Source organism: Limosilactobacillus equigenerosi DSM 18793 = JCM 14505, from assembly GCF_001311375.1.
GTDB classification, from domain to species: domain Bacteria; phylum Bacillota; class Bacilli; order Lactobacillales; family Lactobacillaceae; genus Limosilactobacillus; species Limosilactobacillus equigenerosi.
Genome location: NZ_BBAS01000012.1, coordinates 1 through 43,871 on the forward strand (window position 1 = coordinate 1; position 43,871 = coordinate 43,871).

The following is a 43,871-nucleotide window of genomic DNA, read 5'->3' on the forward strand; positions in this document are numbered from 1 at the left end:
GATCATTTTGATCCGCTTTTTTGGTACATTTGTTTAACTTGATTAACGTCCCGAGGTTGAATGGTAAAATTTGATCCGCGGGGTTGCATGACTGAAATTTCATTAGTGTGATTTAGGCCGATGACATGACCAAGTTCATGTTCAGCCGTGTTAACGACTTGCTGGTATGAATATTGGTACATTGGGTTGAGTAAGTAAGCTGCATTTAAGTACATCGTGCCACCAACAAAATAGTGCGTGAGCGAATTAATTCGCATTTTGGTTAGCCCAGCGGCTTGATTACTTGAATTTTGCATGGTGGTAATGATGACATCGGCTTGGTCGCGGTTAGTCGTAATCGTAAAGTGAAAGACGCCAGTTTGATTCCAGTTTGCCACGGCTTCCTTAGTCGCCTGGGTTAACTCATCATTTCCAAGCTCGAGATAAAGCTTAGCTTGAGGTTGGTTCCATTTGCCCGCCGTATGGGAATTTTGATCAGTTTTAGTGTGGGGGCTGATTAATTGGGTTACTTTCACTTGGGTGGCAGAAATTAAATTGTTGAGATTTCGTTCAACATAATGGTTGGTTTGGTAGCCATAAATTAGTAATCCAAACAGACCGAGATAGGTAATTAAGATGCCCCAACGTTTCATGCTGATATTAATCCTTTCCATTTTGATATTCATATCTTAGCATGATTAGGACGGAAAACCACTTAATAATTCGTTAAAACAGCATTGAGATGAGGGTTAAGATGGGCAAGCCACCTTGCATAAAAATAATTTTGGGATTGCTAGTAAAACTACCATACAGCGCCACAGCAACGATATAGAGCATCAAGCCAGCCACGGCGATGGCATTAACGTAGTAATAAGTAGCCACTAAAATGGCCACGGCAATGAGACCGTTGTAAACCCCTTGATTTTTAAACAAGGTTTGGACACTCGGACGGCTTAATTCTTCGGGAGACATTTGGAACACTTGGGATGTTTTCGCCGAAGTGGTCGCAAAAGTTTCGAGGTATAGAATGTAACCGAACTCAATGGCGACGATGGTAGCTAAAATTGTAGTTAATAAAGACATGTTAAAGACTCCTTTAATTTTTATCGGAGTATATTGTATCACAATCAGGTGTGAATGAATTTGCTAATCATCGTATTGGATTCAAAATAAAACCGGAGCAACTAAGCATGGCTCCGGTTGTTGTTTCTTATATCACCCAACGGGGATACATAAAGTGCTTATATCGTTGATATACCAACGTTTTGGTTTGAGATATCCGCAGGTCATCCGCAGATTAGACAATTTGGGATAATTTAGCGACAATCTCATCATCGTTTTTATTCTTGTATTCATCGATTAAGTAGGTGTAGTAATTCAAGGTAATGCTAATATTTGAATGACCTAGCCGTTTACTAATTGCCTCAATCGGGACGCCTTGGCTTAATAAATAAGCAACGTGAACATGACGCAGGGAATGAAATACAAAGTTACTTTTAACAATACCCGCATCCGTCATAATTTCACGTAAGCACTTATTAAGGGCGTTACTTGTTGGGATAGTATTAAATACGTTGGTGAATACCATGTTTGAGTTATTTGCGCGTAATTCTTTAATCGTTGCTAATAACTCTTGATTTACCTTGATTACCCTATTTGACGCTTGGGTCTTGGTTTCCTTAAAACACTTTTTCCGTTCGTCCCATGATTTATTTACGGTAATAGTACCGTGTAGGAAATCAATATCTTTCCATGTTAGGGCTTGTATTTCCGCTTTCCGCATCCCAGTTAGAATGGCGGTGTAAATCATATAACGGCTTGTATTGTACCTAACTAGCTTAGTTTTAACGGCTTTAATTAGTTGGTCTATCTCATCGTGATTTAAGTATTCAACTTTACGCCGTTTATCCTTGTTATAGGCTATCTGGACGTTAAAGGTAAAATCCTTAGCGATTACATCATCCGCAATGGCAGACGCCACGCAAGCCCTAACGGCACGGTTTAATTTAGCGACGCTTTCACGGGCGTGGTTAGATCCATACCAGTTTATGAATTGCTGATAATCAGACCGCCGAATATTAACCAGCTTAGTATCGTTAAAGTATTGGCGGATGAACTTACTTAATCTAATATAGTGCCGTTGGGCTACCTCACCAACGGTAGCGACTTTATAAATTTTGTACCAACGGATATAATAATCATACAAAGAAATATCATTCAAACTCATGTTAAGGCTAGCGAACTCATTTTCGAGTTTGCTAGCTTTTTCTTTTGCCTCTTTTTTTAGTTTTAAAGATACCGGCTGATTTCTGATGACGTTTTCCGTCATTATCCCGATATTGAGCGATAGCCTGATATTTCCCGTTGTTTGTTTTTCTAATATACATAATTCAACCTCACTTTGAGCATTGGCGGGCTACTTATAAGGCTGAAACTGATATTTAATTATCGTTATTTCTCATTAAGTTAGGTAGTTTATACCTTGTTTCATCTAACAATTTCATTAGTTGGTTGTATACCTCAACATCAACCCCGTTTCTGGTTTCTGTTTTTGTTCCGCTAGGGATTACTTTTAAACCGTTCATATCTACTTTTTTAGGTGGAATTACAACCGCATCTGTTACCCGTGTTTTTAATTGTATTAATTCACGTTCAACCATTTTTAGCATACCTTGGTTAGTGGTCGCTGAACTATAATCTAGACTTTTAACAGCTGAACCTATCTTACTTTGTATATCATCCGTGGCGTTGATGTATCCAGCTTTTTCTAGTCTATCAATTTCGGCTTGTAATTCTTGTTTGTTGTAACCGGTGGCGTCTTCCCAGTCTATCCAGCCGGTTAGATCATCTCCAATCCCTTGTAGATATGAAACTGGAACATCGAAATAATCTGATAGTTTTAACCATGTTTCTAGTTTGGGTTCATTTATTCCTTTTTCCCATCTTGAAATAGTGGCATAAGATATAGTTTTATTTGAAATTTTGCTTAATTCTGTTGCTAATTCTTTTAAAGTTAATCCTTTTCTTATTCTGAGCTGTTTGATCCTATTCATTTTTTGTACCTCGCATAGGTACATAATAACTACAATTTACATTTTTTTGCAAATAGCTCTTTACTTTACGAAAAACGTAAATTATAATACGTTTACGAAAAATGTAAATCGAGAGGTGGTATTAAATGCAAATTTTAACTGAAGAAATTCAACAAGAATTAAGAGCGACCAGAGGTGAACTTAATTTAACACGTTTTCAATTATCTAAAGAATTAGGTTTATCTTTACCAACCACTGGAAAAATCATTAATAGCAGTGCTCCAATGGTGGTATCAAATACGGTATTTAATAAAGTTATCGAATGGATCAAAACCAAGGAGGCAAAGTGAGATGATTATTGATTTTTCGAAAGAGATTTCAAAAGCGGTAAGAGAAGAATTAGACCATCGGCAAGAATTAGCAATTAAAGCGGATGAATACCCAGAGTATATGAATAAGGGGCAAGCGTCGGAATATATCGGCGTTAGTCGAAATACGCTAGATATGCTTATTAAGTCTCATGGTTTACCAGTGATTGAAATTCAAGGGACGCGAACCGTACGGATTAGCAAGCGAGCATTAAACGAATACATGGAAAGCAACACGATTAAGTAAATAAAAATTAGTAGCATTGGCGGGCTACTTATAGGGACTGAAACTAAAGGATTAAGCAAAAGAGGTAAAGAATTATGAAATCAGAATTAATGGCAATTATTAACAAAGAAACGAATTTGACGGATGATATCCGCCGTAAGTTTGTAGGTGATGCATCCTCGACAAAGCGATATCAAGAAGATGGGTATACGTTCGCTGAATATGAAACGGATGCCGTGGTTTATATCGAGGGTGTGGCTGAGAACCTTAATAGGGACACGCCTATCTTTGTTCCGCTTAGTAAGTTAAGCGATGAAGTGTTAGAAACTTTAGAAAATTTAGAATACAAAAAAAGCCCCTATCCGCTAACTTTGGACGAGCACGGATAGGAGCATTAAAACGATATAAATTGATTGAAAAATCAACCTTTATTTAATTATAAACAATTACATGTAAGTTTGAAAGGCAGAATAATTAACGATGCAAGAAGAACGAAAAAAATTATTTGATACGGCGGTGGCTTTATACAAAACAGGTTTATCAGTTATACCAGTAACTCAAGATAAAAAGCCGTTAGTTAAATTCAAGGATATTAGACCAGATTTTAAAACAGTAACTAATATCATCCGCGCCAGCAGAGATTGTATGATTGCGGTTAAAACAGAAGATTTTTTTGTGATTGACGTAGACACCGACAAGGGAACAAGCCACGCTAACGGATTTGAAGAGTTTAATAAAATACCTACTGAGTTATTACCAGCCACGCTATCACAAACCACGGCGAGCGGTGGCAAACAGTATTTTTATTTAAAGCGTAATGATATTCAATTAAACAAAATGCTGAACATTGGCGCAGGGATTGATATTAAGGCACAGCGTAATAATTTTGTTGTCATTGCCCCAAGTATCCGTCATGGTCGCCCTTATAGGTGGGATAATCACAACCCAATTACAACAGCGCCTAAAGAATTAATTAAGTATCTTAACCAAAAATCTAGCAAATCTAAAAAGGGTAGTAATTACGTTAATAATTGGCAACCAATAGGCGGTAAGACTTACACAGGACGAACGCTTGAAGAATTATTAACATCATCTCAACAAGGCAGACGCAACTTAGATATGACTAGTTTTGTAGGTAAGATATTACGGCACGGGGTAGATCCGTATATGGCTTATGAACTAGTACAGATTAAGAATGAACATAATGCCCCGCCGTTAGATGACGGGGAACTAAATACGATTTTTAACAGTATTTTAAAGACAGAATTAGAACGGAGGGCAGTAAATGGATAAGGCTAAATTAGATACAAACGCAATGGAACAATTAAAGGAACAACAAAAACGGCAAGCGGATGTAATAAACCAAGCTCCGCCAAAAACAATGGATGAGTTAAGTAATCGTTATAAGGCGTTGGGGGTTCAATGGCGTAAAGATCATACAGAACTGAAAGAAAACGGAGAACCCAAAGGCACGCCTAAAATGCCGTATATTTCAGTAGTTAAAATATTAAATAAATTAGGTCATTTTATCCGTATTTCTGATACGGATAACTCACCGGTATTCTTTTATGATTTAGACCAAGGGATTTACCGGAAGAGCTATGACGATATAAAACGGATGATTTTAGCTGTTGACCCCGTAGCAACAAAAAAGGCAAGAGCTGAAATTGTTGAATTATTACGGTTGGGGGCTAAATTAGAAATCCCCAACAATGATGATAACCTTATCCCCGTTGGTAATGGTATGTATAATTTAAAGACTAAACGATTAGTACCGTATAACCCGAAAACCGTATTTACTAGCAAGGTGGCAACAGATTATCATGAAAATTTAGACGAGCCCGTATTTAATGGGTGGTCGTTTTCTAAGTGGTTAAATGAAATTGCAGAAAACGATACCGACAAAATTACGCTTTTATGGCAAGTCGTCGCCTGTTGTGTTAAAACGCCACGAACTGCTGATGTTATGTTTTGCTTAATTGATGATAATGTAAGTAGGACGGGTAAAAGTACATTTCAGGCTTTGATGACTAATTTAGTCGGTGAAAGTAATACGGGGGCTTTGCGTATTGATGAATTTGAAAAGCGTTTCGCTCTTGCGCGTGTCTATGATAAAAAATTGATTACTGGAGATGATACCGACCAGAAAGGATATATTACCAATAGCGCAAACCTTAAAAGCGTTACTACCGGTGAACGGGTAAGCATTGAAGAAAAAGGCGAGCCGGCTTTTTCCGCCGTCATTAACGCTACTATTTTACAAAGTATGAACGGCGTACCTAGAATTGCAGATACTTCACCAGGAACGTTTAGGCGCTTTAGATTTATTAAATTTAATCATCAGTACCCAGCCACGAAGGCTAATAAATTAGTGAGACTAGATTATATTAATCGTCCGGAGTTGTTAGAGTGGCTATTGTCAAAAGCATTAACTATTAACACTGATGAAATCGTTAATACGGATGAAAGTAAATCAGTAACTGAAAATACTAAGCGAGATATGGATGTTGTTTACTATTTCTACAAGGAATACGTACCGAATATAAAAAGTACACGCATCCCTACCAGCTTTTTATTTGCTTATGCCAAGAGCGCTATGGAAACAGAAAATGCCCCCTTAAAAATGAAACGTAATACGTTTATAGGTAGGTTGCGCCAGTTAATGGAAAAGGATGGATGGGTTTATCAACCAAAGAAAAACGGATATAAACCAGCCAAATATTGGAACGATGAAGATATGAACTTACTTAAACCATTAACTAAGCTGGGAGTTGATTACTTAGCGGAGGATGTACAAATAGATCAAGAACAAGCATTGTTTTCTAGAGATTAGTTTGTAACCCGTCGTAACCCGTCGCTTACCCGTCTATTAAATATAATGTTAGGACGGGGAGATAAACGGCGATATATCAACGATTTATAAGGCTTGCCCGTCTTACCCGTCTTACTTTATTTATATTCTTTATATATAAAATAAATAATAATATATAGTATATATAATATATAAAAAGAACAGCGGTTAATATACGACGGGTACGGCGGGGGGTTAAAACTATCGTTGGTATATCAATTAAAAACCACCCGTAGTATATAGATTTCTTAAAAGGCGGGTACGACGCGAGTAACGACGGGTAAACCATCAGGGAGTAAAAAAACGGATGTAAAGCATGGGTTAAATTAAATAGACCATATAACCCAGAAAGGATAAGAAAACATGGCGATGGAAGAAACAGAACAAATTGAATTATTTAGCGGATTTGATACTAAAGAGGAATTAGAAAAGGCGGTAAATGAATGGCTGTACGATAATACATACAAGAACGATTTTCAAAAGGTGGCTAAAGCTATTTTGAAAGATATTAAACCGTTTGATGATGGTGTGATGGTGGTTTATACCGCGCTTAATAGTTTTCGACCGGAGTGAATTATGAGTATTAAATACCAGAATGAAACATTTATGATGCAGTCATAGGTAATTAATAAACCACCACCCTAAAACGGGGTAGTGGTTTATTTTAAAGGTATATGGATTAATCTAATATATACCAATAATTTTGTGGTATTCTGAATAAGAATTAGCTTAAACAAGGGAGTTTTTATATGAATAAATTAATTACAACGACGACAGCGGTTTTAGCGACCATGGTGGTTGGGACGGTGGCAATTCCCAGCATTGGAAAATTTAACGATACTGCCAATGCATCACTTTTAAAGAAAAAAATATTATTTTGATGGCAAAACAGCTAATATTAAAGATTTAAAAATTACGATTGATAAAGTTAGTTTCTATCATGGAGATGATACGACAGACGGTAAAGATATTATTGTATTTGATTACACGATCACTAATAAATCGAATAAAGAAATTAATGCCCTTATTGGGTGGGATGCAGTATTTAATGCATATCAAAAGAATAAAAACACTGAGGGCAAATTAACGGTAGCGGGATTACCTAGTGATACTGATAACGAAATTTTAGATAATCAAACTCAAACTATTAATAAGGGTGGTAACGTTAAATGTAGGGTTGCTTATGAAATTGATAGCAACAGTAAACCCATCGTATTAAAAGCGACCCGTGGTGATGATGGAAATTATCTAGGCAAGAAAACATATAAGGTTGGTAATTTCGTTGGTAGTGTTTCTGGTGATGATTTAACTAATTAACCGTTAGTAAAAACTTAGTAAAACTTAGTATTAATTAAAGGTGTAGTTTTTTTTGGCTACACCTTTTATTTGTAAACACGAATAATCTAGATTGTTCAGTCTGTATTGTTCGTGTTTTTCAAAGTGTCGTTAAACACGCCTAATTTGCTTTGTGAGCGATTTTAAAAATTAATGTATAATTTATCGAAAATGATTTTGAAATTTAAATATCCCCCTGTGGTTTCAAGAATAGGAGAGCACGCCAAGGAGTTTTCTTACACAAAAACCTAATTTTGAAATTTTTAGGGTAGGGGGGTGAACTTAAAAGCCGGTATTTATACATTTAAAGAGATGCTAACTTTTGATAACGTTTTTTTACCAAAAACCTTGGTAAATATAGATAAACCAATGTAAAACAAAACCTAAAAAAACCTAACAAAACCTTACTTTAATGAACCATAAACCTACGAAAACCTACGCTAAATGTTTTTAAATTAACTGGTATAATACTTACAGGCAATTAAGCAGGGAGTTGCTCCCCTGTTTGGTTACTTAGTGAGTTTAATAGGAAACACAGACGTACCCCTCAAAATATCCACTAACGGAGGTACAGACTATGTTAAATATTAAACGGAGGCACGATAATGCTTTGTATTATCGGGTTGTTAGTCATGAGGGCGGATAAGATAATCGTATCTGTTGCTTATGCTTACCAGATAATAAAAAAAGCTAACCACGATTTTAAACGTGATTAGCTAAGCAATAACGTGTTTCCACTCACGATTGAGGGGTAACGGGTCGCATCCGTTACTCCTCTTTTCATTTACTAATGATAGATGATTAATTTATTAATTGCAAGTTAGGGGGTATCTAAATTGGCGACCCCTTTTAATAAAGAGCTAAACCAATGGATTATGGTACATTGAAATGAAGAATGATATTAAAATAGCATTTACGAATTATAAAGAAATTACAAGAATGAATAAGAGTAAAACCGTTACTAACGTTACTAAATTTTTAAATAACTTATTACCACGATTGATACGGGTTAATGGATATGGAAATTTATCCGGTTTGATCAAAAAGAATAAAGCGGATGGCAGGAAATTAAGCGCCAATCAGTTTAAATCGTTGAGTTTAGAAAAACGCCGTGAATATGTGCTAAATTCATTTATTCAAGTAATTAACGATCTAAACGGTAATGATAGTAATTTGATAGTTAAATGGGTACTATGGGATACGGACAAGCCTATACCATTCACCAGAAAAACATTATCTAATCTTTATGAATGGATGGGGTATGATAATCAAAGTAAATTCACCAAGGATAGAAACGACGCCTTTTATCTTTTCGCCACGGAATTAAGTAGGTATAGTATTGATTTACGAATATCTGCTGATTGAATAAACCCTATCTATTCATATTTAGTAAATATCATTACAACGTTAAAAGGATGATGCACCAATTCAGTGCGCCAGCCTTTTTTGTAGTAAAAAACAGTATTTGTTCAGTCTCATAAGTCGCCCGCCAATGATTATGGATATCCGCAGGTTATCCGCAGAATATCCGCAGTTTATATTAAAAATAGTGTTTTTCAGTGTTCATTAAAAATTAAGAATGTTGATATATCAACGTTTTAAGCGCCTATGAAAATGAGTAAAAAAATAAAAAAATCACCCCAACGGGGATCGAACCCGTAACTCCGCCTTGAGAGGGCGACGTCTTAACCAATTTGACCATGGGGCAAGGTTTACTGGTAATTCTACTCCCATCATCATTGCTTTGTCAACGCTTACAAATTCAGTTGCGTTTTAATTGTAACGGGAGTATACTACATGTGTTATTGGGTATTCGCCAAGGTGGTAAGGCAGTGGACTCTGAATCCATAATTCACTGGTTCGAATCCAGTATACCCAATTTTTTTAAACATTTGGTAGCATCATCAATCTTGGTGATGCTTTTTTGTTACCTATTTGCAATTCTTTGTAACATCGCTGTAACAAACGTGTTACAATATAGAAAACAAAGGATTGAATGGGGGAAAGAATCATGAAGGCAATCAAACAAACAATGGTTAGTTTAGGAATCGTAGCTGCTTGTTTAGTAGGCGCAGCGACGTTTACTGGATCGACAACGACGGCACAACCAGCCACGGCTAAGTCAGCGAAAGTTGTTAAATCAGTCCCTGCAACCAAGACAACTAGTTCTTCAGCATCAACCACTCCCGTTAAGGCAACGGTAACGGCAGCTAGTCAAAGTAATCCGGCGGTAGCAACACCGAATGTTTACCAAGATTTTGTTGATCACAGTGGCGTCAAAGTTGCGCCCCAAGACCAATTGATTGCCGCTAAGAACGATGATGGCACCATTCAAGTGGATGTTCGGAACAATGATGGTGATCCAAATGTGGCGCATTTAGTCGGAACGTACACTTACGACCCAGCCACTCAACAAGTAACGAAGCAACAATAAGATTCAAAACTAGCGTTAAGGCGCTAGTTTTTTTTAAGCAAAAAAATTGCTAATAATAAGGTACCTAACTATAATAATTAGGTACCTTATTATTTTGGAGGAGATTAGATGGCAGAATTACCGGCGGCATTAGAAAAATTTCTAATGAATTTACGACATTATCATCAGCAAGTAACGACCACGGCGATGATGGGCCAAGCTAAAATCATTATGATTCTAGCGCAACATCCCGGCTTACCGCAGCGGGAGTTAGCTGAGCGGGCGAAGATTCGACCGGCGTCAGTTTCGGAAGCGTTGGAACGATTGGAAAAACAAGCGTTGATTGAAAAACAACGGGATGCCCAAGATCGGCGGATGATTCGGGTTCATTTAACTGCTCGCGGTCAATCCCGGGCGGTTGAGATGAAGGAACAACATGCGAAATATTTCACGGAATTGTTATCGCCACTGACGCCACAAGAGCGGGAAACGATGGCGATTGGGCTCCAAAAAAATCAATCGCCAATTAGAACAAATGATGGAGGAAAGCACAGACAAATGATTCGAATTGCGAAAAAGTATCTGAACTGGTGGATGGTGATGGTAGCCGTCATCTTTTTATGTGTTCAAATCGGGGCAGATTTAATGTTACCAACGATTACGGGGGACTTGATTAACAAAGGGGTCGTTAATCGGGACTTTGCTTATATTTGGCACCAAGGTGGCATAATGTTAATCGTAGCGGCCTTAGGGTTATTAGGCTCCAGTGTGAACGTGTATGCAGCGGCCACGCAAGCAATGCAAGTGGGGGTCAAACTCCGCCAAACAATTTTTGAACATGTTTTAACGTTTTCAAACCGCGAAATGAGTCATTTTGGGGACTCATCATTAATTACGCGGTCTACTAACGACGTGATTCAAATTCAAAATGTGCTCGTGCAAATGTTACGGATGATGCTAATGGCCCCTATTATGTTAGTGGGAGCGATTGTGATTGCCTATACGCGGGAACCGCGGTTAACGAAGGTATTCTTGATTAGTTTACCGGTGTTGGCCGTGGCGGTGATGATCATCATGTGGTTAGCCGTGCCACTCTTTAAGAGTATGCAAGGAAAAACGGACCGGATTAACTTAGTTTTCCGGGAAGGTTTAACGGGGGTCCGGGTGATTCGGGCGTTTAACCAGGACGAAACGGAACAAACGCGCTTTGCGAAGGCGAATGAAGATTATACTGCAACTGGGATTAAGGCGTTTACGTTAGTATCGTTACTCTTCCCGATTATGACGTTGGTGTTGAGTTTAACGAACGTGGGCTTAATTTGGCTTGGGGGACATTATATTGCTAATATGTCGATGGAAGTCGGGGATTTAGTGGCTTTTATGACGTATTCAACGCAAATTTTGATTAGTTTTATGATGCTCTCGATGATTTTTGTCTTTGTGCCGCGGGCATCCGCATCAGCGAGTCGGATTAATGAAATTTTAGCGACTATTTCAAGTGTTACGGATCCGGCAACGCCGGCGACTTTCGCGCCTCAAGCAGCTAGTTTAACCTTTGATAACGTAAATTTACGTTATGACCATGCTGAAGATTTATCATTAGCCGATGTTAACTTTACCGCTAACGCCGGGCAAACGGTGGCCATTATTGGGGGAACTGGGTCGGGGAAATCTAGTTTGGTAAACCTGATTCCACGGTTACTAAATCCAGAACAAGGGCGGATTTTACTTAATGGCCAAGACATTAGTCATTTGACGCAAGCAGATGTCCACCGGGCCGTGGCGATTACGCAACAAAAAGCCGTCCTCTTCACAGGGACAATTCGCAGTAATTTATTATTTGGGAATCCTAAGGCGAGTGAGGAATTGATGTGGCATGTGTTAGACATTGCGCAGGCGACTGATTTCGTGAAGGAAAACGGAGGCCTCGATGCGGAAGTTGAAGAAAATGGAGCAAACTTCTCCGGGGGGCAACGCCAACGGTTAGCGATTGCGCGGACCTTGATTAAGGATGCGAGTGTCTATATTTTTGATGATTCATTCTCGGCGTTAGACTTTAAGACGGATGCCGCATTACGGGCTGCACTAAAGGCTGATGCGCGCTCCAAGCGGCGGTGAAAGTTATTGTGGCCCAACGGGTTTCTACGGTCATGGATGCCGACGTCATCTTAGTACTTGATGACGGACGGGTCGTTGGCCAGGGAACGCATGATGAATTGGCTAAGTCGAATGCAGTTTATCAAGAAATTATTGATTCACAATTACGGAAAGGAGCTTAGTAAATGGCACGGATGAAAGGAAAACCAGCAAAAGCCAAACATTTTTGGCCCACGACTTGGCGTTTATTAAGCTATTTAAAACCATGGCGCCTCGGGTGATTACGTCGGTAATTTTAGCGATTGTTTCCGTCATTTTGAATACGATTGCGCCCAAAGTTTTAGGGGAAGCGACGACCGTTTTATATGAAGGGGTCATGAAAGGGATGCGTGAAGCCAAATTAGGCATGCACATTACCCAATATCCAATTGATATGAATCGAATCGTGCAGATTAGTATGCAAGTCGTCTTAATTTTTGTTATCTCGGGCCTGTTTAGCTTGGGGCAACAAATTTTAATGACCCGGATTTCTCAACGGGCAGTGTACAATTTACGTCGTGATTACAAACATAAATTAGCCCGCCTCCCAATCAAGGCATATGATCAACATTCAAACGGGGACTTAATGAGTCGGATGGTTAATGATATGGATAACATTGCCGGGACTTTACAACAAGGCTTAATTCAGGTAGTGACGAGTATCTTAACGTTTGTTGGGGTGCTAGCAATGATGATTAGTATTAGTTGGAAGTTAACATTGGTAGCGTTAATTACCATCCCGTTAAGTTTACTAGTAGTTGGATTTGTGGCACCGGCGGCTCAAAAATTATTTGCCCAGCAACAAGCAACGCTAGGGAAATTGAATGATCAAGTTGAAGAAGTTTATGCGGGGCATACGATTGTGCGGACCTTCAATAAAGAAGATGATGAAGCAGCCACCTTTGCTAAGCAAAATGCCCAATACTATCAAGTGGCGTGGAAGGCGCAAGCATTATCAATATTAATGTTCCCACTGATGGCATTTGTGCGGAATTTGGGTTACTTAATGATTGCGGTGATGGGGGCGTTGGAAGTGGCGCATGGTCAAATTACCTTAGGGAATGTCCAAGCTTTTTGCAATACTCAAACCAATTTTCACAACCAATTACGCAAATTGCTAATTTAAGTAGTACGATTCAACAAACAATTGCCTCAGCGGAACGGATTTTTGAAATTTTAGATGAACCGGAAATGGATCAAACCGTAGTTGAAACAACGCCATTACCGGCACCACAACCTAAGATGGCGTTTGAGCATGTTAACTTTAGTTACGATGACCAGCCATTAATTCAAGATTTTAATCTTCAAGTTCAACCAGGCGAAATGGTCGCAATCGTGGGACCAACGGGAGCTGGGAAAACCACGATTATTAACTTGTTAGAACGATTCTATGATGTTCAAGGCGGGACAATTTATTTAGATGGGGTCAATACGCGTGCTATGACGCGGCATGATTTACGGCAACGAATTGCGATGGTGCTACAAGATACGTGGCTGTTTACGGGGACGATTTTTGATAATATTAAATACGGGCGGTTATCGGCCACGGACGAAGAAGTTTATGCAGCCGCTAAAGCTGCCCATGCCGATCAATTTATTCGCCAATTACCGCAAGGTTACGAGACAGTTTTGGATGAATCAGCATCTAATCTTTCCCAAGGTCAACGCCAATTATTGACGATTGCGCGGGCGTTCTTGGCGGATCCCGAAATTTTAATTTTGGATGAAGCGACGAGTTCCGTTGATACGCGAACGGAAGTGTTGATTCAAAAAGCCATGCAAAACCTACAAGCGACCCGAACCAGTTTTGTGGTGGCGCACCGGTTATCAACAATTCGGTATGCGGACCAAATTGTGGTCTTAGAACATGGTCAAATTGCTGAAATTGGTAATCATCACACATTGATGGAACGTAATGGGGTTTACGCGGACTTATACAACAGTCAATTTAATCAAAGTGCCTAATTAAAAATCCGAACGAGTTTTCGTTCGGATTTTTTTTGGTTATCGTTGTTGTAAATAAGCTTCGATGGTCATGGCTGGACGCCCGAGAATTCGTTGGACATCGGGTGAATGCCGGCATTTTCCCCGTTCGCAATTGAAGTATAGGTAGAGACCCAACTATCATATTCCCATTGTTCGGCTGGCCAAGCTTGGCGCGATTGATAAGCTTCCGCAACCGTTTCGTCAATGTATGGAACGGTCGTGTTGAGATAGTTGGTAAAAATGTTACTCATGTCAGCCAAGGTGTATTCTTTACTACCGGTTAGATTGACGATTTGATTGCGGTAAGCGCTGACGTTAGTTAAAATTTTGGCCACCACGGCCGCAACATCGGCTTGAAAAATCGGCGCAATTTTACCGTTACCGGCTGGAGCCCGGAATTCATGATATTGGGTCGCCAGATCAACAAAGAATTCACCATAAAAATTATCACGGACAAAGGTATAGTCAAAGCCATGTGCGATAATGTAGTCTTCAGTTCGTTTATAATCACGGGCGAGGGTGAAGGTGGCATCCAGGGCGGCGTGATAAAACGATAGGTAAACAATATGTTTAACGCCGGCTTGCTTAGCAGCGTCAATCATCGCAAAGTGTTGTTGCAAACGTTGGGGGTGTTCCTTAGCAGAGACCATGAATAAGGTCTCAACCCCCGTTAAAGCTTGGACCGTTGCCGGGGTATTTTCGTAGCTAGCTTGCATAACCGTAGCCTTAGGAAAATGAGCCACCCATTGTGGCGAACGGGCCAGTAAGCGTAAGGGGAAATCTTGGGAGGTCAGATGCTGGGCAACTAAGTTACCAATATGACCAGTAACACCGGTGATTCCAATCATTAATAAGTCCTCGTTTCATGTAAAGTTGGTTTTATCGTACCATATTTGGCTTTTAGTTCGTAAGTTTAATGCTCGTCCTTTGATAAGTAAAATTAAAACGTATTATAATACAACTAGCTAATTCAGGGAGGGAGGATGACGAATGTTGATACAAACCCAAGCCGAGTTGAAACGACTAATCACGCAAGCGGGAGTTACGACGTTGGCAAGTGCCGTGATTTCAGCAACCGATTTGGTGACTGATTATTATCAAGCACAACCAGAGAGTTATTTTGACTTGGCTTCATTAACTAAAGTGCTGGGAACAATGCCTTTGTTACTACAAGCGATTGAAGCCGGTCACTTGACTTGGTCGACCCCAGTCCAAACAATTTTACCCCAAGTAGCTAGTTCCCAAGTTACGATTAAGGATTTGGCTAATCATACTAGCGGGATTGAAGTATATTCCGAATCGTGATCAATTACCAGCTAAAGATTTAAAGCGAGCAATTTTACAATTGCCAATCATTGCGGAAAATGTTGGAAAGGTTGTACATTATAGTGATTCAAACTATTTATGGTTAGGATGGGTGTTGGAGACGCTTTATCAAGCAACGATTCAAACGTTGATTATGCAACGGGTGTTAACGGAGCAACATTGGCATGAGCTGACGTTTGCGCCAGAGCCAGCGTTATGTATCCCAACCGCTGATCGTCAAGGACAAGTTTATCGTGGGATTGTGCATGATCCAAAAGGGCGGGTTTTAGGCGCCGAAGCCGGGAGTGCTGGTTTGTTTGGGACGCTTGCGGGCGTTGTGGGGGCAGTTCAATGGTGGCTAAAACACTTGTCCGGTTCGTTAATGACTCAACTACCAGGTGTTGGGTTGCGCAGTGCGGGGTGGAAATTAATGCCAGCGGCGGATGGTCATTTAGTTGCCACCCATACTGGGTTTACCGGCACGTGGTTAATGCTTGATCCAACGCGTCAGCAAGCCTTAGTGGTCTTAACTAACCGAGTTTATCCCAGCGGACAAAATGATGAATTCCTTGATTTACGGGATCAAATTATGGCAACGTTTTTAAATGAGGTAGCGAAGTAATGATATTTTTCTTCTTTCAACACTTAAGTATGGTGTTATTTGTAATTAATTTATTAATTGCGGTTTGGTTAGTTGGCCGAGATCGCGTGATATTGCGGTTACGTGGGCGTGGTTAATGGTGTTAACATTTCTGCCATTAATTGGGTTGCTGTTATACATCTTCTTTGGGCGAAAATTAACGCAAGACCAAATTTTGTGATTCGTCAAGAACAAAAGCAGATTATGGAAGATTTTAAGGCCCGCCAACAAGCCCTGGTTGATCAAAAAAAATGAAGATGTGCGTGGGAAAGTTACTGAACGGGAACAATTACTGTCACGCCTACTCGGGTCGCTTGATGGTGCGGTTTTAACGCAAGCTAATCAAGTGGAAGTTTTTACGGATGGTGAAGCCAAGTTCAATCAATTGATTGAGGACATTAATCATGCGACCGATCATGTGCACGTCGAGTATTATACGTTTGCTTCGGACCATCTAGGCCGGCGGTTGTTACAAGCGCTTGAAGAAGCTGCCCGGCGTGGGGTAGAAGTGCGGGTTTTGTACGACTTAGGGGGCTCACGGGGAACTAATTATAAGTTTTTTTGAATACCTTGAACGACTCGGTGGGCAAGCCCAAGCATTTATTTCTGCTTCCAAAGCGCGGTTTACGACGCCACGCTTAAACTATCATTTGCACCGAAAGTTAGTCATCATTGATGGGAATGTTGGTTATATTGGTGGTTTTAATGTCGGCGATCAATACGTCGGCGAAGATCCCAAATTCGGTTACTGGCGGGATACGCATTTCCGGGTTACCGGGTCGGCGCCAACTATGATGCAAATTCGGTTTATGATGGATTGGAATACGACCTGCCGACGGACGAAAAAAAGAACGATTAGATTTCGATGATGAGATTTTGCAAAAACAATTAAGCATGTTAGCAGATTATGAAGCGCATACGAAGGGGGTTCCGATGCAAATTGTTTCTTCGGGACCGGATAATGATCAGTATGCGATTCGGCGGGGCTACCAAAATATTATTAGCCAAGCTAGGAATTATGTTTATATCCAAACCCCATACTTAATTCCAGAAGACTCGATCTTAGAGGCGTTAATTATTGCCGCCAAAGCCGGGGTTGATGTCCGAATCATGATTCCATCGATGCCAGATCATCCCTTTGTTTATCGAGCGACGGAAGCCTTTGCCCGGTATTTGACCATGAATGATGTGAAAGTTTATAAATATGACCATGGCTTTTTGCATGCTAAAACGATGGTGAGTGGGAATAATATCGCTGCAGTCGGATCGGCTAATTTAGATTATCGAAGTGCCAAACTTAATTTTGAAGTTAACGCGTTTACGTATGATGCAGAGTTAGCTCAGCAATTAAAAGAAACTTTTGAACAAGATTTACAACAAGCCACGTTGTTGACGCCATCGTATTTTGCTAATCAGTCAAAATGGTTGAAATTTAAGCAAAGTTGCTGTCGTTTACTAGCCCCAATTTTATAGTTAATCAAAAACCGGTTGGACAACTTAGTCGTCTAACCGGTTTTTGTTGGTTTGAGCTCATGACTTGGTTAATAACAATAAACACGATATGATAAGGGTGGAAATGTTGATTTAGCAATAATTTAAAGCTTAGTTTAATTACAATGGAGTGAATAAATGTTAGTGACGATTAATCAAATTTTTACCAGTCTTGGGGCAACGGTAATTGTGCCCGTAGTAATTTTTTTAGTGGCCATAATTTTAAAAGTTAAATTTAGCCAAGCCTTACAAAGTGCGCTTTATGCAGGGGTGGGGTTGACAGGTTTTGGCTGGGTAATTGCCTCATTTACGCCGGTGGTGACGAAATTGATTCGGCAAATGGTTAGTAACTTGGGCTTGGATTTAAAAGTTGTCGATCTTGGTTGGCAAGCTGGCTCATTGACGGCGTTTAGCTCGAAGGTTGGATTACTATTTTTTGTGGTGGGGTTAGTTTTAGAATTACTCTTGTTTATTAGTGGGGTAACTAAGATTATGATGGCCTCGAATTTATGGAATAACTTTGGTTTGATGATTTGGGCAACAGTTGCTTATCAGGCGACGCATAATTTTTGGTTATCGTTTGGGGTAGCGGTTTTTATGTTGTTGTATACGCTTCTACTGGCGGAAGTACAAGCAAAACGCTGGTCGGATTATTATGGAGTGCCTAATGCAACGGTAGCGGCAGTTCATAATATTGAACAGGTCATTCCGGCAATCATTCTAGATCCACTTTGGAATAAGCTAGGGTTGAATCGTATTCAGGTGACGCCAGCAACGTTAAAGGAAAAATTGGGAATTTTTGGCGAACCAAGTTTATTAGGGGCCGGGCTGGGGTTAGTGCTAGGAGTGCTAGCTAACTTATCACGGTTGCAGACCATTAGTGCTTGGAGTCAAATTACGCAGTTTATGATTCAATTAGCGGCGGTGATGACGATTTTCCCATTAATTGCGGGAGTTTTTGCAAAAGCATTTGAACCCTTGGCAACGGCGATTAATCATCGAGCGGCACAAACTGTCACCAATGATGGCGCAAAACGGTGGTTTTTAGCTGTTGATGATGGAATTGGTTATGGAGAAAGTGCCACTTTAATTGCGGGGATGATTTTAATTCCCTTAATGGTCATGGTGGCGTTCGTGTTACCAGGAAATCAAACGTTACCGGTAGTCGATTTAATTTCAATTCCGTTTATGATTGAATCAATGGTGGCGTTGACGAATGGTAATTTAGTTAAAGTAATTTTAAATAGTTTAATTTGGTTTAGTTTGGGCTTATATATGGCGAGTTATTTAGCCCCACTGTATACCCAAGCGGTTTTACATTATGGCGCCGTATTGCCAGCCGGGGTGGTGTTAGTAACGAGTTTTAATTTAATTGCACGACCATTAAACGGATTAGTGCTATTGGCGTTTATTTCGCAACAACCGTGGTTGATCGGCTTGTGCATGGTAATTTACTTAGGCTTATTATGTTTGTCCGGACGCACCGGGATAATATTTGGCAATATTTAGATCGCCAAGCAGTGCAAAATTTGTCGATAAATAATGATTAATGATGTTTGATTAGGACGCGATAGTATGATGCTGGGCATAACTTGGAAACGAAAACTTAAACACTAAATTAAAAATCGGCGCTACCTTGCTAGTCAGCAAAGTAGCGCCGATTAATTTTATAGTTGTCGTTTGGTGTTGCGTAAATTGATTACGATTAAGGTTTCACCGAGCACTAAGGCATCCGCGGCTAGGAACCCCCAGCGATCGTTTAACAAAATGATTGCAATAATTAATCCCCAAGAAAGTAAATTCCAATAGCGATTAATTTTTAGTGATCGTTTAATTTTCAAATCACTTTCGTTGGTAATAATTAAACGTAAATCATCAACATTCTTGATAAAAAAGTAGAGGCGATTTTCATAAATTGATAAACATAAATAAATAAAAATTAATAGATATGAAATGATATTAAACATACTGAAGGCCTCTTAAAAGGTTGGTTGAATTACCAGTTGAGCGGCAGGAGTCAAATCAGCCGTGGGGTACTTTAATTTTAAGGCTTGCAGGAGCATGCGTTTGGCTAATTCACCATTTCGGGTCAAAATGGGTCCGTGGAAATATGAGCAGTAGGTATGGTGGAAAATAGCGCCTTCGGTCTGATCTTCGCCGTTATTACCGTTCCCACTAATAACGATGCCAAGCGGACGTTCACTAGCTCCGATAAAGGTCCGGCCGTTGTGGTTTTCAAAGCCGTGGTAAATTTCGCCAGTTTCCTCATTTTTAATGGTGATATCGCCGATGAAGCGGTGGTTGTCTTGGCTTAAAGTATAATGGTCTAACAAGCCGATACCAGGGATTTTTTCGCCATTAGCACCAATGTAGTAGTGCCCTAATAATTGGTAACCACCACAAATGGCGAGCATTGGTTTATCAGCTAAAATAAATTTTTCAATTTCAGCTTGTTTATTGGGAATGTCTTTGGAAACAATTGTTTGTTCATAATCTTGCCCACCACCAAAAAAAGGCTAAATCATAGTGATCGGCGTTAAAGTCATTGTCTAAGCTAATGACATCTACATTAATGTCGGTATCCATTTGTTGAGCATAATACTTTAAAGCTGTAATGTTACCAATATCACCATATGTATTAAGCAAATCGCCATACAAATGGGCAAGGTTAAGTTGGTATTGCGCCATATTAATCCATTCCTCCTGCTAAGTAATGTTCTTCTGCCAATTGTTTGCGTAATTGTAAAACGGCCGTATAAGTGGCTAAAACATAGACGTGTTCAGTTGGCATTTTTTTTAATGCGTTCAATCATCTTAGTTAAATCTGGTTGGGTATCGGTAACATTGATCCCGGCCATGGTAAGGCGAGTGGTAATATCTTTGTATCGTTCGCCACCAGTTACAAATTCCGGAATTTGATGCTTGGTTAATTGTTTGAAATTTCCATCCCAAATCCAACTGGTATCAATTCCATCAGCATAGTTAGCGTTTAATAAAAAGGCGAAGCTAAATGGTTTAGGATCCGTTAAAATCATATCAAGTACTTGATTTAACCCCACCGGATTCTTCACTAAAATAAGCGTGACTTTTTATCGTCAACTGGAATTACTTCTTGGCGCCCGAAGACTTTTTTTGTCAGAAGTAAAGGCATGTTGAATCTTGGCGACCGGAATCTTTAAGAATCGGCCGAGGGCATAGGCAGCCAAAGCGTTATAAATATTATAGACCCCACCAATTTCTAAGTGGAATGGATAACCATCAATTTCAATATCGGATGAAGTGGGGGTTAGTTGGTTAACAGCGGTAACTTGATAAGTTAAGGCTGGCCGGTGGAAACCACAATTAGGGCAGAAGTAGTCACCGAGGTTAGCATAGATTAATTTGTGATAGTGTAAAATATGTTGACACTTGGTACACAATAAACTATCGGTATTAGCGGGGGCTTTTAAATCAGCAGGATTGTCATTACCAAAGCCAAAGTAAATAATGGGATTTGGTAATTCCTTACTGTTGAAAATTTGGGCATCACCATTGGCAATGATGGTGGCGTTGGGCGCTAATTTCACACCGCGTAAAATTTTGTCATAAGTGGTGTAAATTTCACCGTAGCGATCCATTTGGTCGCGGAACAAATTCGTAAAGACAAAGGCAATTGGCGTGATTTGCTTGGTGATTTGAACTACATAGGCTTCGTCAACTTCTAAAATGGCGAGGCCTTTATGTTTAGGAGTCGGGGCGGTAACAAAAGTGGTCACAATCCCTTGGGTCATATTAGAACCGGTTGGATTGGTTAGGACTTGCTCGTATTGTTCCCGCGCAACGCGCACGCTTAGCGCGGTGGTTAGTGTTTTTCCGTTGGTTCCAGTGACAATAACAACATCATATTGATTGGCAAATGAGGTTAAAATTTGCGGGTCAATTTTCGTGGTGATCCGACCGGGAAAAGAGCTCCCCCCATTAAAAAATTTATTAAGTACCCAGTAACTGGATTTACCAGCTGCCCGAGCGATTGAACTACGTAAGGTCATAAATTTAAGTATCCTTTTTAATTTCGTTTAATTTTCACCATTAATTTTACAAGATTGTTCAAAAAGTTAAAAGTCATCAATCTCGTTTGAGTAAATCAAGCGAAACTATTTTCAAGGGGCTAACAATTAGCTATAATTGAATCAATATGCAAACAGGAGGACTGTAGGAATGGCACAATTGTTCTTTAAGTATGGTTCAATGAATTCGGGAAAATCGATGGATATTTTAAAAGTCGCGCATAATTATGAAGAACAAGGCAAGGCAGTCCTGCTGATGACCAGTGGCGTTGATGACCGCGCCGGCCAAGGCAAAATTGCGAGTCGGGTTGGTTTGGAACGGGACGTGGTACCGATTTTTAACGCGACCAATGTTTACGATTTGGTTAAGCAACGGGATGAAAAATTATACTGTATCTTAGTTGATGAAGCTCAATTTTTAACGCGGGATCATATTATTCAACTGGCACGGATTGTTGATGATTTAAATATCCCGGTCATGGCGTATGGCTTAAAGAATGATTTCCGTAATCAATTATTTGAGGGGTCACAAAACCTCTTAATCTATGCCGACAAAATTGAGGAAATTAAAACAATTTGTTGGTTCTGCAGTCATAAGGCAATTATGAATTTGCGAATTCATGATGGAAAACCGGTTTATGAAGGGGAACAAATTCAAATTGGCGGAAACGAAAGTTATTATCCAGTTTGTCGTAAGCATTACTTTCACCCCGTGTTACCGGCAGTAAAGGAGTAAGAGATGGAAATTTCAGAAATTTTTGATAAATTGCAAGCGGTGGCTGACCGTTACGAAGAATTAAACGAATTGATTAGTGATCCGGAAGTGATTGCTGATACGCAACGATTCATGAAGCTTTCCAAAGAAGAAGGAAGTTTACGTGAAACGGTTGAAAAGTACACTCGTTACAAGGAAGTGACGCAAACAATTAGTGACGACGAAGAATTGTTACGCGAAACGAATGATGCGGAATTAGTTGAATTAACGAAGGAAGAATTGGCTGATGCCAAGGAAGAACAAGGCCAATTACAAAAAGATTTAGAAATTCTGTTAATTCCTAAAGACCCGAATGACGATAAGAACATCATCATGGAAATTCGGGGTGCAGCTGGGGGTGATGAAGCCTCACTGTTTGCCGGTGATCTTTACAACATGTACTTACGGTATGCTGAAAAGCAAGGATGGAATGTTGAAATTGTTGATCAAACAACAACCGAAGTGGGTGGCTTTAAGGAATTAGTCTTGATGATTACTGGGACAAATGTCTACTCCAAATTAAAGTTTGAAAACGGGGCTCACCGGGTGCAACGGGTGCCAGCGACGGAATCGGCAGGGCGGGTTCACACCTCAACGGCAACGGTGGGGGTAATGCCTGAAGCTGAAGACGTTGATATTGAAATTGATCCAAAAGATGTCCGGACGGATGTTTACCGGGCCTCAGGGGCTGGTGGACAACACGTTAACAAGACTTCTTCCGCGGTGCGGATGACCCACTTACCAACGGGGATTGTGGTGGCGATGCAAGACGAACGGTCGCAACAACAAAACCGGGTCAAAGCCGAAAAGATTTTAAAGGCGCGGGTTTACGATTACTACCAACAACAAGAACAAAGTGCCTACGATGCTAACCGGAAACAAGCCATTGGGACCGGGGATCGGTCAGAACGGATTCGGACCTATAACTTCCCTCAAAACCGGGTAACGGATCACCGGATTGGGTTGACCTTAAATAAGCTTGATAAGATTCTAGCTGGGGAATTAGATGAAGTTGTAGAAGCATTAATTATTGCTGACCAAACTGAAAAGTTAGAACAATTACGTAATGAATAAGTGGACGTATTTTGATGCGCTAACGTGGGGACGGCAATGCTTAGCTGAAACGGGGATGGATCCGGAAGCGCCAACCTTTATTTTAATGATGCTCCATAATTGGTCCTTTACGCAATTAGTCAGTCATTACCGCCAAATTATGATTGACGAAGAAGTGCAACGATTTCGGTGGGCGGTTGAACAAGTTGTTCACCATGTACCAGCGCAGTACGTAGTTGGTCGCGCTCCGTTTTACGGGCGCGACTTTATTGTGAATCGCGACGTTTTAATTCCGGAAAGTGAAACTGAAGAATTAATTGAATGGGTGTTAGCGACGATGCCAGCGGAAAAACCATTACGGGTGTTGGATTTAGGGACTGGTAGTGGGGTGATTGGGATCACATTAGCCTTAGAGCGACCGAACTGGCAAGTAACACTAAGCGATATTTCTCATCCGGCATTAACGGTAGCTGAAATGAATCAACGTCTGCATGGGACACAATTAACGCAAGTCCAAAGTGATTTGTTTGCCGATTTGGTGGGACCGTTTGATTTGATTGTGACGAATCCGCCATATATTGACCCCGATGATCCAGCGGTTGAAACCAGTGTCCGGGAAAATACTCCGGGGCTCGCCTTGTTTGCTGACGAACATGGGCTAGGGATTTACCGGCGGATTTTTATGGCCCTCGATGACGTCTTAGTCCCCGGTGGGCATTTATTTGGTGAAACGGGGTATGATCAAGAAGGTCCCATTCGAGCGCTGTTTAATGAAGTTGGTGGGAATGGAAGCTTAACCACGAAGCACGATATTAATGATCAAATGCGCATGATTCATGTGAAACATTAAGAAAATCAGGTGACATTCAAATGGAAACAAAAATTTTAACGCCCCAGCAAATTGCTACGGCAGCTAAATTAATCCAGGCCGGCCAGTTAGTAGCCTTTCCCACTGAAACGGTGTACGGGCTAGGGGCGGATGCAACTAACCCCACGGCGGTTAAGCAAGTTTATGCAGCTAAGGGCCGACCAAGCGATAATCCGTTAATTGTGCACGTTAGCGATATCGCAATGGTGCAACAATATGCGGCGGTGATTCCGCCCGTAGCGCAACAATTAATGGAGCAGTTTTGGCCGGGATCACTAACGATTATTTTACCGGTGAAACCTGGTAGCCTTGATCGGGTAGTAACAGGTGGTTTAACGACCGTCGCTTTCCGGTTACCAGCCAATGAAGTTACCCGGGCGTTAATTCGGCAAGCTGGCGTGCCATTAGTTGGTCCATCTGCGAATACCTCGGGGAAACCAAGCCCGACGACGGCGCAACACGTTGCCCACGATTTGAATGGTAAAATTGCTGCGATTGTTGATGATGGCCCAACTAAGGTCGGGGTTGAATCAACGGTGATTGACTTATCAACATCTCATCCAGCCATTTTACGACCGGGAGCGATTACCAAAGCTCAGTTAGCCACCATTGTTGGCGATTTAAATGTTGATCATCATCATGTTGATGCTAAGGAAACACCCAAGGCACCGGGGATGAAATATACCCACTACTCACCAAAGGCCACGGTAATTCAAGTGGCAGATACTGATTGGAATCTGGTGCGGGAACAAGTTGCTAATGATGCGACAGTGGGGATTTTAGCCTTTGATCGGCAAGTAGCCGCTTTTACAGCGCTTAAAACCTATAGTCTCGGGACGGATGTTACTTCAGCAAGTGCTCGGTTATTTGCGGGCTTACGATATTTTGATGATTTACCAGAAATTAAAACCATTTATGTCGCTACGGTCCCAGTTACGGGATTGGGAGCGGCCTATATGAATCGCCTGAACAAATCAGCGGGCGGTCAATGGTTTAAGAAGTAATTGCAATTTGATGCGATAGTTATTACAATAGTTAAAAATGATTGCGGGGTATGTAAACATGGCAAAGTTTCAAGTTTTAGATCATCCATTAATTCAACATAAATTAACGATGATTCGGGACAAAAATGTGGGGACTAAGTTGTTCCGGGAAACCGTGCGTGAATTATCAACGTTGATGGCATACGAAGTCTCACGAACAATGCCAGTCAAGGACGTGGAAGTTGAAACGCCAATTTGTAAAACCACGAAGAAGGCATTGGCAGGAAAGAAAGTAGCCATTGTGCCAATCTTACGGGCTGGCTTAGGGATGGTTGATGGGATTACAGAAATGATTCCAGCGGCGAAAATTGGATTCATTGGGATGTACCGGGATGAAGAAACCCTAAAGCCACACGAATACTTTGTGAAGTTACCCGAAGATATTGCGGAACGGCAAATTTTTATTGTGGACCAATGTTAGCCACGGGTGGATCAGCGGTAATGGCGATTGAAGCCTTAAAGAAACGTGGTGCCAAGGAAGAAGCCATGAAGTTTGTGAGTTTAGTGGCGGCACCAGAAGGGGTTAAGGCAATTCAAGAAGCCTTCCCAAATGTAGATATCTTTGTTGCCGGCTTAGATGAAAAGCTAAATGAAGATGGATACATTGTTCCTGGGTTAGGTGATGCTGGGGACCGGTTATTCGGGACAAAGTAATAATTTCAACGTAGCTAGGATATTTCCTAGCTACGTTTTTTGATTACGGCTAACATGGTAGAATAGATAAGGAAGTTAGTTAACGAGTGAACAAGGAAGTAAGGAGTGCAACGATGCCGACAATTAAAGAAGTGGCTCAAGCAGCTGGCGTGTCGGTGTCGACAGCTTCGCGGGCTTTGAAAAATCATCCACGAATTAGTGCGACGACAATTGAACGGGTGCAAGCGGTGGCCAAACAAATTGGTTATCAACCTAATTTAAGTGCACAGGCGTTAGCCCAAGGGGAGGCGCGAAGTGTAGGGGTGATTTTCCCCGTGACGGCTACGACCGCCCCAGCCAATCCGTTCCATTTGGACTTAGTGCGAGGGATTAATATGGCCTTGCAAGGAGTCGATCGGATGATGAGTGTGGCAATATGCCAAAGTAGTGATGAGTTATTAGCTAATGTAGTTCAAATGGTAGAACGGGGAAATGTTCGCCATTTTATTGTGTTATATACTGCCGAACATGATCCAGTGATTGAATATTTAAGCCAACATGATTTGAATTTTGTAGTGGTGGGGACCCCGGTAGATACTACGATTCGTTTTATTGATAATGATAATTTAGCGGCTGCGGTAGCGGGGGTAGAAACGTTATTGCAAACGGCGCCAATTAAGCGACCACTTTATATTCGTTCCCAAGCCAATTGGCCATATGAACAAGCACGGGAAGCTGGTTTTCGCCAAGCAATTAATCAGTTAGTGGTTACGGGGCGCGTGCTAGCGCTTGATCCAACCACAACGCCAACGGAAGTTAATAATTTATTAACGGAATATCAACCGGATGCATTAATGAGTGCCGATGATATTGAGTTACTAAGTTTTTATAATTTAGTTGCCCATCAGCAAATGGTGCGTGACTTGCCAACCATTTGTTTTAATAATAGCCGGTTAATCCAATTGACCGGGTTACCGGTGCGCCGGATTGACTTGCGACCGAAAGAAATTGGGCAAGCGGCGGTGGAACTATTGTTTGATTTAACCACCAATCGCCGGATTGTTGATTTTAAAATTGTATAATGAGGTCGTGAGCTGAGCGTTAGAAGCGACGTTAGGCTAACTTGGAAACGGACGTTGGCGTGGCAACACGTCGGCGTTCGTTTTCAGTTAGTCCTAGGCGCTTGCTCGGCGAACGTAGTTACTAATGAGGTCGTGAGCCAAGCGTTAAAGGCGCTGGTAGCTAACTTGGAAGCTGGTCTTGACGTGGTACACGTCGGGGCAAGTTTTCAGTTAGTCCGAGGCGACTGCGTGGCGAACGTAGTTACAAGGTTTCCAACTTCTCAGTAAGGCCGATTGTTAAGATAGTTAAAATTTTAAACTCTAATCGGGCAGATTGGAGTTTTTTTAAAACCTGCTGACTTAATTTGCGCAAGCGTTTGCATAAAATATGCGCAAACGCTTGCACAAATCGTAACTCCTTGGTATATTAATTATGTAATCAAAGATAAAGCGCTTACATTGATTTGAGATTTATGCAGAGGAGTGTTAATTATGAGTCAAAAGTCAGGCGCTGGGTTACCAGCGTTATCGAAAAGCATGATTTGGATGATTAACTTTGGGTTCTTAGGGGTACAAACGGCCTTTACTTTACAAAGTTCGCAAATGTCACGGATTTTCCAAACGTTAGGGGCGGATCCTAATAACTTGGGATGGTTCTTTATTTTGCCACCATTAGCCGGGTTAATTGTTCAACCAATTGTTGGTTATTACTCTGACCGGACGTGGTTACCTAAATTAGGTGGCGCCGGTTGCCATACTTAATCTTAGGGACCTTGGTGGCCGTCTTGGTGATGATCTTATTACCAAACTCAGGTAGCTTTGGCTTCGGATATGCATCATTAGCAGCATTGTGGTTTGGAGCCATTACGGTGGCCTTCTTGGATCTTTCATCTAACGTCGCAATGCAACCATTTAAGATGATGGTTGGGGATATGGTGAATGATGACCAAAAGAGCTATGCTTACGGGATTCAAAGTTTCTTATCAAATACAGGGGCAGTTTTAGCAGCGGTTTTCCCATTTGTTTTAACGATGATTGGGGTAGCTAATGTGGCGCCTAAAGGGGTCGTCCCTGATTCCGTGATTGTTTCGTTCTATGTCGGCGCAGCCTTATTGATTGTTACGTCTGCCTTTACAATTTTTAAGGTTAAGGAATATGACCCAGCTACGTATGCTTTGTACCACGGGATTGAAGAAAGCGATAACCATGAAGGTGGGAATTGGTTACAATTGTTAAAGACGGCGCCTAAAGCCTTTTGGACCGTTAGTTTAGTCCAATTCTTCTGCTGGTTTGCCTTCCAATACTTATGGACTTATTCAGCAGGGGCAATTGCTCACAATGTTTGGCACACCACGAATGCAGCTTCAGCAGCGTACCAAGCCGCTGGTAACTGGTACGGGGTTTTAGCTGCCGTGCAATCAATTGCGGCCGTCGTTTGGTCATATGTCTTGGCTAAGTTACCGAATAATTCTCATAAGTTAGGCTACGGCGGTAGTTTAATTTTAGGGGCAATCGGTTTTATTTCAATTTTCTTTGTGACGAGCCAATACGCTTTGATTGCTTCCTTTATCTTAGTCGGAATTGCTTGGGCCGGGATGAACACCTACCCATTAACGATTGTGACGAATGCTTTATCTGGTAAGCACATGGGAACGTACTTAGGATTATTTAACGGTTCAATTTGTTTACCACAAATTGTGGCTTCCTTATTAAGTTTCGCCATTTTCCCATTACTTGGTCACTCCCAAGCCCACATGTTCTTGTTAGCTGGGGTGGTCTTAGCACTCGGTGGGTTATCAGTTGGCTTAATTAAGGAAACGCACGAACTTTAATTTGAAATGATTGGATAATACGAGGAGAAAAATATGTTACGAACATTTGACGTGGCCCCTTGGCATGTGACAACCACCAAGTGGGATCCTGAACATAAACGGTTACAAGAATCAATGACAAGTCTTGGGAATGAAAATCTCGGGATGCGGGGCTTTTTTTGAAGAAGGCTATTCTGGCGACACGCTACAAGGCTTGTATTTAGGGGGCGTTTGGTTCCCAGATAAGACGCGAGTTGGTTGGTGGAAAAATGGTTATCCGAAGTACTTTGGGAAGGTTATCAATGCGGTTAACTTTATTAAAATGCCAATTAGCGTGAATGGTGAAGTAGTTGACTTAGCTAAGCAAACACCAACTAATTTCAAGCTTGATCTCGATATGCAACATGCTCGCTTAACGCGGTCATTTGATTTAGTTGTGGGTGGGGCCAAGTTATCCTTTGTCTTTGAACGGTTTATTTCGGCCGCGCAAAAGGAACTGGTTGGTCAACGATTGACGGTGAAGAATTTAGGCGAAACACCTGCGACGGTAGTGGTCGAAAATGCCATTGATGCGGATGTCTTTAACGAAGATGCTAATTATGATGAAAAGTTCTGGCAAGTCTTAAGTCGCACGGTGAATGAAGCAAGTGTTGAATTAACGGCAATGACCAAGGAAAATGACTTCGGGACGGAACGGTTTACGGTCGGTTTTGAATCGAGTGTTAAGACCACGATGAGTGCTGGTGAAAGTCGGCAAAGTGAATTAGAAGTGGCCCAAAGTTATCACCAAACGTTAGACGCTTCAGATAGTTTGACGTTTGAAAAGCGGTCAGTGTATGTTTCATCACGTGATTTTGCTGATGAAGCTGCCATTATTGACCGGCTACATGAATTAACATCATTAGTATCAGGTCAAACTTTTGCCGAATTAGTGGCGGCGCATGAAGAAAACTGGGCTGACCGTTGGACTAAATCAGATGTTAAGATTGCTGGTGATGATGAAGCACAACAAGGGATTCGGTTTAACTTATTCCAATTATTCTCAACTTACTATGGTCAAGATGCGCGCTTAAACATTGGACCAAAAGGGTTTACGGGAGAAAAGTATGGTGGTGCAACTTACTGGGATACCGAAGCCTTTGCAATTCCGGTTTACTTAGGGGTCGCTGATCCAAGTGTGTCGAAAAACTTATTGAAGTACCGGTATAATCAATTAGATGGGGCCTTTATTAATGCCCAAGAACAAGGACTTAAAGGGGCCTTGTACCCAATGGTGACGTTTAATGGGGTTGAATGTCATAATGAATGGGAAATTACGTTTGAAGAAATTCACCGGAATGGTGATATTGCCTTTGCGATTTACAACTACACGCGTTACACCGGTGATAAGTCATATGTCTTAAATGAAGGGGCGCAAGTCTTAACGGAAATTTCCCGGTTCTGGGCTGACCGGGTGCACTTCTCGAAGCGGGCTGGTAAGTACATGCTCGCGGGGGTCACGGGACCAGACGAATATCAAAACAATGTTGATAATAACTGGTACACAAACCTCTTAGCACAATGGACGTTGAAGTATACCTTAGAAATTTTAGCGGAAGTTGATGATGCGGTAGCAACTAAGTTAGCCGTTTCGGAAGCTGAAAAAGCTAAATGGCAAGATATCGTTGATCGTTTCTACTTACCATACGACGAAGAATTAGGCATCTTTGTGGAAAATGATGGTTTCTTAGATAAGGATTTAACGCCGGTGAAGGAATTAGATCCAAGCAACTTGCCATTAAACCAAAATTGGTCATGGGATAAAATCTTACGTTCACCTTATATTAAGCAAGGGGATGTGTTACAAGGAATTTGGGACTTTATTGATGACTTTACGCCGGAACAAAAAGAAAAGAACTTTGACTTCTATGAACCACTAACAGTTCATGAATCAAGTTTGTCTGCTTCAATTCATTCGATTTTAGCGGCTGATTTACATAAAGAAGATCAAGCCGTAGAAATGTATGAACGAACGGCTCGGTTAGACCTTGATAATTACAACAACGATACCGAAGATGGCTTACACATTACGTCAATGACGGGGGCGTGGTTGTCAATTGTCCAAGGGTTCTCCGGCATGCGGGTTCGGAATGATGAATTACACTTTGCCCCATTCTTACCAAAGAAATGGGATGCTTACCAATTCCGGCAATTATTCCGTGGACGCGTAATTGAAGTGAAGGTTGATGCTGATGGTACGCATCTCAGCTTGCTATCCGGAGATCCAATTACCGTTGACTTGGCCGGTGAAAAGGTAACGTTAGAAAAATAGGTGAATAAGATGAGTTTTGCAGAGATTAAAGCATTTGCGTTTGATTTAGATGGCGTTATTGCGGACACGGCTCGTTTCCATGGTCAAGCTTGGCATCAACTAGCAGACCAAGTGGGGACTGAGTGGACGCCGGAATTGGCCGATGGATTAAAGGGTGTTGGCCGGATGGATTCATTAGAAATGATTCTAAAGGCTGGCGGCCATGAAAATGACTACACCTTGGCTGAGAAGGAGGCGTTAGCCACGCAAAAGAATGACAACTATTTGCGCTTGGTTGAAACGCTGACACCAGCTGATATTTTACCGGGGATGCAAGCCTTTTTAGATGAATTAAAAGCACAAGGTTACCGGTTGATTTTAGCATCAGCCTCGAAAAATGCGCCGAAAGTATTAGGTTATTTGAAGTTGAGCGAATACTTTGAAGACATTGTTGATCCAGCTAAGCTTGCACATAGCAAGCCAGCTCCTGATATTTATCTCCAAGCTGCCAAACAACTGGGATTACAACCAAACCAGGTGATTGGGGTTGAAGATGCACAAGCGGGAATTCAAGCGATTAAAGCAGCTGGTGAATTAGCAATTGGAATTGGGGATAACTTGACGGATGCCGATGTAACATTTGCGACGACGGCTGAAGTTTCGTTAGCGGCGATTGCTAGTCAATTATCATAATTACAATCAGTTGAGGGAAGTTACCACAGCAAGGGTTAACTTCCCTTTTCTTATTGAATCAATTGCGTTACGATGGACGTAATTGATTGAAAATGAGGTTTGAAAATGAAAACAATACAACGGCCACCGCGGTGGCTATGGTGCTATGCCTAATGGTTGGTGTCTTGGCATGGGGGATAACAACGTATAATTACCACTTCATTCGGCGACCGCTTGGCCAAGTGGTCAAAGTTAAAACGATCGCTCGCCATCAGGTTAAAGATCAATATCAAAATATTGACACGCAGACAGATCAAATGGTAACCGTTCGCGGCTTAAATGGGGAGCTACAAGGGAAGACGGTCAGTGCTCGGAATACGTATAGTCGTTCGGGAGCTGTTGATCATCAGTTTAAAGTTGGCGAACAAGTCTTTTTACAAGGAATTCAGCAACATCATGGTAAGTACCAAGTCCAATTAGGGGATTTAAAGCGTGATCGTGTATTAGTGATGTTGTTGTGGGCAGTGGTTAGTTTATTATTACTGTTAATGCAATTTAAAGGGGCATTAGCGTTGCTAAGTGTGAGTTTGAATGCTGTGCTACTATGGGTGGCATTATTAGTTAATCAGCTAACGAAAGGTGAAATGGCCTTGCCAATTTTTGCGGGGTTAACGATTGTCTTCACGTTTGTGAGTTTAGGAATCGTGTTGGGATGGCGCGCCATCGCGTTAGTTACGGCCTTCGCCACCTTAATTGCCACGGCGCTTGCAATCGGAATTGGCGAAACGGTTTTATTATTAACGCATGAGAAAGGCGTCTATTTTGAAGCGATGGAATATGTGACGCAAGTACCGCGGGCTGTATTTATTGCCGAAATTATGCTCGGTTCGCTCGGGGCAGTAATGGATGAAACGGCTGATATTGCGGTTACCTTAGCCGAGTTAAAACAGTTACAACCGCAATTAGGCCGGTGGGAAATTTTTCAAGCGGGGCGCCGAGTGGGAAGAACGATCATGGGACCGTTGATTAATGTGCTGTTCTTAATCTTCATTATGGATACGTTTTTAAACGCTTTTCTCTTGTTAAAAAAATGGGAATAATTGGGGCTATACGTTCTCAATGGCGATGAGTTTAGGAATGGTGCAAAGTTTGATTAGCGGGATTGGGATTGTGCTTGCAATTCCAGTCATTAGTACCCTCGTGGCGTGGTGGCCAGTAAAGGAATCAAGATCATGAGTACAATCATTGGTTTAATCATTATTTTAGGAATTTTAATGGTCGTTGTTGGTGGACAACAAGGTTGGTTAGCTTTAGTCAGCGTGGGAATTAATTTTGCCTTAGTCTTTTTGGCGCTGGTTTTAATGGTTTGGCATTTTCCGCCACTCGTAATTACCGTACTATTTGGCATCATGGTGTTAGCGATTACGATTTTTATGGGCGACGAAAATTTAAATGTAACGATTCCGCCTTTTGGGCAAGTGTAATTGTGTTAATTGGCATGCTAATGGTGGCCTTTGTCGTGGTTTATTTGGCACAAGCGCAAGGGTTTGGTTTGGAAGATAGTGATGATTTAGAAGGTTTGTCGTTGTTAGTGCGGACAAGTTTTTTACAATTACAATTAGCAATTGTAATTTTGAGTACGTTAGGCGCGATTGCGGAAGCCGCGATTGCAGTTACCACCGGGATGGCGGAATTAAAATCACAAACGCCGGAAATCACGATGAAAAGGTTACAGCAAAGTGGCTGGCATATGGGGCAACAAATTGTAGGGACCACGTTAAATACCCTCTTTTTTGGTTTTTTGGTGGTTTATTAGCTCTGTTTATCTGGTTTACGGGCTTGCATTATACGATGAGTGAAGTTTTAAACAATAAGATTTTTGTCGCTGAAATGCTGACGGCCCTGTTATCATTTTTAGCAGTAATCATAACCGTACCTGTTAGTGCTAAAATGGCAGTTTTCCAGTGGTCACGGGCCAATTAAATAACAAAAACTAATTTAACTTGGCAACTAATTTGTTGCCAAGTTTTTATTTTGTGACACATGATAACGGATTGTCGAATAACTGCTTTGAAAACGGTTGAATGATTGTCATAACAAGGGTTATTCTTGCTGGAAGTTCTAAGAAAATTTTGAGATTTGCTTAAAAAAAATGGTATATTAAGTAGCGTAACTATGCTGGATAAAGTCATTTATTTTCGATCTCCTGCCACGTTACAATCATTAATTGTTATAAAGAAAAGAGGTGAAATATTGATGGGCGGTGATGCTTATACCTTCGAATTATTCGGCTTAACTTTTAATTGGACGAACTTAATTTCAGGGACAATCATTTGTTTGTTTGTCTTCTTCCTTTGCTATGGTTTATCACGCAATTTGCAAATGAAACCAACGAAGGGACAAAACCTGATTGAATGGTTAGTTGATTTTACGAATGGGATTACCCGGAGCCAAATGAGCGCTGGAGAAAGTGCAAAATACAGTTACTTTATCTTTATTTTGTTTATTTTCCTATTTGTATCAAACCAATTTGGGTTAATTTTCCACTTTGGGTGGAATGGTCATGAATACTTCAAGAGTCCAACGGCTGACCCTGTGATCACGTTAACGTTCTCCTTGCTATGTGTGACGCTCTCACACTTTGCCGGGATGGCGCAACATGGGATGAAGGGCTATTTAAAAGAATTCGTCTCACCATTTACTTTGTTCTTGCCAATTAAAATTGTGGAAGAATTCAGTAATTTCTTGACGTTAGGGTTGCGGATTTTCGGTAACATTTACGCCGGAGAATTGCTCTTAGGCTTAATTGGACAAGTAGCGTTTTCGCATGGCATCTGGACCTTACCAATTGGATTAGCATTAGAAATTGTTTGGCAAGGGTTCTCAGTATTTATCGGTGCCATTCAGGCTTATGTCTTTGTAACATTAACATCAGTTATATTTCTCGGAAGGTAACTGGGGAATAAGACAGCTTATATCTTAAGGAGGATATGTACTATGGGTGCAATTGCTGCAGGTATTGCTGCTGGTTTAGCAGCTGTTGGTGCGGGTGTTGGTAACGGTCAAGTTATCGGCCACGCAATCGATGGGATGACGCGTCAACCAGAAATGGCTGGTCGGGTTCAATCATTAATGTTTATTGGGGTTGGTTTAATCGAAGCCTTGCCTATCTTGCTATCGTTATCGCCTTCCTTGTTATGAACAAGTAATTTAATTACAAACTTCATAGCGGTAAAGGAGGGACCAGTAGATGTTTGTTCTAGCAGAATCCAACGCATTATACGTTGGAGACCAAATTTTTTATCTAGTTTCATTCATCATCTTGGCACTCTTGGTTTGGCATTTTGCATGGAAGCCCGTGACGGACATGATGCAAAAGCGGGCTGACAAAATTGCTAATGATATTGATACGGCGGAAGAATCCCGTCAATTAGCAGAAAAATTAGCTGCGCAACGCCAAGAAGAATTAAATGGTTCCAAGGCTGAAGCTGCTCAAATTGTCGAAGAAGCCAAGAAGAGTGGTGAAAGCCAACGGGCCCAAATCGTTGCCACTGCCCAAGCAGATGCGCAAACGATGAAGGAACAAGCGCGGCAAGATGCTGAACAAGCACGCGAAAACGCGCTTCGTGGTGCAAAGGATGACGTGGCAAACTTATCAATTGAAATTGCGACGAAGTTAGTCCAAAAACAATTGAATGCCGAAGATCAACAAGCGTTGATTGATTCTTATATTGAAGGGTTGGTAAAACATGAGTCTTAATAAGATGGTCGTTGCTACCCGCTATGCTCGGGCAGCCTTTGAGTTGGCTGAGCAACAAGGACAACTCGATCAAACTTATGAAGAATTAACCAACTTGCGGCAAGTGTTTATCGACCATGCGGACCTAGCAGATTTATTAGCTGGGGTGCAATTAAAGAGTGATCAAAAAGCAGCTTTGTTACAAACGTTAACAAAGGATGCTTCTGAACTAGTGAACAATTTAGTTCACATGGTATTTGATTACGGCCGGATGGCAAACTTTGTGGCGATTGTTGATGAGTTTGAACGGCGCTATGATGCCAAGCGGAAATTGGTACACGCCGAAGTTGTCACAGCGGTACAACTAGATGAAACACGACGTAATCAACTTAAAGCCTCATTGGCAAAACGGTTAGATGCTAATGAAGTTGTTTTGAAGGAACAAGTTGATGCTTCGATTATTGGTGGTGTAATCGTAAAAACGACCAACCAAACGATGGATGGAAGTATCGCCACGCAAATCGAACAAATTCGTCGCATGCTTTTAGATTAGTAATTAGAACTGAAGAGGTGAGATTCGTATGAGCATTAAAACTGAGGAAATCAGTTCACTCATCAAAGAACAACTTGCCAACTACCAATCACAAATCTCTGTTGAAGAAACGGGGACGGTAACTTACGTTGGTGATGGGGTTGCTCGGGCTGATGGTTTAGAAAATGCCATGGCTGGTGAGTTGCTCGAATTTAGTAATGGTGTCTACGGAATGGCGCAAAACCTCGAAAGTAACGATGTTGGGATCGTTATTTTGGGCTCCTACACGGGAATTCGTGAAGGGGATACGGTTAAGCGGACTGGCCGGATTATGGAAGTTCCGGTTGGTGACGCCTTATTAGGACGGGTAGTTGATCCATTAGGTCGTCCAATTGATGGCCTTGGTGATGTCAAGACTGACAAGACTCGTCCAATCGAGCATAAAGCACCGGGGGTAATGGAACGGAAGAGTGTGTCTGAACCATTACAAACCGGGATTAAAGTGATTGATGCGTTAGTTCCAATTGGTCGAGGCCAACGGGAATTAATCATCGGTGACCGGAAGACTGGGAAGACTTCGATTGCCATTGATACGATTATCAATCAAAAGAACCAAAACATGATTTGTATTTACGTTGCAATTGGGCAAAAGGAATCAACGGTTCGGGCCCAAGTTGAAACGTTACGTCAATATGGCGCCCTTGATTACACCATCGTGGTATCAGCGAGTGCTTCTAACCCAGCACCATTGCTGTGGTTAGCACCATACGCTGGGGCAGCCATGGGGGAAGAATTCATGTACGGTGGTCGTGATGTCTTAATCATTTACGATGACTTGTCTAAGCAAGCCGACGCTTATCGGGAACTTTCCTTGATTTTACGGCGTCCACCAGGTCGTGAAGCTTACCCTGGGGATATCTTCTACACACACTCACGGTTACTTGAACGGGCCGCTCGGTTATCCGACGACCTTGGTGGTGGGTCAATGACGGCCTTGCCAGTAATTCAAACGCAAGCCGGTGACGTGTCTGCCTACATTCCAACGAACGTGATTTCAATCACGGACGGGCAAATCTTCTTAAACGCTGATTCATTCTACGCTGGACAACGGCCAGCTATTGATGCCGGGACGTCTGTTTCTCGGGTCGGTGGGGATGCTCAAATTAAGGCCATGAAGAAGGTTTCTGGGACGTTACGGTTAGATATCGCTTCTTACAACGAATTAGCATCCTTTGCCCAATTCGGTTCTGACTTGGATGCGGCAACGCAAGCTAAGTTAGCCCGTGGACAACGGACAGTGGAATTATTGAAGCAAGGATTACACCAACCACAACCAGTTGAACAACAAGTGGTGACGTTGTATGCCTTAGCCCACGGTTACGTGGACAATGTTCCAGTCGATGACATTGCGCGGTTTGAAAGTGAATTAGCTGAATACATGCGTGGTAATCACCAAGATGTTTACGACAAGATTGTTGAAACTGGTCAATTACCAGGCGATGATTCAATCGACCAAGCAATTAAGGCGTTTATGAATACGTTCCAAACGTCTGCTGACCAAGCACAAAACTAAGATCTCTGGTAAGAAAGGAAGGTGAGAATTAATGCCAGCTTCATTAGCTGCGGTTAAGCGGCGCATTGATTCAACCAAGAGCACCCGGCAAATCACGGCTGCGATGCAAATGGTATCAACAGCCAAGCTTAATCAAATTCAACACCATACAACGACTTACCAGGTCTATGCCGACAAGGTTAAATCGATCTTAGCGAGCCTGGTGAAATCGCATGCGATTGATTCCATGGGTGCCAATAACGGCATGGGTTCGTTATTCCATCCACGGGATGTCAAGAAAACTGGGATTCTCGTGATTACGTCAGATCGGGGATTGGTGGGAAGCTACAATAGTAGTATTATCAAAGCAACCCTCGATTTGATGCGACAAAAGAATTTAACTGCTGAAAATACAGTCTTTTTAACGGTCGGTCGGACTGGCCTAGACTTTTTCAAGAAGCGGGGAATGAATGTCGCTTATGAATACACGGGAGTTAGCGACGTGCCAACGTACACTGAAGTACGTGATATCGTGCAAGCGGCGGTTAGTCGATACCAAAATGGGGAATTCGACGAACTTTACCTTGCTTTCAGCCACTACGTTAACCGGATTTCATCAGAGGTAATCACCGAAAAGTTCTTGCCAATTTCGGCAACCGACTTAATTGATGAAACGCCGGCTGAACAAGCGGCTGATGCATTACCAGGAGCTGAATATGAAATTGAACCATCCGTTGAAGAATTTGTTGAAATGGTGGTTCCCCAATACGCACAAAGCTTGATTTATGGGTCAATTCTAGATGCTAAGACGTCTGAACACTCATCAAGTTCAAATGCGATGAGTTCAGCCACGGATAATGCTGACGATATTATTGGAACTTTACAGTTGCAATATAACCGGGCACGTCAAGCAGCCATCACGACAGAAATCACCGAAATTACCGGTGGGATGACTGCACAAGAATAAACAGGAGGAAACAATATGAGTTCTACTGGGAAAGTTGTTCAAGTTATTGGACCAGTTGTTGATATTGAATTCCCCTTAGATGAAAAATTACCTGAAATTAATACGGCGTTAACGATTGCCTTAGCCGATGACGAAAGTTTAACGGTGGAAGTTGCCCTTGAATTGGGTGACGGGGTAGTCCGGACGATTGCCATGGACGGGACTGATGGATTGAAGCGTGGAATGGAAGTTACTAACACGCAAGAACCAATTAGTGTGCCAGTCGGTGATGACGTATTAGGTCGGGTGTTCAACGTCTTAGGTGAAACTGTCGATAATGGTCCTGAATTTGGACCAGATGCACAACGGATGCCAATCCACCGTGAAGCACCAAAGTACGAAGACTTAAATGACAATACGGAAATTTTGGAAACTGGGATTAAGGTGATTGACCTCCTTGCTCCATATATCCGTGGTGGGAAGATCGGTCTGTTCGGTGGTGCCGGGGTTGGTAAGACGGTGTTAATTCAAGAATTAATCCATAACATTGCCCAAGGACACAACGGGATTTCAGTCTTTACGGGGGTCGGTGAACGGACTCGTGAAGGTAACGATATGTACTACGAAATGAAGGAATCAGGAGTGCTTGATAAGACGGCCATGGTTTATGGTCAAATGAACGAACCTCCTGGTGCCCGGATGCGGGTGGCCTTAACTGGTTTAACGATTGCGGAATACTTCCGGGATGTGAAGGGACAAGACGTGCTCTTGTTTATCGATAACATCTTCCGGTTTACGCAAGCCGGTTCAGAAGTGTCAGCCCTGCTTGGCCGGATTCCATCAGCCGTTGGTTACCAACCAACGTTAGCGACGGAAATGGGTCAATTACAAGAACGGATTACGTCCACGAAGCAAGGTTCAATTACGTCAATTCAAGCTGTTTATGTGCCAGCCGATGACTACACCGACCCAGCACCAGCAACGACGTTTGCGCACTTGGATGCAACGACGAACTTGGAACGTTCATTAACGCAAATGGGGATTTACCCAGCCGTGGATCCATTAGCTTCCACGTCAACTGCGTTAACACCAGAAATTGTCGGGGAAGAACACTACGCAGTGGCATCAGAAGTTCAACACGTCTTACAACGTTACCGTGAATTACAAGATATTATCTCAATTTTAGGGATGGATGAATTATCTGATGAAGAACAAACCATCGTGGCACGGGCACGTCGGATTCAATTCTTCTTGTCCCAAAGTTTCGCGGTGGCTGAACAATTTACTGGTCAACCGGGGGCTTACGTTCCATTAAAGGAAACGGTGAAGGGCTTCAAGGAAATCCTTGAAGGTAAGTATGACGACTTACCAGAAGATGCCTTCCGGATGGTTGGTTCCATCGAAGAAGTGGTTGCCAAGGCGAAGAAATTACAGGCGGCTACTGAAGGATAGGGGGAATAGTTATGGCTGAACATTCATTTCAGGTTACTATTTCAACTCCGGATGGAACGGTATATGATGGTCAAGCAACCATGTTAGTTGTTACGACAACTGGCGGTCAAATGGGATTGATGGCCAACCACGTTCCAATTGTCGCAACGTTAGCAATTGATTTAGTTACGATTAAACACAGTGATACTGAAGCTGCTGATGAAGTAATTGCCGTAAATGGTGGATTTATTGAATTCCATGATAATGTGGCAACGATTGCGGCCGATAGTGCCGAAGCATCGGGTGATATTGATATTAATCGGGCCCAAGATGCTAAGCAACGGGCTGAAGCTATCTTAGCTAATGTAAGCGATAGCGGTAGTCAAAATGTTAATGATATGAAGCGAGCTGAAATTCATTTACGGCGGGCGATTAACCGGCTTAATGCCGCTGAACGTCCAATGTAATTATTACTTTAGTCCGCATCAAGCAGGAAACGAATCATTCGTCTCCTGCTTTTTATTTTCCACTGTGTGTGGTCGGACTGCGAGGATTTATTTTTTTGTGGTATAATAGCAAAGACACCTTGTTGAAGGAGACCGTGCATGCAACATCAATGGTTATTGCAAGTAATTCGCTGGTATCAACAGGCTCATCGACAAACTCGGCCATACCGAGTTTGTCGCTTTGAGCCGAGTTGCTCTCAGTATACGTATGAGGCCGTGGAACGCTTTGGCGTGAAAGGATTATGGTTGGGGTGGCGACGAATCCTACGTTGTCATCCTGGAGGCGGTAGTGGATTTGATCCCGTTCCTCAACAATGGAAAAATCAGAAATGATAGGTGAGATTGTGGCAAAAAAAAGATAAGAATATTGAAGTAACAATTAATGATATTGAACGTGGTAACCAACCCATTCAACAAGTAATGATTGGGAAGCGGTTGATTGGTGAAGTGATTCCGGATAATGATCGATTTAAAGCGATAATGGTTAATGATCAAACGAATTTCTTTGTTCGTTCCCAAGAAGAAGGGTTGGCCATGATTATCCAAGAATATCATCTTCACCAACACTAAACGATTTGTGAGGCAGGCATCATGGAACGCATGCTGAAATTTTTTAAATGGCGCCGGGGCGCTGAAGTCGATTGGGGAATTATTCTTTGTGTAATTGGTTTGGCGATTATTGGGTTAATGTCGATCTATGTGGCGGCTGCCAATGATGCCGGCAATGCGACTTCGATTATGCGACAAGTAGCCACGCAATCGGTATGGTATTTACTCGGAATCGTAGTCGTCTACTGTTGTTTACAGTTAGACGCAAGACAACTATGGAAAATCGCTCCTTATGCTTATGGGATTGGGATAGCCCTCATGTTTTTAGTGGTTATTTTTTATAGTCGTGCATATTACATTAATACGGGAGCGAAAAGTTGGTTCGCAGTGGGACCTTTTACTTTTCAACCGTCTGAAGTGGCTAAGCCCGCCTTTATTTTGATGATGGGGCGTGTGATTACGACGCATAATAATCAATATCCAACCCATACAGTTAGGACTGATTGGGAGTTGATTGGTAAATTAACGCTATGGCTATCTCCTGTTATCTTGAGTTTGAAATTACAAAATGACTTTGGAACGGCCTTAGTATTCTGTGCAATTTTTGCTGGGTTAATTCTAGTTTCTGGGATTACGTGGCGAATTATTGTGCCGGCGGTGTCGGTGGTAACGGCCGTTAGCAGCTTAATTTTGTGGATGGTTACAAGTAACTTTGGTCGTAATATTTTATCGAAAATTGGGTTTCAATCGTATCAATTTGATCGGGTTGATACATGGTTGCATCCGGAATTAGATACGACTAATCAAGGTTACCAATTATGGCAAAGTATTAAAGCCATCGGTTCTGGCGGCGTGTTTGGGACGGGCTTTAATCATTCAAATGTGTACGTTCCAGTTCGTGAATCCGATATGATATTCACGGTCGTTGGGGAAAACTTTGGCTTTTTGGGTAGTACACTATTAGTATTACTATATTTGTTATTAATTTACCTAATGATTCGGGTGATTTTTGAAACGCGAAATGAGTTTTATGCTTATTTATCAACCGGATTTGTGATGATGATTCTATTTCACGTGTTCGAAAACATTGGATGAACATTGGCTTACTCCCATTAACTGGGATTCCATTACCATTTGTTAGTGCTGGTGGTTCGTCGTTAATGGGGAATTTAATTGGGATAGGTATCATCCTTTCGATGAAATACCATCAGACGGCGGATTTGCGAGGGAAGGTGTAATGCGACAATTAGCTAATCCTTGGTGGCAACGAGTTGCTGGTGACTACATTGAAATTGGCTTAACAGCGGTTGCTTTAAATCAACTCGGTACGATTCGCTGGTTAGATGGACCAGTACCGGAAACTAAAATTTTAGCTGCCTGGCCGTGTGTCCAAATAATTGCGCAAAACTGGAGTACGGATTTAATTTGGCCGGTTGCTCCAAGCCGGGTTGTTAGGCGAAGTGAGCACTGGCATCACTTAAACCCGGTGATTGATTCGACCACAGTATTATTAACAATCGAGAAAATATAATTATCTGCTCAGTCATTTGGATTTTGGCTGAGCAGTTTTTGTATCCAAAGGTGTGAGAAAGTTTTGAATATGTTATAATAGAGGTTCGAGATACTACGTAAAAAGATAGAGGAGAAACCTAATGTCAGAAAAGTTACATATTGCACTCTTATTTGGGGGCAACTCTTCAGAACATGATGTTTCAAAGCGCTCCGCCCACAATATCTATGATGGGATGGATAAAAACAAGTACGATGTTAGCTTGTTTATGATTACTAAGGATGGCATCATTATTAATGATGAATTTTCACGGCGTATTTTTGACGGTGAAGATGAAGATGCAGTGGTGAAAGAAGCTTATGCAACAATGGATTTAACATCACCATTAGCACCAGTGATGGCTTTACAATCGGTACCGGAAATTGATTTCTTCTACCCAGTGGTGCATGGTAACTTAGGTGAAGATGGGACCTTGCAAGGCTTATTCCGGTTATTAAAGAAACCATATATTGGGGCCGGAATTGCTGCGAGTGCAATGTCATTTGATAAGGAATTAACAAAGCGGGTACTTGATCAAGCTGGAATTCGGAACACCAAGTACGTTGTGGTTACTCCAGATAACCAAGCCGAAATGACGTGGGACGTTGTGAGTGCTAAATTAGGTAAGTTAGTCTTTGTTAAGCCAGCTAAGCAAGGTTCATCAGTTGGGATTCATATGGCCAAGAATGCAGACGAATTCCAAGCCGCAATTGCGGATGCGATGACCTATGATTACAAAGTCTTAGTTGAAGAAGGAATTAAGAACCCCCGTGAAATTGAAATTTCAATTTTAGGAAATGATCACCCCATCGCTTCTAAGTTAGGTGGACTACGGATTCCAGATGGTGATGATTTCTACGATTACAATAACAAATTCGTGGATGCCAGTGGGGTCGTCTTTGACTTACCAGTAATCGTTGATGAAGCACTCGAACAAGAAATTCGTGAAATGGCTTTGGCGACTTACAAAGCGTTAGAACTAAAGGGATTAGCCCGGTTAGACTTCTTGGTTGATGAAAATAATGTTCCTTATATGGGGGAACCAAATACGTTACCAGGATTTACCAACATTAG

The 43,871-nt window shown here is 41.7% G+C and carries 35 protein-coding genes, 2 tRNA genes and 16 pseudogenes; 43 read left to right on the top strand and 10 right to left on the bottom strand.

The genetic code is table 11. The features are described 5' to 3' along the window. Window positions 1-2 precede the first annotated feature (2 nt). From JCM14505_RS06115 to JCM14505_RS06130, 4 genes and pseudogenes are all read right to left on the bottom strand, one after another. Window positions 3-632 carry a M57 family metalloprotease gene (locus JCM14505_RS06115; protein ID WP_054653482.1) on the bottom strand — a complete coding sequence of 210 codons (630 nt, stop codon included), beginning with the start codon at window positions 630-632 and terminating at the stop codon, window positions 3-5. Between the two features lie 73 nt (window positions 633-705). Further along, entirely contained in the window at window positions 706-1,062 is a 357-nt protein-coding gene (locus JCM14505_RS06120) for a DUF1304 domain-containing protein (protein ID WP_054653483.1), read from the bottom strand. A gap of 214 nt (window positions 1,063-1,276) precedes the next feature. Beyond that, a pseudogene (locus JCM14505_RS06125) lies at window positions 1,277-2,369 on the bottom strand (site-specific integrase). A 51-nt stretch (window positions 2,370-2,420) separates the two neighbouring features. Then, window positions 2,421-3,032: a helix-turn-helix domain-containing protein gene (locus JCM14505_RS06130; RefSeq protein WP_054653484.1), complete on the bottom strand. Its 612-nt coding sequence runs from the start codon at window positions 3,030-3,032 to the stop codon at window positions 2,421-2,423. A 125-nt stretch (window positions 3,033-3,157) separates the two neighbouring features. On the opposite strand from JCM14505_RS06130, the gene JCM14505_RS06135 reads away from it, so the two are divergent. The 9 genes from JCM14505_RS06135 to JCM14505_RS06165 all read left to right on the top strand — a co-directional run bounded on the left by JCM14505_RS06135 (window position 3,158) and on the right by JCM14505_RS06165 (window position 9,156). After that, the gene (locus tag JCM14505_RS06135) at window positions 3,158-3,361 is read left to right on the top strand and encodes a hypothetical protein (RefSeq protein ID WP_054653485.1); all 204 of its coding nucleotides are present in this window, start codon (window positions 3,158-3,160) and stop codon (window positions 3,359-3,361) included. 1 nt (window position 3,362) lies between these two features. Beyond that, complete coding sequence (locus JCM14505_RS06140) at window positions 3,363-3,626, top strand: excisionase family DNA-binding protein (RefSeq protein ID WP_054653486.1); 264 nt, start codon at window positions 3,363-3,365, stop codon at window positions 3,624-3,626. Between the two features lie 74 nt (window positions 3,627-3,700). Beyond that, entirely contained in the window at window positions 3,701-3,994 is a 294-nt protein-coding gene (locus JCM14505_RS06145; RefSeq protein ID WP_054653487.1) for a hypothetical protein, read from the top strand. Window positions 3,995-4,085: 91 nt separating this feature from the next. Continuing rightward, the gene (locus tag JCM14505_RS06150) at window positions 4,086-4,898 is read left to right on the top strand and encodes a bifunctional DNA primase/polymerase (protein ID WP_054653488.1); all 813 of its coding nucleotides are present in this window, start codon (window positions 4,086-4,088) and stop codon (window positions 4,896-4,898) included. Beyond that, window positions 4,891-6,438 carry a DNA primase family protein gene (locus tag JCM14505_RS06155; protein ID WP_054653489.1) on the top strand — a complete coding sequence of 516 codons (1,548 nt, stop codon included), beginning with the start codon at window positions 4,891-4,893 and terminating at the stop codon, window positions 6,436-6,438. Before JCM14505_RS06150 ends, JCM14505_RS06155 begins: the two co-directional genes overlap by 8 nt. A 381-nt stretch (window positions 6,439-6,819) precedes the next feature. After that, window positions 6,820-7,029: a hypothetical protein gene (locus JCM14505_RS06160; protein ID WP_054653490.1), complete on the top strand. Its 210-nt coding sequence runs from the start codon at window positions 6,820-6,822 to the stop codon at window positions 7,027-7,029. A 176-nt stretch (window positions 7,030-7,205) separates the two neighbouring features. Continuing rightward, entirely contained in the window at window positions 7,206-7,337 is a 132-nt protein-coding gene (locus JCM14505_RS10065) for a hypothetical protein (RefSeq protein WP_263848963.1), read from the top strand. Between the two features lie 37 nt (window positions 7,338-7,374). Further along, a complete protein-coding gene (locus JCM14505_RS10450) occupies window positions 7,375-7,773 on the top strand; it encodes a DUF5067 domain-containing protein (protein WP_369395512.1) in 399 nt (132 codons plus the stop codon). A 906-nt stretch (window positions 7,774-8,679) separates the two neighbouring features. Beyond that, window positions 8,680-9,156 carry a hypothetical protein gene (locus JCM14505_RS06165; protein WP_054653491.1) on the top strand — a complete coding sequence of 159 codons (477 nt, stop codon included), beginning with the start codon at window positions 8,680-8,682 and terminating at the stop codon, window positions 9,154-9,156. Window positions 9,157-9,426: 270 nt separating this feature from the next. On the opposite strand, the gene JCM14505_RS06170 is transcribed toward JCM14505_RS06165, so the two are convergent. Further along, window positions 9,427-9,499 (bottom strand) — tRNA-Glu (locus JCM14505_RS06170). A gap of 98 nt (window positions 9,500-9,597) precedes the next feature. Here JCM14505_RS06170 and JCM14505_RS06175 point away from each other — a divergent pair. From JCM14505_RS06175 to JCM14505_RS06190, 5 genes and pseudogenes are all read left to right on the top strand, one after another. Further along, window positions 9,598-9,670, top strand: a tRNA-Gln gene (locus JCM14505_RS06175). 132 nt (window positions 9,671-9,802) lie between these two features. Then, on the top strand, window positions 9,803-10,225 hold the full coding sequence (locus tag JCM14505_RS06180; protein WP_054653492.1) for a hypothetical protein: 423 nt from the start codon (window positions 9,803-9,805) through the stop codon (window positions 10,223-10,225). 189 nt (window positions 10,226-10,414) lie between these two features. Further along, window positions 10,415-10,597, top strand: a pseudogene (locus JCM14505_RS08735) (MarR family transcriptional regulator); the annotation flags it as partial. Window positions 10,598-10,762: 165 nt separating this feature from the next. Then, window positions 10,763-12,483 (top strand): annotated as a pseudogene (locus JCM14505_RS06185) (ABC transporter ATP-binding protein). 3 nt (window positions 12,484-12,486) lie between these two features. Continuing rightward, window positions 12,487-14,305 (top strand): annotated as a pseudogene (locus JCM14505_RS06190) (ABC transporter ATP-binding protein). A gap of 39 nt (window positions 14,306-14,344) precedes the next feature. Here JCM14505_RS06190 and JCM14505_RS06195 read toward each other — a convergent pair. Continuing rightward, a pseudogene (locus JCM14505_RS06195) lies at window positions 14,345-15,174 on the bottom strand (SDR family oxidoreductase). A gap of 142 nt (window positions 15,175-15,316) precedes the next feature. Between JCM14505_RS06195 and JCM14505_RS10070 the strand changes: the two are divergent. The 4 genes and pseudogenes from JCM14505_RS10070 to JCM14505_RS06215 all read left to right on the top strand — a co-directional run bounded on the left by JCM14505_RS10070 (window position 15,317) and on the right by JCM14505_RS06215 (window position 19,312). Beyond that, a complete protein-coding gene (locus JCM14505_RS10070; protein ID WP_054653493.1) occupies window positions 15,317-15,631 on the top strand; it encodes a serine hydrolase in 315 nt (104 codons plus the stop codon). Further along, window positions 15,609-16,253: a serine hydrolase gene (locus JCM14505_RS06205; RefSeq protein WP_054653494.1), complete on the top strand. Its 645-nt coding sequence runs from the start codon at window positions 15,609-15,611 to the stop codon at window positions 16,251-16,253. The genes JCM14505_RS10070 and JCM14505_RS06205 overlap by 23 nt, the downstream gene beginning before the upstream one ends. Further along, window positions 16,253-17,744: pseudogene (gene cls / locus JCM14505_RS09010) on the top strand (cardiolipin synthase). The gene JCM14505_RS06205 and the pseudogene cls overlap by 1 nt, the downstream one beginning before the upstream one ends. 156 nt (window positions 17,745-17,900) lie before the next feature. Further along, window positions 17,901-19,312 (top strand): annotated as a pseudogene (locus JCM14505_RS06215) (PTS transporter subunit IIC). A gap of 117 nt (window positions 19,313-19,429) precedes the next feature. Here JCM14505_RS06215 and JCM14505_RS06220 read toward each other — a convergent pair. The 3 genes and pseudogenes from JCM14505_RS06220 to JCM14505_RS06230 form a co-directional block, all read right to left on the bottom strand. Continuing rightward, the gene (locus JCM14505_RS06220; protein ID WP_054653495.1) at window positions 19,430-19,729 is read right to left on the bottom strand and encodes a hypothetical protein; all 300 of its coding nucleotides are present in this window, start codon (window positions 19,727-19,729) and stop codon (window positions 19,430-19,432) included. A 12-nt stretch (window positions 19,730-19,741) separates the two neighbouring features. Then, window positions 19,742-20,450, bottom strand: a pseudogene (locus JCM14505_RS06225) (type 1 glutamine amidotransferase). A gap of 1 nt (window position 20,451) precedes the next feature. Further along, a pseudogene (locus JCM14505_RS06230) lies at window positions 20,452-21,790 on the bottom strand (MurT ligase domain-containing protein). Between the two features lie 169 nt (window positions 21,791-21,959). On the opposite strand from JCM14505_RS06230, the gene JCM14505_RS06235 reads away from it, so the two are divergent. From JCM14505_RS06235 to JCM14505_RS06260, 6 genes and pseudogenes are all read left to right on the top strand, one after another. Beyond that, window positions 21,960-22,544, top strand: a complete 585-nt coding sequence (locus tag JCM14505_RS06235; RefSeq protein ID WP_054653496.1) for a thymidine kinase — start codon at window positions 21,960-21,962, stop codon at window positions 22,542-22,544. A 3-nt stretch (window positions 22,545-22,547) separates the two neighbouring features. Then, on the top strand, window positions 22,548-23,636 hold the full coding sequence (gene prfA / locus JCM14505_RS06240; protein WP_054653497.1) for a peptide chain release factor 1: 1,089 nt from the start codon (window positions 22,548-22,550) through the stop codon (window positions 23,634-23,636). Then, window positions 23,629-24,465 carry a peptide chain release factor N(5)-glutamine methyltransferase gene (gene prmC / locus JCM14505_RS06245; RefSeq protein ID WP_054653498.1) on the top strand — a complete coding sequence of 279 codons (837 nt, stop codon included), beginning with the start codon at window positions 23,629-23,631 and terminating at the stop codon, window positions 24,463-24,465. The genes prfA and prmC overlap by 8 nt, the downstream gene beginning before the upstream one ends. Before the next feature lie 20 nt (window positions 24,466-24,485). Next, window positions 24,486-25,487 (top strand): L-threonylcarbamoyladenylate synthase, encoded by a 1,002-nt coding sequence (locus JCM14505_RS06250; RefSeq protein ID WP_054653499.1) that lies wholly within the window; start codon window positions 24,486-24,488, stop codon window positions 25,485-25,487. 58 nt (window positions 25,488-25,545) lie between these two features. Beyond that, window positions 25,546-26,180, top strand: a pseudogene (gene upp, locus JCM14505_RS06255) (uracil phosphoribosyltransferase). A 113-nt stretch (window positions 26,181-26,293) separates the two neighbouring features. Next, window positions 26,294-27,241 carry a LacI family DNA-binding transcriptional regulator gene (locus JCM14505_RS06260; RefSeq protein ID WP_054653500.1) on the top strand — a complete coding sequence of 316 codons (948 nt, stop codon included), beginning with the start codon at window positions 26,294-26,296 and terminating at the stop codon, window positions 27,239-27,241. Between the two features lie 241 nt (window positions 27,242-27,482). Here the strand turns inward: JCM14505_RS06260 and JCM14505_RS09015 are convergent, their stop codons facing one another. Beyond that, window positions 27,483-27,626: a hypothetical protein gene (locus tag JCM14505_RS09015; protein WP_156249851.1), complete on the bottom strand. Its 144-nt coding sequence runs from the start codon at window positions 27,624-27,626 to the stop codon at window positions 27,483-27,485. Between the two features lie 86 nt (window positions 27,627-27,712). On the opposite strand from JCM14505_RS09015, the pseudogene JCM14505_RS06265 reads away from it, so the two are divergent. The 19 genes and pseudogenes from JCM14505_RS06265 to JCM14505_RS06350 all read left to right on the top strand — a co-directional run. Then, window positions 27,713-29,052: pseudogene (locus JCM14505_RS06265) on the top strand (SLC45 family MFS transporter). A gap of 33 nt (window positions 29,053-29,085) precedes the next feature. Beyond that, a pseudogene (locus tag JCM14505_RS06270) lies at window positions 29,086-31,342 on the top strand (glycoside hydrolase family 65 protein). Between the two features lie 9 nt (window positions 31,343-31,351). Then, window positions 31,352-32,014: a beta-phosphoglucomutase gene (gene pgmB, locus JCM14505_RS06275; RefSeq protein ID WP_054653501.1), complete on the top strand. Its 663-nt coding sequence runs from the start codon at window positions 31,352-31,354 to the stop codon at window positions 32,012-32,014. A gap of 92 nt (window positions 32,015-32,106) precedes the next feature. Next, complete coding sequence (locus tag JCM14505_RS10075; RefSeq protein ID WP_156249852.1) at window positions 32,107-33,093, top strand: YibE/F family protein; 987 nt, start codon at window positions 32,107-32,109, stop codon at window positions 33,091-33,093. A gap of 19 nt (window positions 33,094-33,112) precedes the next feature. Further along, window positions 33,113-33,229: a hypothetical protein gene (locus JCM14505_RS10080; protein WP_156249853.1), complete on the top strand. Its 117-nt coding sequence runs from the start codon at window positions 33,113-33,115 to the stop codon at window positions 33,227-33,229. After that, window positions 33,226-33,976: pseudogene (locus tag JCM14505_RS06285) on the top strand (YibE/F family protein). The gene JCM14505_RS10080 and the pseudogene JCM14505_RS06285 overlap by 4 nt, the downstream one beginning before the upstream one ends. 273 nt (window positions 33,977-34,249) lie before the next feature. After that, a pseudogene (gene atpB / locus JCM14505_RS06290) lies at window positions 34,250-34,959 on the top strand (F0F1 ATP synthase subunit A). A gap of 31 nt (window positions 34,960-34,990) precedes the next feature. Continuing rightward, window positions 34,991-35,202: pseudogene (atpE, locus tag JCM14505_RS06295) on the top strand (F0F1 ATP synthase subunit C). 41 nt (window positions 35,203-35,243) lie between these two features. After that, on the top strand, window positions 35,244-35,753 hold the full coding sequence (atpF, locus tag JCM14505_RS06300) for a F0F1 ATP synthase subunit B (RefSeq protein WP_054653503.1): 510 nt from the start codon (window positions 35,244-35,246) through the stop codon (window positions 35,751-35,753). Next, on the top strand, window positions 35,743-36,285 hold the full coding sequence (gene atpH, locus JCM14505_RS06305) for an ATP synthase F1 subunit delta (protein ID WP_054653504.1): 543 nt from the start codon (window positions 35,743-35,745) through the stop codon (window positions 36,283-36,285). The genes atpF and atpH overlap by 11 nt, the downstream gene beginning before the upstream one ends. Window positions 36,286-36,313: 28 nt before the next feature. Then, window positions 36,314-37,837, top strand: a complete 1,524-nt coding sequence (atpA, locus tag JCM14505_RS06310; RefSeq protein WP_054653505.1) for a F0F1 ATP synthase subunit alpha — start codon at window positions 36,314-36,316, stop codon at window positions 37,835-37,837. 31 nt (window positions 37,838-37,868) lie between these two features. Continuing rightward, window positions 37,869-38,783, top strand: coding sequence for a F0F1 ATP synthase subunit gamma (locus tag JCM14505_RS06315; RefSeq protein WP_054653506.1), 915 nt, complete (start codon window positions 37,869-37,871; stop codon window positions 38,781-38,783). 15 nt (window positions 38,784-38,798) lie between these two features. Beyond that, window positions 38,799-40,214, top strand: a complete 1,416-nt coding sequence (gene atpD / locus JCM14505_RS06320) for a F0F1 ATP synthase subunit beta (protein WP_054653507.1) — start codon at window positions 38,799-38,801, stop codon at window positions 40,212-40,214. 11 nt (window positions 40,215-40,225) lie between these two features. Beyond that, window positions 40,226-40,660 carry a F0F1 ATP synthase subunit epsilon gene (locus JCM14505_RS06325; RefSeq protein ID WP_054653508.1) on the top strand — a complete coding sequence of 145 codons (435 nt, stop codon included), beginning with the start codon at window positions 40,226-40,228 and terminating at the stop codon, window positions 40,658-40,660. Window positions 40,661-40,798: 138 nt separating this feature from the next. Further along, window positions 40,799-41,032, top strand: a complete 234-nt coding sequence (yidD, locus tag JCM14505_RS06330; RefSeq protein WP_054653509.1) for a membrane protein insertion efficiency factor YidD — start codon at window positions 40,799-40,801, stop codon at window positions 41,030-41,032. 3 nt (window positions 41,033-41,035) lie between these two features. After that, window positions 41,036-41,269, top strand: a complete 234-nt coding sequence (locus JCM14505_RS06335; protein ID WP_225352293.1) for a DUF2969 domain-containing protein — start codon at window positions 41,036-41,038, stop codon at window positions 41,267-41,269. A 21-nt stretch (window positions 41,270-41,290) separates the two neighbouring features. After that, window positions 41,291-42,486: pseudogene (locus JCM14505_RS06340) on the top strand (FtsW/RodA/SpoVE family cell cycle protein). Next, the gene (locus tag JCM14505_RS06345) at window positions 42,486-42,779 is read left to right on the top strand and encodes a hypothetical protein (RefSeq protein ID WP_054653511.1); all 294 of its coding nucleotides are present in this window, start codon (window positions 42,486-42,488) and stop codon (window positions 42,777-42,779) included. The pseudogene JCM14505_RS06340 and the gene JCM14505_RS06345 overlap by 1 nt, the downstream one beginning before the upstream one ends. A gap of 121 nt (window positions 42,780-42,900) precedes the next feature. Continuing rightward, window positions 42,901-43,871, top strand: a 971-nt coding sequence (locus JCM14505_RS06350; RefSeq protein WP_054653512.1) for a D-alanine--D-alanine ligase family protein, incomplete at its 3' end; no start/stop codon positions are given.

Coding starts and splice junctions, on each gene's coding strand:
- JCM14505_RS06115 (WP_054653482.1), bottom strand. CDS start 632: ATGAAACGTTGGGGCATCTTAATTACCTATCTCGGTCTGTTTGGATTA.
- JCM14505_RS06120 (WP_054653483.1), bottom strand. CDS start 1,062: ATGTCTTTATTAACTACAATTTTAGCTACCATCGTCGCCATTGAGTTC.
- JCM14505_RS06130 (WP_054653484.1), bottom strand. CDS start 3,032: ATGAATAGGATCAAACAGCTCAGAATAAGAAAAGGATTAACTTTAAAA.
- JCM14505_RS06135 (WP_054653485.1), top strand. CDS start 3,158: ATGCAAATTTTAACTGAAGAAATTCAACAAGAATTAAGAGCGACCAGA.
- JCM14505_RS06140 (WP_054653486.1), top strand. CDS start 3,363: ATGATTATTGATTTTTCGAAAGAGATTTCAAAAGCGGTAAGAGAAGAA.
- JCM14505_RS06145 (WP_054653487.1), top strand. CDS start 3,701: ATGAAATCAGAATTAATGGCAATTATTAACAAAGAAACGAATTTGACG.
- JCM14505_RS06150 (WP_054653488.1), top strand. CDS start 4,086: ATGCAAGAAGAACGAAAAAAATTATTTGATACGGCGGTGGCTTTATAC.
- JCM14505_RS06155 (WP_054653489.1), top strand. CDS start 4,891: ATGGATAAGGCTAAATTAGATACAAACGCAATGGAACAATTAAAGGAA.
- JCM14505_RS06160 (WP_054653490.1), top strand. CDS start 6,820: ATGGCGATGGAAGAAACAGAACAAATTGAATTATTTAGCGGATTTGAT.
- JCM14505_RS10065 (WP_263848963.1), top strand. CDS start 7,206: ATGAATAAATTAATTACAACGACGACAGCGGTTTTAGCGACCATGGTG.
- JCM14505_RS06165 (WP_054653491.1), top strand. CDS start 8,680: ATGAAGAATGATATTAAAATAGCATTTACGAATTATAAAGAAATTACA.
- JCM14505_RS06180 (WP_054653492.1), top strand. CDS start 9,803: ATGAAGGCAATCAAACAAACAATGGTTAGTTTAGGAATCGTAGCTGCT.
- JCM14505_RS10070 (WP_054653493.1), top strand. CDS start 15,317: ATGTTGATACAAACCCAAGCCGAGTTGAAACGACTAATCACGCAAGCG.
- JCM14505_RS06220 (WP_054653495.1), bottom strand. CDS start 19,729: ATGTTTAATATCATTTCATATCTATTAATTTTTATTTATTTATGTTTA.
- JCM14505_RS06235 (WP_054653496.1), top strand. CDS start 21,960: ATGGCACAATTGTTCTTTAAGTATGGTTCAATGAATTCGGGAAAATCG.
- prfA (WP_054653497.1), top strand. CDS start 22,548: ATGGAAATTTCAGAAATTTTTGATAAATTGCAAGCGGTGGCTGACCGT.
- prmC (WP_054653498.1), top strand. CDS start 23,629: ATGAATAAGTGGACGTATTTTGATGCGCTAACGTGGGGACGGCAATGC.
- JCM14505_RS06250 (WP_054653499.1), top strand. CDS start 24,486: ATGGAAACAAAAATTTTAACGCCCCAGCAAATTGCTACGGCAGCTAAA.
- JCM14505_RS06260 (WP_054653500.1), top strand. CDS start 26,294: ATGCCGACAATTAAAGAAGTGGCTCAAGCAGCTGGCGTGTCGGTGTCG.
- pgmB (WP_054653501.1), top strand. CDS start 31,352: ATGAGTTTTGCAGAGATTAAAGCATTTGCGTTTGATTTAGATGGCGTT.
- JCM14505_RS10075 (WP_156249852.1), top strand. CDS start 32,107: ATGAGGTTTGAAAATGAAAACAATACAACGGCCACCGCGGTGGCTATG.
- JCM14505_RS10080 (WP_156249853.1), top strand. CDS start 33,113: ATGGCGATGAGTTTAGGAATGGTGCAAAGTTTGATTAGCGGGATTGGG.
- atpF (WP_054653503.1), top strand. CDS start 35,244: ATGTTTGTTCTAGCAGAATCCAACGCATTATACGTTGGAGACCAAATT.
- atpH (WP_054653504.1), top strand. CDS start 35,743: ATGAGTCTTAATAAGATGGTCGTTGCTACCCGCTATGCTCGGGCAGCC.
- atpA (WP_054653505.1), top strand. CDS start 36,314: ATGAGCATTAAAACTGAGGAAATCAGTTCACTCATCAAAGAACAACTT.
- JCM14505_RS06315 (WP_054653506.1), top strand. CDS start 37,869: ATGCCAGCTTCATTAGCTGCGGTTAAGCGGCGCATTGATTCAACCAAG.
- atpD (WP_054653507.1), top strand. CDS start 38,799: ATGAGTTCTACTGGGAAAGTTGTTCAAGTTATTGGACCAGTTGTTGAT.
- JCM14505_RS06325 (WP_054653508.1), top strand. CDS start 40,226: ATGGCTGAACATTCATTTCAGGTTACTATTTCAACTCCGGATGGAACG.
- yidD (WP_054653509.1), top strand. CDS start 40,799: ATGCAACATCAATGGTTATTGCAAGTAATTCGCTGGTATCAACAGGCT.
- JCM14505_RS06345 (WP_054653511.1), top strand. CDS start 42,486: ATGCGACAATTAGCTAATCCTTGGTGGCAACGAGTTGCTGGTGACTAC.